The 57027-nt window shown below is 66.2% G+C and carries 51 protein-coding genes (1 of these 51 only partly in view); 24 read left to right on the top strand and 27 right to left on the bottom strand.

Translation table 11 applies throughout. The features are described 5' to 3' along the window. From ZRA01_RS09310 to ZRA01_RS09245, 13 genes are all read right to left on the bottom strand, one after another. Positions 1–2064, bottom strand: partial view of a primosomal protein N' gene (locus ZRA01_RS09310; protein WP_141351528.1) — the 5' portion only. 111 nt of this gene lie to the left of the window's left edge; 2064 of the gene's 2175 nt are visible here — the first part of the coding sequence; it begins with the start codon at positions 2062–2064; its stop codon lies beyond the left edge, outside the window. Positions 2065–2514: 450 nt separating this feature from the next. Next, on the bottom strand, positions 2515–3588 hold the full coding sequence (gene hemE, locus ZRA01_RS09305; RefSeq protein ID WP_141351526.1) for a uroporphyrinogen decarboxylase: 1074 nt from the start codon (positions 3586–3588) through the stop codon (positions 2515–2517). Positions 3589–3771: 183 nt separating this feature from the next. Beyond that, the gene (locus tag ZRA01_RS09295; RefSeq protein ID WP_174851605.1) at positions 3772–5229 is read right to left on the bottom strand and encodes a TrkH family potassium uptake protein; all 1458 of its coding nucleotides are present in this window, start codon (positions 5227–5229) and stop codon (positions 3772–3774) included. Next, positions 5229–6656 (bottom strand): Trk system potassium transporter TrkA, encoded by a 1428-nt coding sequence (trkA, locus tag ZRA01_RS09290; RefSeq protein ID WP_141351522.1) that lies wholly within the window; start codon positions 6654–6656, stop codon positions 5229–5231. Before trkA ends, ZRA01_RS09295 begins: the two co-directional genes overlap by 1 nt. 54 nt (positions 6657–6710) lie before the next feature. Then, the gene (locus tag ZRA01_RS09285) at positions 6711–7961 is read right to left on the bottom strand and encodes a sigma-54-dependent transcriptional regulator (RefSeq protein WP_141351521.1); all 1251 of its coding nucleotides are present in this window, start codon (positions 7959–7961) and stop codon (positions 6711–6713) included. Beyond that, on the bottom strand, positions 7939–10080 hold the full coding sequence (locus tag ZRA01_RS09280; protein WP_141351518.1) for a sensor histidine kinase: 2142 nt from the start codon (positions 10078–10080) through the stop codon (positions 7939–7941). The genes ZRA01_RS09285 and ZRA01_RS09280 overlap by 23 nt, the downstream gene beginning before the upstream one ends. Further along, entirely contained in the window at positions 10077–10694 is a 618-nt protein-coding gene (locus ZRA01_RS09275) for a DUF4390 domain-containing protein (protein WP_141351516.1), read from the bottom strand. The genes ZRA01_RS09280 and ZRA01_RS09275 overlap by 4 nt, the downstream gene beginning before the upstream one ends. Beyond that, the gene (rsmB, locus tag ZRA01_RS09270; protein WP_141351514.1) at positions 10654–11970 is read right to left on the bottom strand and encodes a 16S rRNA (cytosine(967)-C(5))-methyltransferase RsmB; all 1317 of its coding nucleotides are present in this window, start codon (positions 11968–11970) and stop codon (positions 10654–10656) included. Before rsmB ends, ZRA01_RS09275 begins: the two co-directional genes overlap by 41 nt. Before the next feature lie 4 nt (positions 11971–11974). Then, positions 11975–12835, bottom strand: a complete 861-nt coding sequence (locus tag ZRA01_RS09265; protein WP_170182931.1) for a spermine/spermidine synthase domain-containing protein — start codon at positions 12833–12835, stop codon at positions 11975–11977. A 14-nt stretch (positions 12836–12849) separates the two neighbouring features. Next, positions 12850–13620, bottom strand: a complete 771-nt coding sequence (locus tag ZRA01_RS09260) for a sulfite exporter TauE/SafE family protein (protein WP_141351510.1) — start codon at positions 13618–13620, stop codon at positions 12850–12852. Between the two features lie 20 nt (positions 13621–13640). Next, positions 13641–14471 carry an SIR2 family NAD-dependent protein deacylase gene (locus ZRA01_RS09255; protein ID WP_141351532.1) on the bottom strand — a complete coding sequence of 277 codons (831 nt, stop codon included), beginning with the start codon at positions 14469–14471 and terminating at the stop codon, positions 13641–13643. 2 nt (positions 14472–14473) lie between these two features. Beyond that, on the bottom strand, positions 14474–15235 hold the full coding sequence (gene tam / locus ZRA01_RS09250) for a trans-aconitate 2-methyltransferase (protein WP_141351508.1): 762 nt from the start codon (positions 15233–15235) through the stop codon (positions 14474–14476). A gap of 111 nt (positions 15236–15346) precedes the next feature. Further along, positions 15347–15553, bottom strand: a complete 207-nt coding sequence (locus tag ZRA01_RS09245; RefSeq protein ID WP_141351506.1) for a YMGG-like glycine zipper-containing protein — start codon at positions 15551–15553, stop codon at positions 15347–15349. 297 nt (positions 15554–15850) lie between these two features. Between ZRA01_RS09245 and ZRA01_RS21005 the strand changes: the two genes are divergently transcribed. The 18 genes from ZRA01_RS21005 to ZRA01_RS09160 all read left to right on the top strand — a co-directional run bounded on the left by ZRA01_RS21005 (position 15851) and on the right by ZRA01_RS09160 (position 33027). Continuing rightward, positions 15851–17566: a purine-cytosine permease family protein gene (locus ZRA01_RS21005; protein ID WP_246093512.1), complete on the top strand. Its 1716-nt coding sequence runs from the start codon at positions 15851–15853 to the stop codon at positions 17564–17566. Beyond that, entirely contained in the window at positions 17566–19215 is a 1650-nt protein-coding gene (locus ZRA01_RS21000) for an ATP-binding response regulator (RefSeq protein ID WP_307724347.1), read from the top strand. Before ZRA01_RS21005 ends, ZRA01_RS21000 begins: the two co-directional genes overlap by 1 nt. Then, positions 19202–20128: a response regulator gene (locus ZRA01_RS09235; RefSeq protein ID WP_141351504.1), complete on the top strand. Its 927-nt coding sequence runs from the start codon at positions 19202–19204 to the stop codon at positions 20126–20128. Before ZRA01_RS21000 ends, ZRA01_RS09235 begins: the two co-directional genes overlap by 14 nt. Before the next feature lie 128 nt (positions 20129–20256). After that, a complete protein-coding gene (gene urtA / locus ZRA01_RS09230) occupies positions 20257–21519 on the top strand; it encodes an urea ABC transporter substrate-binding protein (RefSeq protein WP_141351502.1) in 1263 nt (420 codons plus the stop codon). A gap of 151 nt (positions 21520–21670) precedes the next feature. Further along, a complete protein-coding gene (urtB, locus tag ZRA01_RS09225; RefSeq protein WP_141351500.1) occupies positions 21671–23248 on the top strand; it encodes an urea ABC transporter permease subunit UrtB in 1578 nt (525 codons plus the stop codon). Between the two features lie 12 nt (positions 23249–23260). Further along, entirely contained in the window at positions 23261–24364 is a 1104-nt protein-coding gene (gene urtC / locus ZRA01_RS09220; RefSeq protein WP_141351498.1) for an urea ABC transporter permease subunit UrtC, read from the top strand. 59 nt (positions 24365–24423) lie between these two features. After that, positions 24424–25197, top strand: a complete 774-nt coding sequence (urtD, locus tag ZRA01_RS09215; RefSeq protein WP_218028692.1) for an urea ABC transporter ATP-binding protein UrtD — start codon at positions 24424–24426, stop codon at positions 25195–25197. Positions 25198–25200: 3 nt separating this feature from the next. Continuing rightward, positions 25201–25893: an urea ABC transporter ATP-binding subunit UrtE gene (gene urtE / locus ZRA01_RS09210; protein WP_141351494.1), complete on the top strand. Its 693-nt coding sequence runs from the start codon at positions 25201–25203 to the stop codon at positions 25891–25893. Positions 25894–25937: 44 nt separating this feature from the next. After that, a complete protein-coding gene (locus ZRA01_RS09205) occupies positions 25938–26798 on the top strand; it encodes an urease accessory protein UreD (protein ID WP_141351492.1) in 861 nt (286 codons plus the stop codon). 13 nt (positions 26799–26811) lie between these two features. Then, positions 26812–27114, top strand: a complete 303-nt coding sequence (locus ZRA01_RS09200) for an urease subunit gamma (protein ID WP_141351490.1) — start codon at positions 26812–26814, stop codon at positions 27112–27114. Positions 27115–27131: 17 nt separating this feature from the next. Further along, a complete protein-coding gene (locus tag ZRA01_RS09195; RefSeq protein ID WP_141351488.1) occupies positions 27132–27320 on the top strand; it encodes a hypothetical protein in 189 nt (62 codons plus the stop codon). Continuing rightward, on the top strand, positions 27317–27625 hold the full coding sequence (locus tag ZRA01_RS09190) for an urease subunit beta (RefSeq protein ID WP_141351486.1): 309 nt from the start codon (positions 27317–27319) through the stop codon (positions 27623–27625). Before ZRA01_RS09195 ends, ZRA01_RS09190 begins: the two co-directional genes overlap by 4 nt. After that, positions 27622–29328 carry an urease subunit alpha gene (gene ureC / locus ZRA01_RS09185; protein ID WP_141351484.1) on the top strand — a complete coding sequence of 569 codons (1707 nt, stop codon included), beginning with the start codon at positions 27622–27624 and terminating at the stop codon, positions 29326–29328. Before ZRA01_RS09190 ends, ureC begins: the two co-directional genes overlap by 4 nt. 1 nt (position 29329) lies before the next feature. Then, entirely contained in the window at positions 29330–29854 is a 525-nt protein-coding gene (gene ureE, locus ZRA01_RS09180; protein WP_141351482.1) for an urease accessory protein UreE, read from the top strand. After that, entirely contained in the window at positions 29851–30531 is a 681-nt protein-coding gene (locus ZRA01_RS09175) for an urease accessory protein UreF (protein WP_141351480.1), read from the top strand. The genes ureE and ZRA01_RS09175 overlap by 4 nt, the downstream gene beginning before the upstream one ends. A gap of 3 nt (positions 30532–30534) precedes the next feature. Then, a complete protein-coding gene (gene ureG, locus ZRA01_RS09170) occupies positions 30535–31140 on the top strand; it encodes an urease accessory protein UreG (protein WP_141351478.1) in 606 nt (201 codons plus the stop codon). Between the two features lie 550 nt (positions 31141–31690). Further along, positions 31691–32383 (top strand): PDZ domain-containing protein, encoded by a 693-nt coding sequence (locus tag ZRA01_RS09165; protein WP_141351476.1) that lies wholly within the window; start codon positions 31691–31693, stop codon positions 32381–32383. Next, a complete protein-coding gene (locus tag ZRA01_RS09160) occupies positions 32380–33027 on the top strand; it encodes a hypothetical protein (protein WP_141351474.1) in 648 nt (215 codons plus the stop codon). Before ZRA01_RS09165 ends, ZRA01_RS09160 begins: the two co-directional genes overlap by 4 nt. A gap of 106 nt (positions 33028–33133) precedes the next feature. Here ZRA01_RS09160 and mnmE read toward each other — a convergent pair whose 3' ends face one another. Genes mnmE through rpmH form a run of 5 tightly spaced genes read right to left on the bottom strand, consistent with a single transcriptional unit; the run spans position 33134 to position 36917 of the window. Beyond that, positions 33134–34480 carry a tRNA uridine-5-carboxymethylaminomethyl(34) synthesis GTPase MnmE gene (gene mnmE / locus ZRA01_RS09155; protein WP_141351472.1) on the bottom strand — a complete coding sequence of 449 codons (1347 nt, stop codon included), beginning with the start codon at positions 34478–34480 and terminating at the stop codon, positions 33134–33136. Beyond that, positions 34461–36101, bottom strand: coding sequence for a membrane protein insertase YidC (yidC, locus tag ZRA01_RS09150; protein ID WP_141351470.1), 1641 nt, complete (start codon positions 36099–36101; stop codon positions 34461–34463). The genes mnmE and yidC overlap by 20 nt, the downstream gene beginning before the upstream one ends. Before the next feature lie 42 nt (positions 36102–36143). Further along, on the bottom strand, positions 36144–36353 hold the full coding sequence (gene yidD / locus ZRA01_RS09145) for a membrane protein insertion efficiency factor YidD (protein ID WP_141351468.1): 210 nt from the start codon (positions 36351–36353) through the stop codon (positions 36144–36146). Continuing rightward, on the bottom strand, positions 36350–36844 hold the full coding sequence (rnpA, locus tag ZRA01_RS21245; RefSeq protein WP_281279865.1) for a ribonuclease P protein component: 495 nt from the start codon (positions 36842–36844) through the stop codon (positions 36350–36352). The genes yidD and rnpA overlap by 4 nt, the downstream gene beginning before the upstream one ends. Next, entirely contained in the window at positions 36783–36917 is a 135-nt protein-coding gene (rpmH, locus tag ZRA01_RS09135; RefSeq protein WP_079434516.1) for a 50S ribosomal protein L34, read from the bottom strand. Before rpmH ends, rnpA begins: the two co-directional genes overlap by 62 nt. A 317-nt stretch (positions 36918–37234) precedes the next feature. Here rpmH and dnaA point away from each other — a divergent pair, with 317 nt between their 5' ends. The 4 genes from dnaA to ZRA01_RS09115 all read left to right on the top strand — a co-directional run bounded on the left by dnaA (position 37235) and on the right by ZRA01_RS09115 (position 43817). Continuing rightward, positions 37235–38662 (top strand): chromosomal replication initiator protein DnaA, encoded by a 1428-nt coding sequence (dnaA, locus tag ZRA01_RS09130; protein WP_141351466.1) that lies wholly within the window; start codon positions 37235–37237, stop codon positions 38660–38662. 57 nt (positions 38663–38719) lie between these two features. Further along, complete coding sequence (gene dnaN, locus ZRA01_RS09125; RefSeq protein ID WP_141351464.1) at positions 38720–39826, top strand: DNA polymerase III subunit beta; 1107 nt, start codon at positions 38720–38722, stop codon at positions 39824–39826. A gap of 203 nt (positions 39827–40029) precedes the next feature. Then, complete coding sequence (gene gyrB / locus ZRA01_RS09120; protein ID WP_141351462.1) at positions 40030–42501, top strand: DNA topoisomerase (ATP-hydrolyzing) subunit B; 2472 nt, start codon at positions 40030–40032, stop codon at positions 42499–42501. Positions 42502–42818: 317 nt separating this feature from the next. Continuing rightward, the gene (locus tag ZRA01_RS09115; RefSeq protein WP_141351460.1) at positions 42819–43817 is read left to right on the top strand and encodes a virulence RhuM family protein; all 999 of its coding nucleotides are present in this window, start codon (positions 42819–42821) and stop codon (positions 43815–43817) included. Between the two features lie 170 nt (positions 43818–43987). Here the strand turns inward: ZRA01_RS09115 and ZRA01_RS09110 are convergent, their stop codons facing one another. From ZRA01_RS09110 to ZRA01_RS09090, 5 genes are all read right to left on the bottom strand, one after another. Next, positions 43988–44761, bottom strand: coding sequence for an E2 domain-associated cysteine-rich protein (locus ZRA01_RS09110; protein WP_141351458.1), 774 nt, complete (start codon positions 44759–44761; stop codon positions 43988–43990). A 12-nt stretch (positions 44762–44773) separates the two neighbouring features. Next, the gene (locus tag ZRA01_RS09105; protein ID WP_141351456.1) at positions 44774–46309 is read right to left on the bottom strand and encodes a nucleotidyl cyclase domain-containing protein; all 1536 of its coding nucleotides are present in this window, start codon (positions 46307–46309) and stop codon (positions 44774–44776) included. Between the two features lie 77 nt (positions 46310–46386). Then, a complete protein-coding gene (locus ZRA01_RS09100) occupies positions 46387–47310 on the bottom strand; it encodes a TIR domain-containing protein (RefSeq protein WP_141351454.1) in 924 nt (307 codons plus the stop codon). Between the two features lie 280 nt (positions 47311–47590). Then, positions 47591–47869, bottom strand: a complete 279-nt coding sequence (locus ZRA01_RS09095; protein WP_141351452.1) for a hypothetical protein — start codon at positions 47867–47869, stop codon at positions 47591–47593. A gap of 71 nt (positions 47870–47940) precedes the next feature. After that, complete coding sequence (locus tag ZRA01_RS09090; RefSeq protein WP_218028690.1) at positions 47941–48933, bottom strand: helix-turn-helix transcriptional regulator; 993 nt, start codon at positions 48931–48933, stop codon at positions 47941–47943. 393 nt (positions 48934–49326) lie between these two features. On the opposite strand from ZRA01_RS09090, the gene ZRA01_RS09085 reads away from it, so the two are divergent. Both ZRA01_RS09085 and ZRA01_RS09080 read left to right on the top strand, forming a co-directional pair. Beyond that, a complete protein-coding gene (locus tag ZRA01_RS09085) occupies positions 49327–49803 on the top strand; it encodes a hypothetical protein (protein ID WP_141351448.1) in 477 nt (158 codons plus the stop codon). Between the two features lie 47 nt (positions 49804–49850). Further along, entirely contained in the window at positions 49851–50084 is a 234-nt protein-coding gene (locus ZRA01_RS09080; RefSeq protein WP_141351446.1) for a hypothetical protein, read from the top strand. Between the two features lie 133 nt (positions 50085–50217). On the opposite strand, the gene ZRA01_RS09075 is transcribed toward ZRA01_RS09080, so the two are convergent. Genes ZRA01_RS09075 through hsdR form a run of 4 tightly spaced genes read right to left on the bottom strand, consistent with a single transcriptional unit; the run spans position 50218 to position 56773 of the window. Then, positions 50218–51369: a restriction endonuclease subunit S gene (locus ZRA01_RS09075; RefSeq protein WP_141351444.1), complete on the bottom strand. Its 1152-nt coding sequence runs from the start codon at positions 51367–51369 to the stop codon at positions 50218–50220. Next, positions 51366–52535, bottom strand: coding sequence for a PDDEXK nuclease domain-containing protein (locus tag ZRA01_RS09070; protein ID WP_141351442.1), 1170 nt, complete (start codon positions 52533–52535; stop codon positions 51366–51368). The genes ZRA01_RS09075 and ZRA01_RS09070 overlap by 4 nt, the downstream gene beginning before the upstream one ends. Then, positions 52532–54355 (bottom strand): class I SAM-dependent DNA methyltransferase, encoded by a 1824-nt coding sequence (locus ZRA01_RS09065; RefSeq protein WP_141351440.1) that lies wholly within the window; start codon positions 54353–54355, stop codon positions 52532–52534. Before ZRA01_RS09065 ends, ZRA01_RS09070 begins: the two co-directional genes overlap by 4 nt. 15 nt (positions 54356–54370) lie before the next feature. Next, positions 54371–56773 (bottom strand): EcoAI/FtnUII family type I restriction enzme subunit R, encoded by a 2403-nt coding sequence (hsdR, locus tag ZRA01_RS09060; protein ID WP_174851604.1) that lies wholly within the window; start codon positions 56771–56773, stop codon positions 54371–54373. Between the last annotated feature and the right edge of the window lie 254 nt (positions 56774–57027).

Genomic DNA, 57027 nt, shown 5'->3' with positions numbered 1-57027 from the left:
GGGGGCTTCGACCAGCAGCTGGGCGCGTTCGCGGCGGGCCAGGCGGACCATGCGCATCGGCACCGGGTCGAACACCATCACCCCGAAGGCCTGGGCGTAGGGCAGGGCTTCAGCGCGGGCGGCCTTGAGCCAGTCGAGGGCGGTGCCCACCTCGTCGGCGGTGGCGCACAGCAGGGCGTTGGCGGCGAAGGGCGGGAAGCGGGCCTGCTTGCGCTCGTCGAGCTGCAGCGCGGCGTAGCGCTGGAAGTCGTGGCGGGCCAGGCACTGGTAGAGGGGGTGGTCGGGGTACTGGGTCTGGACCATCACCTCGCCCGGGAGCTGGCCGCGGCCGGCGCGGCCGCCCACCTGCATGAGCTGCTGGAACAGCCGCTCGGGGGCACGAAAATCAGCGGCGAAGAGGGACGAGTCGGCATTGAGCACGCCGACGAAGGTGAGCTTGGGGAAGTCGTGCCCCTTGGCCATCATCTGCGTGCCGACCAGGATGTCGGCCTCGCCGTTGCCGATCTGCTCGAGCAGGGCGTCCCACTGGCTGCGCGTGCGTGCCGCGTCCCGGTCGACGCGCAGCACCCGGGCGGTGGGGAAGCGTTCGGCGAGGGTCTCTTCGAGGCGCTGGGTGCCGCGGCCGAAGGGCTGGATGTCCTGGTCGCCGCAGTCGGGGCAGGCCAGCGGGATGCCGGCCTCGAAGCTGCAGTGGTGGCAGCGCAGGCGCCGGTCGGCCAGGTGCAGCACCATGTTGGCGGTGCAGTGCGGGCAGCGGCTGACCCAGCCGCAGGACGGGCACGAGAGCACCGGGGCGTAGCCGCGCCGGTTGAGGAAGATGAGGCTCTGCTCGCCCTTCTGCAGGCGCACCTCGACGGCCCGCAGCAGGTGCTCGGAGAGGCCGTGCTGGAGCTTCTCGCGGCGCACGTCCACCGGGCGCACCTTGGGCAGGGTGGCGGCAACGGCGCGGCTGGCCAGTTCGACGCGTTTGTAGCGGCCGGTCTCGGCGGCGTGCCAGCTTTCGAGGGACGGCGTGGCGGAGCCCAGCACGATGGGCACGCTGCGTTGGCGGGCGCGCCAGATGGCGAGGTCGCGGGCGGAGTAGCGCACGCCCTCGTGCTGCTTGTAGCTGGCGTCGTGTTCCTCGTCGACGACGATCAGGCCGAGCCGCGGCAGCGGCGTGAACACCGACAGGCGGGTGCCCAACACGATGTCGGCGCGGCCCTCCATGGCCTGCACGAAGCCCTGGGAGCGGGCGCCTTCGGCCAGCGCCGAGTGCAGGCTGACCACCCGCGCCGCCGGAAAGCGCCCGGCCACGCGGCCTTCGAGCTGGGGCGTGAGGGCGATCTCGGGGACCAGGATCAGGGCCTGGCCGCCGCCGGCGATGACCTGCTGCACGAGGCGCAGGTAGACCTCCGTCTTGCCGCTGCCGGTGACGCCGAAGAGCAGGAAGGGCTGGAAGCACCCGAAGCCTTCCGAGAGGCTGGCGACGGCGGCCTGCTGTTCGTCGGTGAGGGTGGGGGCGCCGGCCATCTGTGCCGGGTCGGCGGCGCTGCCGGGGGTTATCCAGCCGCGCTTGAGGGCGTCGGAGACGGCTGGGCCGTGGTGATCGCGCAGCAGCTGGCGGCGGCTGGGGCCGTCGGCGTCGAGGCTGCGCAGCAGCGCCAGGGCGCGGCTCTCGCGTTTGCTGTCGGCGAGGGCCTGGCGCCCGGCGGCACTGAGCTCGAGGAGTGGGTCGGCTTCGGCGCCGGCCACGGCATCGGCCCGGCGCAGGCGCGGCGGCAGGGCCATCGCGACGACTTCGCCGAGGGGGTGCTGGTAGTAGCGGGCGGTGAATTCCACCAGGGCCAGCCAGTCGGCTGGCAGGGCCGGGGCTTCGCGCTGGATGGCGATGACGGGCTTGAGGCGCTCGACCGGCAGCTCGGCGGCATCGGGCAGGGCGACGATCAGGCCGGTCTTCTCACCACGCCCGAAGGGCACCCGCACGCACCGCCCGAGGTCGCCGGGAGCGATGCTTTCTGCCGTGTAATCAAAGCATTGGGGCAGCGGAACGGGCAGCGCTACGCGGACGATGGCGGGGCTCATGGGCGGTTTTGTGGAGCGTTTTGCAAACCAGGGTTAAATGGCTTTTGTTTCAAGGGGTTGGCTGCGTTTCGTGAAGTTCTGGGTGGGAAACGACCCTGAAACCTTTGGCGTGAAGCGGGTATTTGGCCTTGTCCACAAAATCTGTGGATAACTTTGTGGGGAACGTGGGTAAAGTACCTCAAAACCCGCTCCCAGCAAGCCTTCCGCCTGCTCTGCCTCATTCCTGCACAAAAATTATATCGTTTAAAAACAAAGACTTGAAAAATGCGTAGTGCGTGAGAAAGGTTTCTGTAACGTGATCGAAACACGGGCTGTCGCTGTGTACAAGTCAAGCCCTGTTCGACAAATTTTCTGCTTGACGGGGGCTTCTTTGCCCATCTCGTTTTCGGTGCCGCGGAAACAAAAAGGCCGGCGCGGGCCGGCCCTTGGGTATTACTGAATCGCAGGCTCTCAGCCGGCCTGGGCCCGCAGCTGGCGGCTGTAGCTGTGAACGGTGTCGACCAGCACCGTGACGTTCTCGGGCGGGGTGAACTGGGAGATGCCGTGGCCGAGGTTGAAGACGTGGCCGGGGTTGGGGCCGTAGGCGTCGAGCACCTTGCGGGCTTCGGCGGCGACGGCCTCGGGGCTGCCGAACAGCACGGCCGGGTCGAGGTTGCCCTGCAGCGCGACCTTGTCGCCGACCAGGCGCCGGGCGGCGCCGATGTCCACCGTCCAGTCGAGGCCGACTGCGTCGGTGCCGCAGTCGGCGATGTCGGCCAGCCACAGGCCGCCGCCCTTGGTGAACACGATGCACGGGACGCGCTCGCCGTCCTTTTCGCGGGTGAGGCCGGCGACGATCTGGCGGATGTAGGCGAGGGAGAACTCGCGGTAGGCGTCATGGGCCAGCACGCCACCCCAGGAGTCGAAGATCATCACGGCTTGGGCGCCGGCTTCGATCTGGGCGTTGAGGTAGGCGGTGACGGCCTGGGCGGTGACGCCGAGGATGTGGTGCATGAGGTCGGGGCGGCTGTAGAGCAGGCCCTTGACCTTGCGGTAGTCGTCGGAGCCGCCGCCTTCGACCATGTAGCAGGCGAGCGTCCACGGGCTGCCGGAGAAGCCGATCAGCGGCACCGAGTTGTCGAGGGCGCGGCGGATCTCGGCGACGGCGTCCATCACGTAGCCGAGCTCGATGTTGGGGTCGGGCACGGCGAGGTTGCGGATCTCCCATTCTTCCTTCAGCGGGCGCTCGAACTTGGGGCCCTCGCCTTCGGCGAAGTACAGGCCCAGGCCCATGGCGTCGGGCACCGTGAGGATGTCGGAGAAGAGGATCGCGGCGTCGAGCTTGTAGCGGGTGAGGGGCTGCAGCGTGACTTCGCAGGCCATGCCGGGGCTCTTGCAGAGGTCGAGGAAGCTGCCGGCGCGCTTGCGCGTTTCGCGGTATTCGGGGAGGTAGCGGCCAGCCTGGCGCATCAGCCAGAGCGGGGTGTAGTCGGTGGGCTGGCGCATCAGCGCGCGCAGGAAGGTGTCGTTCTTCGGACGGCTCACGTGGAATCCTCGGCAGCAGCACCGCGCAGGGCGGCAAAGGCGGGATTATCCGCTTTTTGGGGAATGGGGAGTAGGAAGTGGGAAGTGGGGATTGGGTATTGGGAAGTGGGGTGCGGCTGATCGTCAGTGCAGCCGCGTTCAGCAGCGCCCACTTCCCATTACCTGCTACCCATTCCCCACGTCCTACTTTCGCCAGAACTGCGGCGTGAACACCACGGCCAGCGACAGCACTTCGAGACGGCCGAGGAGCATCGTGAAGCTGCATACCCAGGTCTGGAAATCGGTGAGGCCGGCGTAGTTGGACGACGGACCGACCACGCCGAGGCCCGGCCCCGCATTGGTGATGCTGCCCACCACGGCCCCCAGGGCGCTGATGAAGTCGAGCCCGCTGAGGATCAGCAAAAAGGTGAGCATCACGACACTCATGAAGTACAGGAAGATGAAGCCGAGCACCGCGATGACCACGTTGTTGGGGATCGGGCTGCCGCCAACCTTGACCGGGTTGACGATGGCGGGGTGCACCAGCCGGGTGAGCTCGCGGTTGGCCTGCTTGGCGAGAATCAGGGTGCGGATCATCTTGATGCCCCCACCGGTGGAGCCGGAGCTGCAGGTGATGTTGGCGAGGAACATCATCCACAAGGGGGCAAATACCGGCCATTTTTCGTAGTCCTGGCTGACGAAGCCAGAGGACAGGCCGATGGAGACGAGATTGAAGCTGACGTGGCGCAGCGCGGTGGGGTAGTCCTCGTAGGTGCCTTCCAGCCATACATAGAGCGCCACGCCGAAGCATGAGGCGACGATCAGGCCGATCACCCCGCGCACTTCCATGTCGCGCCAGTAGGTGCGCAGGTCACGCCCGCGGATGGCCAGGAAGTGGGTGGCGAAGTTCATCGCGGCGATCATCATGAAGACGATCAGGATGAACTCGACCTGGGGGTTGTCGAAGGCGCCGACGCTGGCGTCACGGGTGGAGAAGCCACCGAGGGACATGGCGGCGAAGGTGTGGCAGATGGCGTCCAGCCACGACAGGCCAGCCTGCTGGAGCAGCAGCGTGCAGGCGATCGTGAAGCCGACATAGACGAGCCACAGGGCCTTGGCGGTGTCGGCGATGCGGGCGGTGAGCTTGGCGTCCTTCATCGGGCCGGGGGTTTCGGCCTTGTAGAGCTGCATGCCGCCAACCCCCAGCATCGGCAGGACGGCGACCGCCAGCACGATGATGCCCATCCCGCCGAGCCAGTTGAGCTCGTGCCGCCAAAGGTTGATGGCCGGCGGCGCGTGGTCGAGGTTGGTCATCACCGTCGCGCCGGTGGTGGTGAGGCCGGAGATGGTCTCGAAGAAGGCGTCGGTGAAGCTCATGGTGTCGTACACCAGGAGCAGGGGGATGGTGGCGATTGAAGCCATCAGCACCCACACCGAAGACACCAGCAGGAAGCCGTCGCGGGGCTTGAGCTCGCGGTAGTTGGCGCGGGTGGTGAAGTAGAGGGTCAGCCCGCCGAGCAGGGAGATCACCATTGCCGCGACGAAGTCGGCGGTGGTGCCATCGTTGTAGTAGATGGCGGCGGCGATCGGCATCAGGTACGCAAAGCTGAAGATCGACAGCAGCCGGCCCAGCACATTGGCGACGGGGAGCAGCGCATCCATCAGAAGAATCCCCAGCCGACCTGGAACAGCTTTTCGACCTTGGCGACGAGTTTCTTGCTGGTGCAGAAGACGATGACGTGGTCGTCGGCGCGGATCACCGTGTCGTGGTGGGCCATGATGACCTCGACGATGGGTACCTCGTAGGCCACCAGCTCGCGGTATTCGGTGCGGCTCTTGCCGGTCTGGCGGACGATGGCGGCGATGGTGGCACCGTCGGGGAGGTCGAGCTCCTCGAGCTTGCGGCCGATCACCTTGCAGTGCTTGGCGTCGCCGTGGGCGATCAGCTCGAGGGCCTCGGCGGCGCCCCGGCGCAGGCTGTGCACGGCGGCCACGTCGCCGCGGCGGACGCGGGCGAGGAGCTGGCCGATGGAGGTCTGGGCCGGCGAGATGGCGATGTCGATGCGCCCGCCCTGCACGAGGTCGACGTAGGACTTGCGGTTGATCAGCGCGAGGGTGCGGCGGGCGCCCATCTGCTTGGCCAGCGAGGCCGACATGATGTTGTCTTCCTCGTCGTTGGTTAGGGCGAGGAACATGTCGGTCTCCTCGATGCTCTCGGCGTCGAGGAGGGCTTCGTCGGTGGAGTCGCCGCGCAGCACGACGGTGCGTTCGAGTTCGGCGGCCAGTTGTTCGGCGCGGCGGCGATCGCGTTCGATCAGCTTGACCGCGACGTTCTTCTCGATGGCCTTGGCGAGGCGCAGGCCGATGTTGCCGCCGCCGGCGATGATGATGCGGCGGATCGGCTTGTCCATGCGGCGTAGTTCGGTCATCACCCGGCGGATGTGGGTGCTGGCGGCGATCAGGAAGACTTCGTCGCCGCTCTCGATGACGGTGTCGCCCGTCGGCGAGATGGCTTGATCCTGGCGAAAGATGGCGGCAACCCGGGTGTCGATGTTGGGCAGGCGCTCGGGAATGGTCTTCAGGGGCTTGCCGACCAGCAGGCCGCCTTCGAAGGCGCGGATGGCGATCATCGTCACCATGCCGTCGGCGAACTCGAGCACCTGCAGGGCTTCGGGGAACTCGATGAGCTTGCGGATGTAGTCGGTGACGATCTGCTCGGGGCAGATCGAGTGGTCGACGGCGAAGTTGGTGTCGTCGAGGAGCTGGGGGTGGTCCTCGTAGTCGGCGGCGCGCAGGCGGGCGATGCGGGTCGGGACGTTGAACAGGGTCTTGGCGACCCGGCAGGCGCACAGGTTGGTCTGGTCGGATTGGGTGACGGCGATCAGCAGGTCGGCGTCGGCGGCGCCGGCGCGGTCGAGGATGGACGGCGAGGCGGCGTTGCCGGTGACGACCCGCAGGTCGAGACGCTCCTGCAGGTTGGCGAGGCGTTCGCCGTCGTAGTCGACGACGGTGATGTCGTTGGCCTCCGAGACGAGGCTCTCTGCCACCGAGGTGCCGACCTGGCCGGCGCCGAGGATGATGATCTTCATTGTTCTTCTCTTCCTTTGGGGGTCGGTTCGCAGGCCGGGCCGATGTGTGCCGGGTCAGCCGTCGCCGTTGTCGTGACGCTTGCCCACGCTGATGCCGAGCTGCTTGAGCTTGCGGTAGAGGTGGGTGCGCTCGAGGCCGGTTTTTTCGGCGAGGCGGGTCATGTTGCTGCCGTCGATCTGCAGGTGGTGTTCGAAGTACAGCCGCTCGAAGATCTCCCGCGCCTCGCGGAGCGGCAGGTCGAGGGGTAGGCCGAGGGCCGCGGTCGGCGTCTTGACCAGCAGATGGGCGACTTCGTCCATGTCGATTTCTTCTTCCAGGGTGCCCAGGGCGAGGGACTTGATGGCGGCCTTCAGCTCGGCGTAGCCGCCGCTCCAGTTGCGGTTGCGCAGCGCGTTGAGGGCGGCCGAGCTGAGGCGGCGGGGCGGCACCTCGCCGGCCTCGACGAAGTGGAGCAGGATCTGGCTGGCGATCTCGGGGATCTCGTCGCGGATCTCGCCGAGGGCCGGCGGCGCCAGGGAGACTTCGAACAGCCGGGTGAGGGCGCGCTCGTCCCAGCCATGCTCGATGAGCTCGTCGATACCGTGCTCGGTGGCGACGACCAGGGTGTGGCCGTGGCGCTCCAGGCGGTCCATCGCGAAGACCAGGTTCTTCTGTTGGGGCCGCGACAGGTAGTACAGCTCGGGCACGTAGAGCAGGCCGTTGCGTGCGCCCTCGAGGGTGTTGAGCTCGAGGGGGGCGGCGGACAGGGACAGGTCGAGCCACGGGGTACCGATGCGTTGCAGGGTGCGGGCGCACAGCTCGGCGAGGCTGCCCGGGCCGACGCGCAGCAGGATGATGCGCGACTTGTCGGCCATCTGCTCGAGGCGCTTCTTGAGGTCGCGCAGCGGCGCGGAGCGGGCGAAGGCGCCGAGGCCCAGGGGGCTGGGGGTGTGGGCGGGCTTGATGCGGGCCAGGCCGCGCTTGACTGCGGCGAGCAGCTTCTGGAGCGCGATGGGCTTTTCGAGAAACTCCATCGCGCCGATGCGGGTGGCCTCGACGGCGGTGTCGATGGTGCCGTGGCCGGACATCATCACGACGGGCATGGTGAGCTGGCCGTTGGCGGACCATTCCTTGAGCAGGCTGACGCCGTCGGTGTCGGGCATCCAGATGTCGAGCAGCACGAGGTCGGGGCGGGCGGCGTTGCGGGCGGCCCGGGCGGCCGCGGCGTTTTCGGCGAGGATGATGTCGTGCCCCTCGTCGCGGAGGATTTCCGAGAGGAGCTCGCGAATGCCGACTTCGTCGTCAACGATGAGAATTTTGGCCATGGACGCTGGGTTCTGATTGGGGGGCGCTGCGCAGGCGGATGCGGATCTCCGCGCCGCCGGTTTCTCGGTTGGCAAGACGGATCTCGCCTTCGTGTTCGTCGATGATCTTTTTTACGATGGCCAGGCCCAGCCCGGTGCCACGGGCCTTGGTCGTCACGTAGGGTTCGAAGGCGCGGGACAGGATCTCGGGGGCGAAGCCCGGGCCGTTGTCGCGCAGGAACAAGTCTACCCGCCGGGAATCGCTGCGGGTCAACAGCTCGATCTCGGCGTCATCCTGGTCGGCCAGGGCGTCTTCGGCGTTCTGCAGCAGGTTGTGGATGACCTGGCGCAGCTGGGTAGCGTCGCCCAGCACGCGGGGCAGGTCGGTGCCGAGCTCGGCGTGGATCATCACCGGCGAACCCTCGTAGAGCCCCAGCACCTCGCGGACCAGGGCGTTGAGGTCGATGGGCGTCATCTGCGGGCTGGGCAGGCGGGCGTAGTCGCGGAAGGCGTTGACCAGGTTCTTCATGGCCTCGACCTGGTTGACGATGGTCTGGGTGGAGCGCTCCAGCATCTGGCGGCCCTCGTCGTCGAGGCGGTCGGCGAGCTTGAAGTGCAGCCGCTCGGCGGAGAGCTGGATGGGGGTGAGGGGGTTCTTGATCTCGTGGGCCAGGCGCCGGGCGACCTCGGCCCAGGCGGCGGTGCGCTGGGCGGCGATGAGGCGGGTGATGTCGTCGAACACCACCACCCAGCCGCCGCCGGTGCTGTCGGGCAGGCGGGTGCCGTGGAGGAGCAGGGTCTGGGTGCTGCCGTCGGGGTTGGAGAATTCGAGCTGGCGGTTCCAGTCGGGCTCGGTGGCGGCGAAGCCGTCGAGGAGGGCGTCGCGGAACGCGGCGTGGGCCTGCCAGTCGGCGAGGCGGGTGTGCTCGTAGCCGTCGAGGCCGTCGTTGAGGATGGTCATCGCGCCGTGGTTGGCGGCCCGCAGGTGGCCGTCCGGCGAGAAGGCGAGCACGCCCGCCGAGAGGCTGGCCAGCACGCTCTCGAGGTAGGCCCGGTTGCGTTCGACGGCGGCGCGGCTGTTGTCGGCCTGGGCGCGGGCGTCTTCGAGCTGGCGCGTCATCTGGTTGAAGGACTGGGTCAGCACGCCGAGCTCGTCGTGGGCGGGCAGGGCCTGGCGCGGGCTGAAGTCGCCGGCGGCGACTGCCTGGGTGCCCTCGGCGAGGATGAACAGCGGCGCGGCCAGGCGCCGGGTGAGCACGAAGGCGACCGCCACGGCGGCGAACAGGGCCAGCAGCAGCGTGAGTGTCAGGGTGAGGGTGTAGATGCTCTTCAGGCCGTTGCGGGCGAGGGACAGCTCCTGGTAGTCGCGGTGCACGGCCTCGACGCTCTCGGCGTGCATCGCGAAGGTCTGGGGGACGTCCTGGGTGATCTGCAAGAGCTGGGGTTCGCTGAGGCGGCGGGAGGGGATAGGCACGATCACCCGCAGCAGCAGCCCGTCGGCGGCGTGGCCTTCGGTGGCGCGGTAGCCGCGGCTCTGGCGGGCTTCGCGGAGCTGGGCGGCGGTGGGCTGCTCGGGCATCAGCGCCGACAGCTGGGCGTCGGCGGTGGCGATGATCTTGCCGCCGGGCGAGAAGACGGTGGCCGACTCGACGCCGTGGCGCTCGCGCAGCTCGTTGAGCAGCGGCGAGCGGAGCTGCGGTGCGGTCTCGAGCTCCTGGGCCATGCGGTCGGCCTTGACCGCGAGCTGGTCGAGGAGCATCTCGAGGGAGGCGCGGCCGAGCTGCAGGCCGCTCTCGAGGGCGGTGTCGACCCGTACGTTGAACCACGATTCGATGCTCTTCACCGCAAACTGCAGGGACACCGCATACACCAGCACGCCCGGCACCACCGCCATCGCGGCGAAGATGGCCATCAGGCGCAGCTTGAGCCGCGAGCCGAAACGCCGCGAGCGGTATTCCTGCCACAGCCCGCGCAGCTGCACGAACACCAGGCTGGCGAGGCCCAGCGCGATGATGCCGTTGAGCCCCAGCAGCAAGGTGTAGTTGCGGGCGAAGAAGGGGGTGTTGGCGCTGGCGGTGGCGAGCAGGAACAGCAGGATGCCGGCGATCGCTGCGGCGACGACGAGGACGGTGGGCCTCATCGGGCGTCCCGTCCGGCGGCGAAGGTCCAGCGGTACCAGTCGGAGCTGAGGTTCCAGTCCTTGCGGCCAAGGGCGCTCACCTGCAGCGGCTTGGGCAGCTCGGCCACGTCGAGGCGGAAGCGCAGTGCGGCGTTGTAGCTGCGGCCGACGCGCAGCGCAGCGCGCTCGGCGACGCTCCAGTTGCGGATGCGCAGCATGGTGCGCAGGGCTTCTTCGAGGCTGCCGAAGTTCTGGTGCAGGGCGCCGCTGGTGAGGCGGTACTGGCGGGTGAGGGACTGGTAGGAGAGCCGATAGGTGAGGCTCTTGGTGACGATCTCCTCGTCCAGCCAGTACCAGCGCGGCGCTGCGAGTTCGAACTCGGTGACGAAGTAGAGGGATACGCCGCGGGCCACCACGTCGGCCAGCAGCGGGGTGAGCTCGGCGACGATGTCGGCGTTGAGCACGTAGGTGTCGTCGGCGAGCACCAGCGCGACGTTGCGGATCTCCGCCTCGGCGGCCGTTGCCGGCGTGGGGGCGAGGCCGAGGCTGGATGCCGCGGCGAGGGCCACCACGCCGCCGATGAAGCGACGGCGCTCAGGCGGTTTTCTCGAGCAGGGCGTAGAAGAATCCGTCATGTTCGGCGCAAGGCAGGTACTGGCAGTCGAGTTGCCCCGCGATGGGGAGGCGGCGGCAATCGGGGTGGCGGGCCGCAAAGGCGGTGATCTGATCCCCGTTCTCTTCGGCAAACACCGAGCAGGTCGCATAGAGCATTTTGCCACCCGGCGCGAGGGTCTGCCACAGGGCCTCGAGGATCTCCGCCTGCTGGGCGGCGAAGCGCGGGATGTCGTCGGAGCGGCGCAGCCACTTGATGTCGGGGTTGCGGCGCACCACGCCGGAGGCGGAGCAGGGCACGTCGGCGAGGATGCGCTCGAAGGGGCGGCCGTCCCACCAGGCGTCGAGCTTGCGGCAGTCACTGGCCTTCACCTCGGCGGCGAGGCCGAGGCGGGCCAGGTTTTCGCTGATCCGCTGGGCCCGGACGGGGCTGCTGTCGAGGGCGGTGAGGGCCACGTCGGCCGTCTCGAGGATGTGGGCGCTCTTGCCGCCGGGCGCGGCGCAGGCGTCGAGCACGCGCTGGCCGTCGTCAAGATCGAGATAGCGCGCAGCGTGCTGGGCGCCGGCGTCCTGCACGCTGAGGCAGCCTTCGGCAAACCCCGGGAGGCGGCTGACGGACAGCGGCTGGTCGAGGAGCAGGGTGCCCGCGGCGAGGCGTTTTACGGTGATGCCGGCCGCGGCAAAGTCGGCCAGCACTTCGTCGTCGCTGGCCCGCAGCGGATTGACCCGCAGGGCCATCGGCGGGTGGGTGTTGCCGGCGGCGAGGATGGCGCGCCATTTTTGCGGGTATTGATTCTTGAGGCGACGGATCCACCAGGGCGGGTGGCGGTGCTCGGCGACCATGTCGGTGTCGGCGGCCTGGGCGAGCTCGCCGGACTGGCGCAGGGCGTTGCGCAGCACGCCGTTGGCGACGCCCTTGAACTTGCCGCCGATCAGGTTGGATGCGGCGCTGACAGCCTGGTCGACCACCGTGTGGGCGGTGTCGGGGCGCACGGCGAGGCGATGCAGGGCGACCCGCAGCAGCGATTGAACCGGCTCGGGCAGCGGCTTCTGGAGCAGCTTGCCGAGGATGAAGTCCTGCCGGCCGTAGTCGCGCAGGGTGCTGTAGGTGAGGTCGAGAATGGCGCCGCGGACGCCGGCCGGGGTGGCCGGGTGGGCGGCCCACAGGCGGGCCAGGGCATCGGTGAGGGCGGTGCCGCCGACGACTTCGGCAATCAGCTCGGCGCTGGTGAGCAGGGCGTAGCCGAGGCTGTCCTCGGGCAGGCGAGTCGGGGGCGCGGGGTGGGCAGGAGTGGGCATGGCGTCAGGCGAGCAGGTCGCGCAGGTGGTTGGGCAGGGCCTCGCTGGCGAGGTGCAGGGCTGGATTGTAGTAGCGCAGGCCGCGGATGCCGCGTTCTTCTAGCCGTTGTTGCAGGAGATTGGCGTCGGGGCCGGGCGTGGGCTGGGTGCGGCAGCGTGCAAGCAGCCAGGGGCCGCCGTAAAGCGGCGCATGGATCAGGCTGAGGCGGACGTTTGCGAAGCTGCGCCGCAGGCGTTGGCACAGGTTGCGGACCTTGTCCGGTTGGTAGAAGGGCGAGCCGAGCTGGACGTGGGCGATGCCGGCGGGGCCGAGGCTGGCGGCGCACAGGGCCAGGAAGACGTCGTCGTGGAGGTGGGCGCAGGCGGGGTCGTCGGTCTCGGTGAGGTCGAAGAGGATCAGGTCGAACGCCTCGCCCTGGTCGTGGAGGGCCTTCAGGCTGCGGGCGGCGTCGCCGACGCAGAGTTCCACGCGCGGGTCGTCGAAGGCGCCGGTGGAGAGGGAGCGGATGTGCTCACGCAGGGTGCTGACGACGAGCGGGTCGAGTTCGGCAACGACGATGCGCGTGAGGCTCGGGTGTTTTAGGAGCTCGCGGGCGCTGGCGCCATCACCGCCGCCGAGGATGATGGCTCGGCGTGGCGCGGGGTGTTCGAGGGCGGCGAGGTGGGCAAGGCTTTCGTGGATCATGAACTCGTCGGCCTCGGCGGCCATGGCGTCGCCGTCGAGGCGGTAGAGTTGGCCAAAGGATGCCGTGTGTTCCACCGAGATGTGCTGGAAGCTGCTGCGCACCTCGATTGGTGGGGCGCTGGCATGGAGCGTGAGCGTCGCGTCGGGCGCCAGGGCTAGGGTGATCGGCTGTTGTTTCACGTGAAACAAATCTCTCAGGCAAGGAAGATGTCGGCGCTGAAGCGCAGGATCAGCACGGTGACCACGACCAGGAAGGCCTTGCGGATGAAGGCCGCGCCGTAGCGCAGGGCGATGGCTGCACCTACCTGGGAGCCGGCCAGGTTGCACAGGGCCATTACCGCCGCGACCTTCCAGAACACCTCCCCGTGGGAGACAAAAAAGCCGATCGCGGCGAGGTTGGTGCTGACGTTGACGATCTTGGCCATCACCGAGGCGTGCAGAAAGTCCATCTGCAGCAGCCGGATGAACAGGAAGATCAGGAAGCTGCCGGTGCCCGGGCCGAAGAAGCCGTCGTAGAAACCGATGCCGGCACCAATGGCGACGGCCAAGCGCAGCTCCCGGCGAGGGTTCGACAGGCGCTGGTGATGGATGCCGAAATCCTTGCGGATGAAGGTGTAGATGGCCACGGCGATGAGCAGCGCCAATATCAGCGGCCGCAGGGCGACCGGCGGAAACAGCGACACCGCGCGGGCGCCGAGCCAGGCGCCGATGGCGGCCGCAGCGGCGGCGGGGCCGACGATGGGCCAGGGGATTGTGATGCGCCGCCCGTAATGAATCGCGGCGCTGGTGGTGCCCACGACGCTGGCCAGCTTGTTGGTGCCGAACAGGGTTGCCGGCGTCGCGTTGGGGAAGGCAGAGAACAGCAGCGGGATCTGGATCAGGCCGCCGCCGCCCACCACGGCGTCGACCAGGCCGGCAAAGAAGGCGCCCGCAGGCAGGAGGAGAAAGAGTGGGTCCATGCTCAATGTTTCACGTGAAACAATATTCAGCGCTCGAAGAAGCCGCGCTGCAACAAGGCCTGCTGGATGCCCTCGAGGGCGGCCAGGCCACCCATGGGCAGGCTGACGCCGCGGCCCGGAATGTCGGGCTCGGTGGGGTTGATGCGGATCAGTGGCTCGCCCAGCGTCTCGCTGAACCAACGCACTGTGGGGACGTGCAGGCCGGCACCGATCTCGATCACGACCGCTCGCTGCGTGCCGCCCAGCCAGGCCTCCAGCCGCCGGCGCTGGGCGGCGGTGCGCTGGCTCAGCCAGCCCCAGTCGCCGAACATCAGCACATTGGGCCGCAGGAGCGCGTGGCAGCCGGTGCAGCGGGGCAGGGGAGAGCGCAGTAGGCAGGCGTCTTCGTCCACCTCCGGCTCGAAGCCGTCGGCTGGGGTGATGCGCCCGTCGCAGCCGTCCAGGCATTGCAGGTGGTGGATGGAGCCGTGCACTTCGCAGACCCGGTTTTCGTCAAAACCGGCCCGCTGGAACTGGCCGTCCACGTTCGAGGTGAATATGAAGTTCCCGCGGGGAAGGCGTGCCCCGATGGCCTGCAGGATCGCGAAACCTGGGTGCGGCACGGTGCGGTGGTACAGGTTGAGCCGGTGCCCGTAGAAGCCCCAGGCGAGGGCTGGGCTACGCACGAAGGCGTCGGGGCTGGCGATCTCCTCGAAGGCGATGCGTGCCCCGGCCAGGGCTGGATAGGCGCGCCACAGGCCGGCGTTGCCACGAAAGTCGGGCAGCCCGGAATCGACGCCCATGCCGGCCCCCGCGGTGATCATCAACCCGTCGGCGCCCTGGATCAGGCGGGCGGCCTCGTCGCACAGGCGCTGCATGCTCATCGGCAGGCCACCAGAAAGATGCGGCGGAAGGGAAACAGCGTGGTGCCCGAGGCGTCGGGGGGATAGGCCTCGGCGAGCTGCAGTGCGAGTTCGGCCAGCAGGCGTGCCTGATCGGCGGTGGTGAGCGGTGCGAGATAGGGGAGCAGGGTGGTGCCGCGCAGCCAGTCGAGCACGGGGGCGGGGCCGCTCAGGCGCTGCCAGTAGATGCTCTCCCACAGGGCCAGCTGGGTGCAGTGGGGGGCGAGGAGATGGTGATAGTCGGACATGCCCAGCACCGCCCCCATCCGGGCCTCGGTGAGCATCTCGGCCCAGGCCGGTGCTGCGGCCAGCTCGCGGATCAGGCGGTGGGACGGCGCGTCGAAGTTGCCGGGCATCTGCACGGCGAGCACGCCACCCGGCGCGAGCAGCGAGAGCAGGCGTGGGAAGAGGGAAGGGTGGTCGTCCAGCCAGTGCAGCGCGGCATTCGAGAAGATCAGGTCGGGGGCTTCGGCAGGCGTCCAGTGGCGGATGTCGGCGAGCTCGAAGCGGGCCTCGGGCAGGGTGGGGCGAGCCCGCTCGAGCATGGCGGCCGAGGCGTCGACGCCGGTGATCTGCGCCCGCGGCCAGCGGCCTGCGAGGAGGCGGGTGACGTTGCCCGGGCCGCAGCCCAGGTCCACCACCCGAGCCGGCGCCGGGAGGGGAATCCGGGCGAGAAGATCCTGCGCCGGGCGCAGGCGTTCGTCGGCAAACTGCAGGTATCGCTCTGGCTCCCAGCCCATGATCCGCCTTCCTCCGAAAGCCTTGATTGTCGCCGAAGGCAGGTCGGGAGGCACAAAAAGAAGAACCCGGCCGCAGCCGGGTTCTCGTCCATCGGGGCGGGCTGAGGAGGCTCAGCGCTTGATCTGGTTGCCGATCACTCCACCCACCGCAGCGCCGCCGACGGTGCCGACGGAGCTACCGTTGGTGAGCACCGAGCCGGCCACGCCGCCGATGGCAGCGCCGATTGCAGTGTTCTTCTGCTGGGCGTTCATGTTGGCGCAGCCGGTGAAGGCGGTCAGGGCGAGGACGGCCAGCAGGTGTTTGAGCAAGAGTTTCATGATTGTTCTCCGGGGTTGTTGGAGGCGGTCTGCTGCGGATGGCAGACATGGTGCATGGCCCGACTGTAGAGCAAGGCAGGCCGGAAGCTTGTAAGGAGTGGTGTGGAAATGTAAGGGGTATCGAAGCCTGGGCTCCGGGTGTATCGCCCCGGGTAGTCTGGCGATGGGTGCCCCCTTCCGCCCGGTCCCGGGCTTTGTGATGCGTTTCATGCGCAGGCCGCGACGCCAGCAGGCACGGCGAGGGCCGGAGTGTTGGGCCGCCGCCGCCCCCGGCGGGCTTCATGTTTTAATCCACGGATGACATCGAATGCCCATCCGCCCGCCCAACGCGTCGTCAAGGTTAGGCGCGACTACAACACCTGGGTCGCCAACGAAACGCTCGAGGATTACGCGCTGCGTTTCACGCCGCCCAGCTTCCGGAAGTGGTCGGAATGGCGGGTTGCCAACACCGCCTTTGGCGCGGCCGCCTTCCTGGTGCTGGAGGCGGTCGGGGCCACCATGCTCATCGAGGCGGGCTTCATCAACGCGTTCTGGGGCATCCTGGCCACCGGGCTGATCATCTTCCTGCTCGGCCTGCCGGTCTGCGTGATGTCTGCCCGCCATGGGCTGGACATGGATCTCCTCACCCGGGGCGCGGGCTTCGGCTATATCGGCTCGACCATCACCTCGCTGATCTATGCCAGCTTCACCTTCATCTTCTTCGCCCTCGAGGCGGCCATCATGGCCTACGCGCTGGAGCTGGCCTTCGGGCTGCCGCCGGCCTGGGGCTACCTGGTCTGCGCACTGGCGGTGATCCCGCTGGTGACCCACGGCGTCACCTGGATCAGCAAGCTGCAGGCCTGGACCCAGCCCCTGTGGCTTTTTCTGCTGGTGCTGCCCTACGCCTTCGTGCTGGCCGAGGAGCCCGACGCGCTGCGTGGCCTGGTGCATTACGGCGGTGAGCGCGGCCACGGCACGGTCTTCGACTTTCAGTTGTTCGGTGCCGCGCTGAGCATCGGCATCGCCCTCGTCACCCAGATCGCCGAGCAGGTGGATTACCTTCGCTTCATGCCGGTGAAGACGGCCGCCAATCGGCGACGCTGGTGGGCGGCCGTCATGCTGGGTGGCCCGGGCTGGGTCGTGCCGGGTGTCCTCAAGATGCTGGGCGGTGCGCTGCTGGCCTGGCTGGCCCTGCGCAATGCGGTGCCGGCGGAGCGGGCGGTCGACCCCAACCAGATGTACCTGATCGGCTTCTCCCACGTCTTCGACAACACCAGCCTGGCGATCGCCGCGACGGTGGTGTTCGTGATCGTCTCGCAGCTCAAGATCAACGTCACCAACGCCTACGCGGGCTCGCTGGCCTGGTCGAACGTGTTTGCCCGCCTGACCCACAGCCACCCGGGGCGCGTCGTGTGGGTGGTCTTCAACTGCCTGATCGCGCTGATGCTGATGGAGCTGAACGTCTTCCAGGCCATCGGGCAGGTGCTCGGCCTGTATTCCAACATCGCCATTTCGTGGATGGCGGCGGTGGTTGCCGACCTGGTCATCAACAAGCCTCTCGGGCTGTCGCCTGCCGGGCTGGAGTTCAGGCGCAGCAACCTGTACGACATCAACCCGGTGGGGCTCGGTGCGATGGCGATCGCGTCGGCGCTCTCCATCTGCGCGTTTGCCGGTTTGTTCGGAAGCGAGGTGGCGCCCTACGCCTCCTTCATCGCGCTGGCCGGCGCCTTCGTCTTCTCGCCACTGATCGCCTGGGCGACGGGGGGCGTTACTACTTGGTGCGCCCTGTGGCGGCATCTGCCGCCGGTGTCTGCGTGGTTTGCGAACGGCCCTACGAAGGTGAGGAGATGGCCCATTGCCCGGCCTATCAGGGGCCGATCTGCTCCCTGTGCTGCTCCCTCGATGCCCGCTGCCACGACCTGTGCAAGCCGAGCGCCAGCCTGTCGGCCCAGTGGCTGGCCCTGCTGCGCCGGGTTCTGCCCCGCGCGGCCCAGCCCTACATCGATACCGGGCTCGCCCATTACCTGCTGCTGATGGCCGGCATCGTGCCGCTGCTCGCGCTGATCCTCGGCGTGCTGTACACCCACGAAGTGCTGATCGTCGGCGCCGACGACCTGGCCGCCGTGGCACGCCTGAAGGACACCTTCGTCAAGACCTTCGCCGCCCTCCTGATGCTCTCCGGCGTGCTCGCCTGGTGGATGGTGCTGACCCAGAAGAGCCGGCGGGTCGCCCAGGAGGAGTCCAACCGCCAGACCCAGCTGCTGATGCAGGAGATCGAATCCCATCGGCGCACCGACACCGCGCTGCAGCAGGCCAACCAGGCCAAGAGCCGCTACATCACGGCGATCAGCCACGAGCTGCGCTCGCCCCTCAACAGCATCCTCGGCTACGCGCAGATCCTGGCCGCCGACGACGACATCCCGCCCAACCGCAGGCAGGCGGTGAGCGTGATCCGCAAGTCCGGCGACCACCTGCTGTCGGTGATCGAGCGGACCCTCGACATCGCCCGCATCGAGGGCGGCAAGCTGACCCTCGACATCAAGGCCATGGATTTCCCGGAGCTGCTGCAGCAGCTGGTCTGGATGTTCGAGCTCCAGGCCCGCGACAAGGGGCTCTCCTTCGACTACCAGCCGGTGGGCGCGCTGCCGGCCATCGTGCGGGCCGACGAGAAGCGGCTGCGCCAGATCCTCATCAACGTCCTCGGCAACGCGGTGAAGTTCACCGTGCGGGGCGGCGTCGTCTTCCGCGTGGAATGCCGACGCGAGATGGCGACCTTCGAGATCCGCGACAGCGGCCCGGGCATCCTGGCCGACGACATGCAGCGCATCTTCGAGCCCTTTGCTCGCGGCAGCAACGTGACGGCGGCGGGCAGCGGGGTCGGCCTGACCATCGCCCGCATGCTCACCGACCTGATGGGCGGCGAGATGCAGGTCTCCAGCCAGCCGGGGGAGGGGACGTTGTTCCGCATCCGCCTGTTCCTGCCCCAGGTGCATTCGGCCCAGGCTGCCCGGGAGCTGCCCCGCGTCGACCGCGTCGCGTACGCCGGTGTGCGGCGGCGGATTCTGGTGGTCGATAACGAAAAGGTGGACCGGGAGCTGCTCTGCACCATGCTCGAGCCCCTCGGCTTCATCGTCGAGCAGGCGGCGAGCGGTTTCGAATGCCTGGCCATCGTGCCGCGCCTTGCTCCGGACGTGATCTTCATGGATCTCGGCATGCCCGGCATCGACGGCTGGGAGACGATCCGGCGGCTGCGCCAGCAGGGCCTCGGCAGCGCCCGCCTGGCGATCCTGTCTGCCAACGCCTTCGACAAGAACCTCGACAACGATGTGGGCATCGGCCCGGACGACTTCATCGTCAAGCCCTTCAAGCTCAACGAGCTCCTCGACTGGATCGGGCGCGTGCTGGAGCTGGAGTGGGTCAGCAGCGGCACGCTGCCGCCGGCCGCCGCGCCGGCCCCGGTGACTCCGCCGCCGCTGGTGCCGCCGGGGGCGGCCGAGCTGGAGGCGCTGGTCGACCTGATCAACCTCGGCTACCTGCGTGGCATCCTCAACAAGTTGGGCGAGATCGAGCGCCAGGATACGGCCCATGCCGAATTTGTCCGGGTGCTGCGCGATCTGGCGCGACAATTCCAGTTCGACGCGATGAAGGAAATCATCCGGAAGGCCAGCAATGCCCCCCAATGAAAACGCCCTCTCCCACATCGTCCTGGTCGTGGACGACGTGCCCGAGAACCTCTCCCTGCTTCACGACGCCCTCGACGAGGCGGGGCACACGGTGCTCGTCGCCACCAACGGCGAGGCGGCGCTGCAGCGGGCCCGCCAGAGCCTGCCCGAGGTCATCCTGCTCGATGCGCTGATGCCCGGCATGGACGGCTTCGAGGTGGCCCGCCGCCTGAAGGCCGACTTCACGACCCAGCACATCCCGATCGTCTTCATGACCGGGCTGACCGAGACCGAGCACATCGTCGCTGCCTTTGCCGCCGGCGGTGCCGACTACGTGACCAAGCCGATCCGCCCGGCCGAGGTGATCGCGCGGATCGCCGCCCACATCACCAACGCCCGCCAGATGCGCCAGGCCCGCAGCGCCCTCGACGCCTTCGGCCAGGCCACCGTCGCGGTGCGCGCCGCCGACAGCCGCATCGTCTGGCAGACGCCGCTGGCCCGGACCCTGCTCAACACCTACTTCGCCAACCCCGAAACCGTGGCGCCGGAAGAGCTGCTGGCCTGGATCGCCGCGGCCCGGCGCGCCCGGGGCGAGGGCCGCGAGCCGGCCTCCCTGCTGATCTCCGAGGGCAACAAGCGCCTGCTGGCCTCCTTCCACGACCGCACCGGCGATGACGAATGGCTGGTCGTGCTGCGCGAGGAGAACGACGCCTCCGCCGTCGAGTCGCTGATCTCCGCCTTCCGCCTCACCCAGCGCGAGGCCGAGGTGCTGTATTGGGTCGTGCGCGGCAAGACCAGCAAGGACATCGGCGACATCCTGGGCAGCAGCCCGCGCACCGTGGACAAGCACCTGGAGCACGTCTTCGAGAAGCTCGGCGTCGAGACCCGCACCGCAGCCGCCAACCTGGCGATGGGCCGGATGCGCGGCAGCTGACACCCGTCGCCGGGCCACCCCGGCGGCACCTACGCAATCCAACGTATTTCTCACCCGGCACCCCGGCCGTAATCTGGCGCTGCACCGCAACAACGCGGCCAGATCATCCAACGTCCGAGGAGCCTTCCATGAGCAACCGTCGTCACTTCATCAAGGCCACCATAGTGGCCGCCGCCCTGGCTTCGATGGGCATGAGCGCCCACGCCGCCGACACCATCAAGGTTGGCATCCTGCACTCGCTGTCGGGCACGATGGCGATCTCCGAAACGGCGCTGAAGGAAACCGCGCTGATGACCATCGAGGAGATCAACAAGGCCGGCGGCGTGATGGGCAAGCAGCTCGAGCCGGTGGTGGTGGACCCGGCCTCCAACTGGCCGCTGTTCGCCGAGAAGGCCCGTCAGCTGCTGACCAAGGACAAGGTGGCGGTGACCTTCGGCTGCTGGACGTCGGTGTCCCGCAAGTCGGTGCTGCCGGTGTACAAAGAGCTCAACGGCCTGTTGTTCTACCCGGTGCAGTACGAGGGCGAGGAGCTCGAGAAGAACGTCTTCTACACCGGCGCGGCGCCCAACCAGCAGGCTATCCCGGCGGTCGAATACCTGATGAGCAAGGACGGCGGCGAGGCCAAGCGCTTCGTGCTGCTCGGCACCGACTACGTGTACCCGCGCACCACCAACAAGATCCTGCGCGCCTTCCTGAAGACCAAGGGCGTCGCCGACGCCGACATCATGGAGGAGTACACCCCCTTCGGCCACAGCGACTACCAGACCATCATCGCCAAGATCAAGAAGTTCGCCTCCGAGGGCAAGAAGACGGCGGTGGTGTCCACCATCAATGGCGACTCCAACGTGCCCTTCTACAAGGAACTCGGCAACGCTGGCCTGAAGGCCACCGATGTGCCGGTGGTGGCCTTCTCGGTGGGCGAGGAGGAGCTGCGCGGCGTCGATGCCAAGCCGCTGGTCGGCCACCTGGCGGCGTGGAACTACTTCCAGTCCCTGAAGAACCCCGAGAACGCCAGGTTCATCAAAATGTACAAGGACTGGGCCGTCCGCAAGAAGCTGCCGAACGCCGGCACCGTGGTCACCAACGACCCGATGGAGGCCACCTACATCGGCATCCACATGTGGGCCCAGGCCGTCGAGAAGGCCAAGTCCACCGACACCGACAAGGTGATCGCCGCGATGGCCGGCCAGAGCTTCAAGGCGCCCTCCGGCTTCACCGTGAAGATGGACGAGAAGAACCACCACCTGCACAAGCCGGTGTTCCTAGGCGAGGTGAAGGCCGACGGCCAGTTCAGCGTGGTCTGGAAGACCCCCGGCCCGGTCAAGGCTGCGCCGTGGAGCCCCTACATCCCGGGCAACGACAAGAAAAAGGGCGAGCCCGAGGCCAAGTAAGCCGGCTCGGCCAGTGTCTGCAGCGGGGGCTTCGGCCCCCGTTTTCGTTTTGGGGGCGGCCTGCGTAGCCCTACGCAATTCAGCGTATTTCTGGGCAGCGGCCCGGTCCGTAAGCTGGCATTGCACTGCACAAACTGCGGACGGACATCCCATGATCAAAAAACTACTCCTCGTACTGCTCTGCGCTGCCGGCGTGAGCGCCCACGCGGCCCTCGACCCGGCGCAGGTCCGCCAGCTGGCGGCCGAAGATTCGGCCGACAAGGTCGCCGCCATCCGCCAGCTCACGCAGACGGCCGACCCGGACGCCGTGCGCGTGCTCCAGGCGATGGCCGACGATGCCCTCTATGTCGCCCGGGACAAGGCGCTGATCATCAGCGGCGAGCAGGCCTTCGACGCCGCCACCGGGGCCGCCGTCGACATGCCGGCCGAGCCGGAGGCGGTGACGGTGAACAACCGCCTCCGCGGCGAGCTCGCCAACGCCCTTGCAGCCCTCAAGCTGTTCGACGCGGATGCCGCCGTGCGGCGGGCCTCGGCCCAGGCGCTGCAGGCCAGCGCCGATGCCGGCATGGCGCCGCTGCTGGCCCGGGCCCTGGAGCGGGAGACCGACGCCGGCATCAAGGCGCTGCTGGTGGTGGCCCACGCCCAGGCCACCCTCGGCGACGCCGACCCGGCCGTCCGGCTGGCAGCGGTCAAGGCCCTGGCCGACACCGCCTCGCCTGCCGTCAAGAGCATGCTGTTGCCCCTCACCGACAAGGCTGGTGAGGCAGACGACAAGGTGCGCTACGCGGCCATCGAGGCGGTCAAGGCGATCGACGGCCGCCTCGCCGTCGCCGAGAACCTCGGGCGGGTCTTCTCGGGCCTGTCGCTGGGCTCCATCCTGCTCCTCGCGGCGCTGGGGCTCGCCATCACCTACGGGGTGATGGGCGTCATCAACATGGCCCACGGCGAGCTGCTGATGGTCGGCGCCTACGCCACCTACGGCGTGCAGAGCCTGTTCCGCGCCTACGCGCCGGGCCTCATCGACTGGTACCTGCCGGCGGCGATCCCGGTGGCTTTCTTCACCGCGGCGGCCGTCGGGGTGGTGATGGAGCGCACGGTGATCCGCTGGCTGTACGGCCGCACGCTGGAAACCCTGCTCGCCACCTGGGGCATCTCGCTGGTGCTGATCCAGGCCGCGCGGGTGGCCTTCGGGGCGCAGAACGTGGAGGTCGCCAACCCCGGCTGGATGTCCGGCGGCATCGAGGTGATGCCCAACCTGCTGCTGCCCTGGAACCGCATCATCATCGTCGGCTTCGCGATGTTCGTGCTGTTCCTGGTGTGGGTGCTGATGAACCGCACGCGGCTGGGCATGTTCGTCCGCGCCGTCACCCAGAACCGCCCGATGGCCGGCTGCGTCGGGGTGCACACCGCCCGCATCGACACGATGGCCTTCGCGCTCGGCGCCGGCATCGCCGGGCTGGGCGGGGTGGCGCTGTCGCAGATCTCCAACGTCGGGCCGGACATGGGGCAGGGCTACATCGTCGATTCGTTCATGGTGGTGGTGGTCGGCGGGGTCGGCCAGCTGGCCGGCGCCGTGTGGGCCGCGCTGGGCCTGGGCATCTTCAGCAAGCTGCTCGAAGGCTGGGCGGGCGCGGTGATCGCCAAGATCACCGTCCTCGTCGCCATCATCGTCTTCATCCAGAAGCGTCCGCAGGGCATCTTTGCCCTCAAGGGCCGCTTCGTCGAATAAGGAATGGACACCATGCGCAAGCCGCTCGTCGTTCGCATCCTGTCCTCGCTGGACACCAGGGCCTGGATCGCCATGGCCGTCTTCCTGGGCCTGGCCCTGGCCGTCGTGCCGGTGCTGCACCTGGCGCTACCTGAGGAGAGCCCCTTCCACGTCTCCACCTACGCCATCACGCTCCTCGGCAAGATCATGTGCTACGCCCTGGTGGCGGTGGCGATGGACCTGATCTGGGGCTACGGCGGCATCTTGTCCCTCGGCCACGGGCTGTTCTTCGCGCTCGGCGGCTACGCCTTCGGGATGTACCTGATGCGCCAGATCGGCCACGATGCCGCCGAGCTGCCCGCCTTCATGGTCTTCCTCGACTGGAAGGAGCTGCCGTGGTTCTGGCTCGGCAGCGACAGCTTCGGCTGGGCGGCCTTCCTGGTGATGGCGCTGCCGGCCCTGGTGGCCTTCGTGTTCGGCTACTTCGCCTTCCGCTCGCGGATCAAGGGGGTGTATTTCTCGATCATCACCCAGGCGCTCACCTACGCGGCGATGCTGCTGTTCTTCCGCAACGAGACCGGCTTTGGCGGCAACAACGGCTTCACCGACTTCAAGCGCGTCCTCGGCTACGGCATCACCGCCCCCGAGACGCGGCTGGTGCTGTTCGGCCTCACCGCCCTCGCGCTGGCGGCCACGCTGGTGTTTGCCGCCTGGCTGGTGAAGTCGAAGTTCGGGCGGGTGCTCACCGCGATCCGCGACGCCGAGTCCCGGGTCATGTTCATCGGCTACAACCCGCTCTGGTACAAGCTCGGCATCTGGGTCGTGTCGGCGGTGCTGTGCGGCATTGCCGGCGCCCTCTACGTGCCCCAGGTGGGCATCATCAACCCGTCCGAGATGTCGCCCGGCAACTCCATCGAAATCGCCATCTGGGTTGCCGTCGGCGGGCGTGGCACGCTGATCGGGCCGATCATCGGCGCCTTCGTGGTCAACCTGGCCAAGAGCTGGTTCACCGTCAGCTTCCCCGAATACTGGCTGTTCTTCCTCGGCCTGCTGTTCATCGTCGTCACGCTGATGCTGCCGCAGGGCCTGGTCGGCCTGTGGAAGAAACTCATGAACAAGGAAGGAGCCGCCGCATGAACGCCGCCATTTCCCACTCCCTCGAAGGCCGCCCGGAGGGCAGCCACGGTGCCGAGCAGATGGGCCACCTCGTCACCGGCGGGCTCGACCTGTCCCACGGCGTGGCGCTCTACCTGGAGGACATCACCGTCAGCTTCGACGGCTTCCGGGCGCTCAACCAGCTCAACCTGACCATCGACGCCGGCGAGCTGCGCTGCATCATCGGCCCCAACGGCGCCGGCAAGACGACCATGATGGACGTCATCACCGGCAAGACGCGGCCCGACGCGGGCAAGGCCTTTTTCGGCCAGACCATTGACCTGACGCGCCTCACCGAGCCCGAGATCGCCCACGCCGGCATCGGCCGCAAGTTCCAGAAGCCCACCATCTTCGAGCGCCACACGGTGTTCGAGAACCTCGAGCTGGCAATGAAGACCGACAAGCGGGTGTGGACCAGCCTGTTCGCGTGGCTCTCCGGCGAGGCCCGCGACCGCATTGCCGACACGCTGCGCCTGATCCGCCTCGACAAGGAGGCCGACCGCCCGGCCGGGCTGCTGTCCCACGGCCAGAAGCAGTGGCTCGAGATCGGCATGCTGCTGATGCAGGAGCCCAGGCTGCTGCTCCTCGACGAGCCGGTGGCCGGCATGACCGACGACGAGACGATGCGCACCGCCGAGCTCTTCGTGTCGCTGGCCGGCAAGCACTCGCTGGTCGTCGTCGAGCACGACATGGCCTTCGTCGAGAAGCTGGGCGGCAAGGTCACGGTGCTGCACGAGGGCTCGGTGCTCGCCGAGGGCGACCTGGCCACGGTGCAGAACGATCAACGCGTAATCGAAGTCTATCTGGGGCGCTGAAACATGCTCAAAGTCGAATCCCTCCACCAGGCCTATGGTGGCAGCCACATCCTCCGCGGCCTCAGTTTCGAGGTGAAGACCGGCGAAGTGACCACCCTGCTGGGCCGCAACGGCGTCGGCAAGACCACGCTGCTCAAGTCGCTGATGGGCCTGGTCAAGACCCGGGAAGGCAGCATGAGCTTCGACGGCCGGGACATCACCCACCTGCCGCCCCACGAGCGCGTCAAGGCCGGCATCGGCTACGTGCCGCAGGGCCGCGAGATCTTCCCGCGCCTCACGGTGGAAGAGAACCTGCTGATGGGCCTCGCCACCCGGCCCGGCAGTAGCAAGATCCCCGAGCGCATCTTCGAGATGTTCCCGGTGCTCGCCAAGATGATGCACCGCCGCGGCGGCGACCTCTCCGGCGGCCAGCAGCAACAGCTCGCCATCGGCCGCGCGCTGGCGATGGGGCCCAAGCTGCTGATCCTCGACGAGCCCACCGAAGGCATCCAGCCGTCCATCATCAAGGATATCGAGCGCGCCATCCGCATGTTGGCGCAGACCGGCGAGATGGCGATCCTGCTCGTCGAGCAGTACTACGACTTTGCCGAATCGCTGGCCGACCAGTACCTGCTGATGGAGCGCGGCGAGTTCATCATGCGGGGCAGGGGAGAGACGATGCCCCAGGACGGCGTGCGCGAGGCGCTGGCGGTCTGAGTAACGAACTCCCACGCCCGCCGCCTTATCCGGATAATCCGGCCATGAACTCGCGCCTTCCCTCCGTCTCGCCCGCGCCCGCCTGGCACGCCGCGCTGCACCTCGCCTTCGCCCGCACGGGCGAGCGCACGGTGCTGCGCGACAACCGCCACCACGGCCCCCTGCGCGTGCAGAAGGCCCTCTACCCGGAGGGCGAGGGCGTCTGCCAGGCCATCGTGCTGCATCCGCCGTCCGGCATCGCCGGGGGCGACCACCTGCTGATCTCCGCCACCGTGGGCGCCGGCGCCCACGCCCAGCTCACCACGCCGGGGGCCGGCAAGTGGTACCGCAGCGGCGGGCCGGAGGCGTCGCAGCGCCTCGAGCTGACGGTGGAGGAGGGCGCCGCGCTGGAATGGCTGCCCCAGGAAACCATCGTCTTCGACGGTGCCCGGGCGCGCATGGAGACCCGCGTCCGGCTGGCGGCCGACAGCCGCTTTATCGGCTGGGACATCCTGTGCCTCGGCCGGGCTGCCGCCGGCGAACGCTTCGAGCACGGCCGCTTCGACCTGCTGTGCCGCGTCGAGCGTGGCGGTGCGCCGATCTGGCTGGAGCGCGGCGGCTTCGATGGTGCCGACCCGATGCTCGCCAGCCCCGCCGGCTGGGCCGGCCACGGCGTGGGCGGCACGCTGCTGTGCGCCTTCCCCGACCTGCCGCGGCAGGCCGCAGGCCTGCTCGAAGCGCTGCGCGCCATCGCTCCGGGCGACGGCGCCAGCCACGGCATCACCGCGCTGCCCGGCGTGCTCGTCGCCCGCTACCTGGGCGACAACAGTGAGGCCGCCCGGCTGTGGTTCGCCCGCCTGTGGCAGACCCTGCGCCCGGCCTGCTGCGGCCGCCCGGCCGTCCCGCCCCGAATCTGGAACACCTGAAGGAGTACGCTGAATGGAACTCACGCCACGCGAGAAGGACAAGCTCCTGATCTTCACCGCCGGCCTGCTCGCCGAGCGGCGCAAGGCCCGCGGCCTGAAGCTCAACTACCCGGAAGCCGTCGCGCTGATCACCTGCGCGATCATGGAAGGCGCCCGTGACGGCCGCACCGTGGCCGAGCTGATGCACCTGGGCACCCAGGTGCTCGGCCGCGCCGACGTGATGGACGGCATCGCCGAGCTGATCCCCGAGATCCAGGTCGAAGCGACCTTTCCGGACGGCACCAAGCTGGTCACCGTCCACAACCCCATCGTCTGACCCCCGAGGAGCTTGCCATGACACCCCTGTTCAAGCGCATCGCCGCGGCCGTGCCGGCGGCTTCGCCCGCCCTGGCCCTGGCGCATCCCGGCCACGGCGTGGTCGACGGCTGGGCCCACTGGTTCACGCCCGAACACGTGCTGCCCGGCCTCGTCGCCGTCGGCCTGCTGGTCTACCTCCTTGCTCGTGGGAAGGGCCGCGAATGATCCCCGGCGAACTCCTCGCCGAGCCCGGCGAGCTCGAACTCAACGTCGGCCGCCCGACGATCACGCTGGTCGTCGCCAACACCGGCGACCGGCCTATCCAGGTCGGCTCCCACTACCATTTCCACGAGACCAACGCCGGCCTCGCCTTCGACCGCGAGGCGGCGCGAGGCTACCGGCTCGACATCGCCGCCGGTACCGCGGTGCGCTTCGAGCCGGGCCAGACGCGCACCGTGCAGCTGGTGGCGCTGGCCGGCGAGCGCAAGGTTTATGGTTTCCGCGGCCTCGTCCAGGGAGCGCTCGAATGAGCACCAAAATTTCACGCCAGGCCTACGCCGAGATGTTCGGCCCCACCACCGGCGACCGCCTGCGCCTCGCCGACACCGCGCTGATCATCGAGGTCGAGCATGACCACACGATTTACGGCGAGGAGGTTAAGTTCGGCGGCGGCAAGGTCATCCGCGACGGCATGGGCCAGAGCCAGCGGGTGTCGGCCGAGACCGCCGACACGGTGATCACCAACGCCCTCATCGTCGACGCCGTCACCGGCATCGTGAAGGCCGACATCGGCCTCAAGGGCGGCCGCATCGCCGCCATCGGCAAGGCCGGCAACCCGGACATCCAGCCGGGTGTGACGATCATTGTCGGCCCCGGCACCGAGGTCATCGCCGGCGAGGGCATGATCGTGACCGCCGGCGGCATCGACAGCCACATCCACTTCATTTGCCCGCAGCAGATCGAGGAGGCGCTCAATTCCGGCGTCACCACCATGATCGGCGGCGGCACCGGCCCGGCCACCGGCACCTACGCCACCACCTGCACGCCGGGGCCGTGGCACATCCACCGCATGCTCGAGGCGGCCGACGCTTTCCCGATGAACCTCGGCTTCCTCGGCAAGGGCAACGCCAGCCTGCCCGAGGCCCTGCGCGAGCAGGTCGAGGCCGGCGTCATCGGCCTCAAGCTGCACGAAGACTGGGGCAGCACGCCGGCGGCCATCGACTGCTGCCTGGGCGTGGCCGACGAGATGGACGTGCAGGTGGCCATCCACACCGACACCCTCAACGAATCGGGCTTCGTCGAGGCCACCATCGACGCCTTCAAGGGCCGCACCATCCACACCTTCCACACCGAAGGGGCGGGCGGCGGCCACGCGCCGGACATCATCAAGGCGGCCGGGCTGCCCAACGTGCTGCCCAGCTCCACCAACCCGACGATGCCCTACACGGTGAACACTATCGACGAGCATCTCGACATGCTGATGGTGTGCCACCACCTCGACCCGGCGATCGCCGAGGACGTGGCGTTTGCCGAGAGCCGCATCCGCCGCGAGACCATCGCCGCCGAGGACATCCTGCACGACCTGGGCGTGTTCTCGATGATGAGCTCCGACTCCCAGGCCATGGGCCGCGTCGGCGAGGTGATCATCCGCACATGGCAGGCCGCCCACAAGATGAAGCTGCAGCGTGGCGCCCTGCCTGAGGACACGCCCCGCCACGACAACTTCCGGGTCAAGCGCTACATCGCCAAATACACCATCAACCCGGCGCTCACCCACGGCATCGCCCACACCGTGGGCTCCATCGAGGTCGGCAAGCTCGCCGACCTGGTGCTGTGGAAGCCGGCCTTCTTCGGCGTCAAGCCGAGCCTGATCCTCAAGGGCGGCATGATCGCCGCGGCGGCCATGGGCGACCCCAACGCCTCCATCCCCACGCCCCAGCCGGTGCATTACCGGCCGATGTTCGGCAGTTACGGCAAGGCCCTCAAGACCTCCGTCACCTTCGTCTCCCAGGCCGCGCTGCACAATCCGGCGATCGCCGCCCTCGGGCTGCAGAAGCCGCTGGTCGCCGTCTCGGGCACGCGCACCCTCACCAAGGCCGACATGGTGCACAACGGCGCCACCCCCGAGATCACCGTCGACCCGGAGACCTACGTGGTCAAGGCCGACGGTGTGCATCTGGTCTGCGAACCGGCCACCGAGCTCCCGCTGGCACAACGCTACTTCCTGTTCTGACATGATCCTCCTCACCCGACGCACCCAGCTGCCCGCCACCGACTCGGTGGCCCTCAGCTACGACGCCCGCAAGCGCAGCCGCCTGCGCCTCACGCTGGCCTCCGGCCGCGAGGCGGGCATCTTCCTCGAGCGGGGCGAGCACCTGCAGGGTGGCGACCGGCTGATTACCGACGACGGCGGCACCGTCGTCGAGATCGTCGCCGCCCCCGAGAAGCTCATCGAGGCCATCGCCGACAGCCCGCTGCTCTTCGCCCGCGCCGCCTACCACCTGGGCAACCGCCACGTGCCGGTGCAGATCCTGCCCACCGAGGCCGGCGGCCGGCTGCGCTTCCAGGCCGACCACGTGCTGGCCGACATGATCAAGGGCCTCGGTTGTAGCGTCGCCGAGATCGAGGCACCCTTCCAGCCCGAGGCCGGCGCCTACGGCGGCGGGCATCACCACCACGACGATGCCGCCGACCTGCACGATCCCGGCCACGGCCCCCACCGGTCGGTACCGCGCATCCACGAGTTCAAGCCACGGTGAGCCTGCAACTCGTCCGCCTGCTGCAACTGGCCAGCCCGGCCCTGCCGGTGGGCGCCTACACCTATTCGCAAGGCCTCGAATGGGCGGTGGAGAGTGGCGTGATCCGCGACGAGGCCAGCGCCGGGCGCTGGGTCGCCGACCTGCTCGAGCATGGCATTGGCGGTTACGAGGCACCGCTGGTCGCGGCCCTGATCGCCGCCTGGCAGGCGGACGACCATGCCGAGGTCGCCCGCCTCGACGCCGACTTCCTGGCCAGCCGCGAGTCCGCCGAGCTGCGCGCCGAGACCGCCCAGATGGGCTTCTCGATGCGCCGCCTGCTGCGCGACCTGCGCGACGACAGTCTGGCGCCGGTGCTCGCCGTCACCGACGCGCAGCCCGAGGTGGCCTTTCCCACCGTGTGGGCCGGCATCGCCGCCCGCTGGCAGATCGACCCCGACGCCGCGCTGTGCGCCTACCTGTGGTCATGGGCCGAAAACCAGGTGATGGCCGCCCTCAAGGCCGTGCCCCTCGGCCAGGCCGCCGGCCAGCGCCTGCTGGCCCGGCTGGGCAGGCGCATCGTCGAGGTCGCCGCCGCGGCCCGGCAGCGGCCCGAGGCCCGCTGGTCCAACTTCACGCCGGCCTTCGCGATCGCCTGCGCCCGCCACGAAACCCAGTATTCACGTCTCTTCAGGTCCTGAACCATGAACAAACAAGCCCTTAGAGTCGGCATCGGCGGCCCCGTCGGCTCCGGCAAGACCGCCCTGACCCTCGCCCTGTGCCAGGCCCTGCGCGAGCAGATCGACATGGCCGTCGTCACCAACGACATCTACACCGCCGAGGATGCCAAATTTCTGGTCAACCACTCGGCGCTCGCGCCGGAGCGCATCATCGGCGTCGAGACCGGCGGCTGCCCCCACACGGCGATCCGCGAGGACGCCTCGATCAACCTCGAAGCGGTCGACCGCCTCGAGCGCGCCTTCCCCGCCGTCGAGCTGATCCTCATCGAATCCGGCGGCGACAACCTCGCCGCCACCTTCTCCCCCGAGCTCTCCGACCTCACGCTCTACGTGATCGACGTGGCCGCCGGTGAGAAGATCCCCCGCAAGGGCGGCCCCGGCATCACCAAGTCGGATCTGCTCGTCATCAACAAGATCGACCTCGCGCCGCTGGTCGGCGCCTCGCTCGAGGTGATGGCCCACGACGCGAAGGCCCAGCGCGGCGAGCGGCCCTTCGTGTTCACCAACCTCAAGACCGGCGAGGGGCTGGACGCGGTGATTCGCTTCATCCGCGAGCGGGGGATGCTCTGACCGGCGCGACGTGGGTCATCACGCAGGCCAACGGATGCCCGGTTGGCGTGGATGCGCCTGGGGGAGGTGACCCGGGCAAGCCCGGCGACGCGGTTTTCCCCGGCAGCTCCGGAAAATTCCGAATCCGGGATCTTTTAATCCCTCGGCGCTCCTAAAAAATCCGGAATCCGCTCATCCCTGCAGCGAAGCCGAATCTTTTAATCCGGCTTCGGGATTAAAAAATGCGGGATCGGCCCGAGAAAATACCGTAGAGGCCCTAAAAATATGCTCCGCCGGATTTTTAAATCCCGTTCATGCGCAAGTTGGAGCCTGAATCGGATTTATTGATTCCAACGGGGGATTTTTAAATCCCGGCGAGGCCAATGATCGGGACGGTTCGGGATCTTTGTGGTGCCTGGCGGGGAAAGGTGGGGGCGCAGCTGCCTTGCCTGGAGGCGGTCGACGGATTCGCCGGTTGTGCTGGATCAAATCACGGCGGCGTCCGGATGTTTATGCTCTTCCTTGGGCTCCTGACGCCAACCTGGACCGGGAGAGTGAGAAGGAGGGGCGTATGTTGCGTCGTGTCTTGCCCGCGCTTGCCGCGGCGATGCTGGCCGGAGGCTGTGCGTCCCTCGTCGACGGCCGGAACCAGTCCATCTTGGTCCTGACGCCCGATTGCCCGGGGGCCGCCTGCCAGCTGCACAACGACAAGGGCCGCTGGCATGTCGCAACGACGCCTGCTTCGGTGGTGATCAATCGCTCCTTTGCCGATCTGGTCGTCAGTTGCAGCAAAGCCGCATCGCTGCCGGTCACGAAGGCCTTCCCTTCATCCACCAAGGGTATGGCCTACGGCAACATCCTTCTCGGTGGAGTCATTGGTGCCGGTGTCGATGTGGTCAATGGCGCGGCCTACGATTATCCGAGCGAAGTCAGTGTCCCGCTCGACTGCAAGCCTCTGGTGGGAGGGCCGTTACGTCTGGGGTGCCGGGTGCAGGACGTCACCGACATTGGTGGGAGTGTGCCGGGCCTGCCCGGCCGCCAGGGCGTGCGGGTGACCTGGGTCGACGCGGGAGGCGCCGCCGAGCTGGCGGGCCTGCGGGTGGGGGACGTCCTGCTGGATTTCAACGGGCAGGCGATCACCGATTCGGATTCGCTCAAGCAGTTTCTGGCAAGCCAGGACCCGCAGCAGGTTTTCCGGATGCGCTATTTTCGCAATGGCGTCCAGGCTGACGCCGTTTTCACGGTCAGGGGAGGGGTATTGTGAGAAATCTGTGTGTGGCGGTGTTGGCGGTCGGTGCCCTGGGGCTGGGGGGCTGTGCCTTCCAGGGCGGGGTCAATCCGAACCATTTCAAGTACGAGTCCCGCGTCTATGATGGGCCGATCAGGGGGCGGGCCCTGATAGAAATGCCGAAGGCCGTGCAGGACGAAAAATTCATCGGCAAGCCGACCAGCCTAACGGGCGCTGCGACAAACCTGACCCTGCAGATCGGCGAGATCACGCGGGAGGCGGCGACCCTCGCGTTCGGGAATGTCTTTTCCGACGGGGTGAAGGTTGTCGAGTCGGCCAGCGGGCAGATGGGGCATGTGGCCGTTGTCCGCCCCCGGGTCACCCAGTTCAGCTATGAATACAACGCCCTCCGGAATGCCGGCTTTGCAATCACCCCGACGGCCGTGGTCGACCTGGAGCTCGTGTTGGCGGCCAACAGCGGGAAACCCATCTTCACGCGCAGCTTTCCGTCGGGCAACGTCGAAGGGCCCACCTACTTCCTGAGCGGTAGTCCGGGCGACGAGATCTCGAAGGCCGCCCACCAGGCCGTGATGAAGGTGATGCAGGATGCCGCCGATGCAACCCACCGGGAGCTGAAGAAGGAGCCGCCTGCCGGGGTGAAGGGCGACAGCGCTTTGTGACGTCGGTCCTGGTGGAGTTCCGCTTTCACGGACAAAGCCGATGGCATCCAAGCAAAAAAGCCCGCCTAGCGGGCTTTTTGCTTAGATGGAGTGCCGGAGGGCTTCGTTACTTTCCGATGCAGAACCGCGAAAAGATCACCCCCAGCAGATCGTCGGGGGTGAACTCGCCGGTGATCTCGTTGACGGCTTCCTGGGCGAGGCGGAGCTCTTCCGCCATCAGCTCGAGGGCGTGGCGGGCGTCGAGGGCGGCGTGGACGCGGGCGTGGGCTTCGCGCAGGGCGATGAGGTGACGTTCGCGGGCGAGGATCACGTCCTCGCCGTGGCGGTGCCAGCCGGCCACGCGCAAAAGCTCGGCGCGTAGCAGCTCGATGCCCTGGCCGGCCTTGGCCGACAGGTAGATTCCCACCGCGCCATCTGCCTCGATGCGTTCGGGCTGGCGGGCCTGCAGGTCGACCTTGTTGAAGACGGTGATGCGCTCGACACCGGCGGGCAGGCGCGCGTCGATGGCCGCGTCGGCGGCGGTGAGACCGTCGCGCACATCCACCAGGCGCACGATCACGTCGGCGCGTTCGATCTCCTGCCAGGTGCGGGCGATGCCGATCTTCTCGACCTCGTCGGTGGTCTCGCGCAGGCCGGCGGTGTCGGTGATGTGGAGCGGGATGCCTTCGATCTGGATGGTTTCGCGCAGTGCGTCGCGGGTGGTGCCGGCGATGTCGGTGACGATGGCGCGATCGATGCCGGCGAGGCGGTTGAGCAGGCTGGACTTGCCGACGTTGGGCTGGCCGACCAGCACCACGTGGAGGCCATTGCGCAGCAGGCTGCCCTGGCGGGCGCGGTCGAGGATCGCGGTGAGCTCGGCGGCGATGGCCTCGATGCGCTCGAAGGCCCTGGCTTCGACGAGGAAGTCGACGTCCTCGTCGGGGAAATCGAGGGTGGCCTCGACCAGCATGCGCAGGTCAATGAGGCGGTCGCACAGGCCGCGGACTTCGGTGGAGAAGTTGCCGGTGAGGGATCGCACCGCCGAGCGGGCCGCGGCGGCGGTGGAGGCTTCGATGAGGTCGGCGACACTCTCGGCCTGGGCCAGGTCGAGCTTGCCGTTGAGGAAGGCGCGGCGGGTGAATTCGCCCGGCTCGGCCAGGCGGGCGCCGAGCTCGAGGCAGCGGGCCAGCAGCATCTGCATGACCACCGGGCCGCCGTGGCCCTGGAGCTCGATGACGTCTTCGCCGGTGAAGGAGTGGGGCGCCGGGAAGTAGAGGAGCAGGCCTTCGTCGATCAGGCCGCCGGACGCATCGTGGAAGCGTGCGAAATGGGCCAGCCGGGCCTGGGGCTCACGGCCACAGATGCGGGCCGCCAGCGGGGCGAGGTTCGGCCCGGAGAGCCGGACCACGCCAATGCCACCACGCCCGGGCGCGGTGGCAATGGCGGCGATCAGGTCACTCGGCGGGTTTGCCACCGGCTTCGATCATGCGGTTGATCTGCCATTGCTGGGCGATGGACAGGGTGTTGTTGACGACCCAGTACAGCACCAGACCGGCCGGGAACCACAGGAACATGAAGGTGAACAGGATAGGCATCATCATCATGACCTTGGCCTGGATCGGATCGGGCGGAGCCGGGTTGAGCTTGGTCTGGATGAAGCTGGTGGCGCCCATGATCAGCGGCAGGATGTAGTACGGGTCCTTCACCGACAGATCCTGGATCCAGCCCAGCCACGGTGCGCCGCGCATCTCGACGACGCCCAGCAGCACCCAGTAGAGGGCGATGAACACCGGGATCTGGATCAGGATGGGCAGGCAGCCGCCGAGCGGATTGACCTTCTCGCGCTTGTAGAGGTCCATCATGGCCTGCTGCATCTTCATCTTGTCGTCGCCGTACTGCTCCTTCATGCGCTGCAGGCGGGGGCCAAGCGTTTTCATCTTGGCCATCGACTTGTAGCTGGCGGCGGACAGCGGGAAGAACAGCGCCTTCAGGGCGATGGTGACGAGGATGATCGCCCAGCCCCAGTTGCCGGTGAGCTTGTGGAACCACTCGAGCACCCAGAACAGCGGCGCGGCGATGATGGTCAGCCAGCCGTAGTCGACCACCAGGTCGAAGCCCTTGGCGAAGGTCTCGAGGCGGGACTGCTCCTGCGGGCCGGCGTAAAGCGGCACGGCGAGCTTGCCGACCTGGCCCGGGGCGATGGAGGCCACCGGCAGGATCACGCCGGCCGAGTAGAGATCGGAGCTGACCTGGTTGGCGAAGAACTCACGCTCGCCGCCCGTGGGAGCCCAGCCGGCCACGAAGTAGTGCTGCACCATCGCGGCCCAGCCATCGGCGGCCTTGGTGACGAACTTGGCCTTCTTGGCGGCGATGTCCTCGAAGGCGACCTTCTGGTACTTCTCGGTTTCGGTGTAGAAAGCCGGGCCGGTGAAGGTCTGCACGCCGAAGCCGCCCGGCTGCTCGGCCGGCTGGCCGTCACGGGTGAACTGGAAGTAGGCGTGGGGGGCGATCGGGGCGCCGCTGCCGTTGGTGATCTCGTAACTCACCTCGGCCTGGTAGCTGCCGCGGTTGAAGGTGATCAGCTTGGCCACCTTGATGCCGTCGGCGGTGGGCGGCGCGTCGAGGCGCAGGGTGACGGCGTTTTCGCCATCCTTCAGCGCGGCTTCGGTGGCGCCCAGCGTGAACAGTGTCTTGTGGTTGGGCAGGCCGTTGCCGATCAGGCCGGTCTGGGCCGCGTAGTTGTGCTTCTCGCCGTTGTCGAAGAGCACGTAGTTGCGCGTGCTGTCCTCGCTGGAGTGGTGCTTGGTGAGCTCGAGACGGACGATGTCGCCGCCCTGGGCCGAGACTTCGGCCACCAGCACGTCGGTGCGGATGATTGCCTTGGGGGCGGCGACCGGCGCCGGCGCGGCGGGCTGGCCCGGCACGGCGACGGCACCGGGGGCGCCGGCCGCCGTCGGGGTCGGCACGCCGGCTGTGCCACCGGCGGCTGCCGCGGTGGCGGGGGCCTTGGGCTGGTTGTGCTTCTGCCATCCGTCCCACAGCATGACCAGCGAGAACGAGAAGACGAGGAGGAGGATCAGGCGACGGTTATCCATCGGAGTCAGTGTCTGGAAGTAGGTGGGGCGAGGTGGGAAGGCTCAGGGGACCGGGTCGTAACCGCCACCGCTGAACGGATGGCAGCGGCACACGCGCCGGGCCGCCAGCCAGCCGCCCTTCAGGGCGCCATGGCGTTCGACGGCCTCGACGGCGTATTCGGAGCAGCTCGGCACGAAACGGCAGTTGCGCCCCAGCATCGGGCTGATGGCGTAGCGATAGACGCGCAACAGGGCCAGCACGAGGCTTTTCATTTCTTCGGCAGGCGTCCGAGGAGACTGTTCATGTCTTCACGCATCATGCGCCGGGTCACGTTGTCGAGCTTGGCCGACAATCGTAACACCAGATCGTGGGCGGGCAGATCGGCCTGCGCATGGCGGAACAGGTCGCGGCCGATCCGCTTCACCAGGTTGCGCTGTACCGCGCGCTTGGCGAGCTTCTTGGCCACGACGAGGCCGATACGGGCATGACCGAGGCTGTTCGGGCAGTAGTGCAGGTTGAACCAGCGCCCGCGCAGCACGCGCCGGAAAGCAAAAACGGATGAATACTCATCCGTTTTGTGCAGTCGCAGGGACGAGCCGAAGCCGAATCCTGCCGTATCTACAACATCCGCTGCCGGGCACTCGGGGGCGTCGGCAGTGGAGGCTGGGGCCTCGCAGGCGCCCTTGGCGCCCTCGGAGCCCTTAGACGGCGAGACGATGACGGCCCTTGGCGCGGCGAGCGGCGATGACCTTGCGGCCGCCACGGGTGGCCATGCGAACCAGGAAGCCGTGGGTGCGCTTGCGACGGACGACGGACGGTTGGTAAGTACGCTTCATTTTCTAAGCCCGAAAAAAGTTAAGTCAAACACGCAATTTGATCTTTTAACCCTCTGTTTGTCAAGATTCTTTTGATCGGCCGCAAGGCCCGGGCTGCCGATCCGGGCCGTTTGTGCCACCCGGGCACCGGTTTTCGGCGCTCCGAAGCTGTGGATAAGTCTGGTCCGGAAAGGTACAATGCCCGTTTGGCCAGACTGGCTCGTGTGCGCTTCCAGCCAGCTCCGCCGCCCGGCGCAAGCCCGGCCGCAAAGCCCCAGGCAGCGCACATTCCGCCATAGAAACACGCCCACCCGACCATCGTGCCCGAAGCCTCCTCCATGCCCCAATGCGCTGCGTTCTGGACGCATTGCCTGAGCTGCCTTGAACAGGAGCTGCCCTCCCAGCAATATAAAACCTGGATCGTCCCGCTGCGCGCCGAAGAGCCGAGCGGTGGCGATGGGGCCGGGCTGCGCCTGGTCGCGCCCTCCAACTTTCACCGCCAGTGGCTGCGCGACCGTTACCTGCGGCGCATCGAAGAGCTGGGCGAGGAATACTTCGGCGCACCCTTGGCGATAGAAGTCGGCCTGGCGCCGGCTGGTGGCGTCCGCCGTCCGAGCGCGCCGCCGTCGGCGGCTCCGGTGTCGACCGCCACCCAATCCACGGCCGCCGCTCCTCAGCCCGCGCCGCCGATGCCGCGCCCGGCCATGCCCGAAGCGCCCGTGTCGGCCGAGACGGCCAACTACGACAAGTCGCGCCTCAACCCCGACTTCACCTTCGACACCCTGGTCACCGGCCGCGCCAACGACCTGGCCCGCGCCGCCGCCCTGCAGGTGGCCCAGAACCCGGGCGTCTCCTACAACCCGCTGTTCATCTATGGCGGCGTCGGCTTGGGCAAGACCCACCTCATCCACGCCCTCGGCAACTACGTCTTCAAGCACGACCCGCGCAAGGTGATCCGCTACGTGCACGCCGAGGACTACTACGCCGACGTCGTGCGCGCCTACCAGCAAAAGTCCTTCGACGTCTTCAAGCGCTACTACCGCTCGCTCGACGTGCTGATCATCGATGACATTCAGTTCTTCAACAACAAGAACCGGACCCAGGAAGAGTTCTTCCACGCCTTCAACGCCCTCACCGAGGCCAAGAAGCAGATCATCATCACCAGCGACACCTACCCGAAGGACGTCCAGGGCCTCGAAGACCGTCTGATCTCCCGCTTCGACTGGGGTCTCACCGTGCAGATCGAGCCGCCCGAGCTCGAGATGCGCGTCGCCATCCTTAAAAAGAAGGCCGAAGTCGAGCGCATTGCGCTGGATGACGACGTGGCCTTCCTGATTGCCAAGAACCTGCGCTCCAACGTGCGCGAGCTCGAAGGCGCCCTCAAAAAGGTGCTCGCCTTCGCCCGCTTCCACGGCAAGGAAGTCACGCTGGAAGTGGCCAAGGAGGCCCTCAAGGATCTCCTCAACGCCCACAACCGGCAGCTCACCGTCGAGTTCATCCAAAAAACCGTGGCCGACTACTACAAGATCAAGGTTGCCGACATGCACTCCAAGAAGCGCACCCGGGTCATCGCCCGGCCGCGCCAGGTGGCCATGTTTCTCGCCAAGGATCTCACCCCCATGAGCCTGCCGGCCATCGGCGAGGCTTTTGGCGGCCGCGACCACACCACCGTGCTCCACGCCTGCCGCACCATCGCCGAGCTCCGCCTCGGCGACACCCAGCTCAACCACGACCTGCACGTGCTCACCCAGGTGCTGCGCGGATGACGCCCACCGATTTCAAGCCTGCCGCACCCACCAGAAACGATACGGAGACCTGATCTCATGCTGCTCTTCACCGCGCCCCGCGATGCCCTCCTCGCCCCGCTGCAATCGGTATCCGGCATCGTCGAGAAACGCCATACCCTGCCGATCCTCTCCAACGTCCTGATCGAGAAGAAGGGCGACGCCCTCACCCTGCTCGCCACCGACATCGAGATCCAGATCCGCAACCGCACCACCGCCGCCCTCGGGGCCGACGACGTGGCGATCACCGTTGGCGCCCGCAAGCTGCAGGACATCCTGCGCGCCCTGCCCGACACCGCCGACGTCAGCCTCACCCTCGACGACAAGCGCATCACCCTCAAGGCCGGCAAGAGCCGCTTCCAGCTGCAGACCCTGCCCGCCGCCGACTACCCGCGCCTCGCGCCGCCCGAAGGCGAAGGTGTGCACTTCACCACCACCCAGAAGGCCTTCAAGAAGCAGCTCGCCCAGGTGCAGTACGCGATGGCCCAGCAAGACATCCGCTACTACCTCAACGGCCTGTTGCTGGTCGTGGCCGGCGACATGCTGCGCATGGTTGCCACCGACGGCCACCGCCTCGCCTACGCCGCCTCCCCGCTGGTGGGCGACTATGCCCGCACCGACGTGATCCTGCCGCGCAAGACGGTGGTCGAGCTGGCCCGCCAGCTCGCCGACTCCGACGACGCCCTCGAGGTCACCATCGTCGGCAACCAGATCGTCTTCCGCTTCGGCCACATCGAGCTCATCTCCAAGCTCATCGACGGCAAGTTCCCCGACTACGAGCGGGTCATCCCCCAGGGCCACCCCAAGCTCGTCAAGGCCAGCCGCCTGGCGCTGCTGCAGTCGCTCCAGCGCGCCGCCATCCTCACCAACGAAAAATTCCGCGGCGTGCGCCTGATGCTCTCCGAGGGCAGCCTCAAGCTGGTGTCCACCAACGCCGAGCAGGAAGAAGCCCAGGAAGAGCTCGAAGTCGACTACAGCGGCGACGCCCTCGACATCGGCTTCAACGTCACCTATCTCCTCGACGTGCTCAACAACCTGTCCGCCAACGAGATCGAGATCCGCTTCAACGACGGCAACGCCAGCGCCCTCTTCGGCCTGGCCGACGACCCCGACTTCAAGTACGTAGTCATGCCGATGAGAATCTAAGGGCGCATGAATAAACCTACTGCGCCCGCCGATCTCGCAGCTCCGGTGCTCGCTGTACTCCAGTACAGCTCCGCTCCTCGCTGCGACCTCGGCGCGCTCGCTACGGTTTCTTCACGCGCCTGACGCTTTGTCGTCATAGAGCAGAAGACAAAGCCGTGAGGCCAAGCACCTGGCCGGTAAACATTCGCTAAACCGAGAACACCATGTCCGATACCCCGCAAACCCCCGCCGCCGACAACTACGACGAATCCAGCATCCAGCAGCTCGAAGGGCTGGAGGCCGTGCGCAAGCGTCCCGGCATGTACATCGGCGACACCTCCGATGGCACCGGTCTGCACCACATGGTGTTCGAAGTTGTCGATAACGCCATCGACGAGGCCCTCGCCGGCCACTGCGACGACATCGTCATCACCATCCACGCCGACAACTCCATCTCCGTCACCGACAACGGCCGCGGCATCCCGGTCGGCGTCAAGATGGACGACAAGCACGAGCCCAAGCGCTCCGCCGCCGAGATCGTCATGTGCGTGCTCCACGCCGGCGGCAAGTTCAACCAGAACTCCTACAAAGTCTCCGGCGGCCTGCACGGCGTCGGCGTGTCGTGCGTCAACGCCCTCTCCAAGTGGCTGCGCCTCACCGTCGCCCGCGACGGCCACAAGCACTTCATGGAGTTCAACCGCGGCCACGCCGTCGACCGCAACATCGAGCTCGTCGACGGCGTCGAAACCAGCCCGCTCAAGGTCATCGGCGACACCACCAAGCGCGGCACCCGGGTGCACTACCTCGCCGACGAAGAAATCTTCGGCACCGTCGAATACCACTACGAAATCCTCGCCAAGCGCCTGCGCGAGCTGTCCTTCCTCAACAACGGCGTCAAGATCCGCCTCGTGGACCAGCGCACCGGCAAGGAAGAAGACTTCGCCTTCGCCGGCGGCGTGAAGGGCTTCGTCGAATACATCAACCGCGCCAAATCGGTGCTGCACCCCACCGTCTTCCACTCCAGCGGCGAATCCATCCAGGCCGGCGTACCCATCACCGTCGAAGTCGCCATGCAGTGGAACGACAGCTACGCCGAACAGGTGCTGTGCTACACCAACAACATCCCCCAGGCCGACGGCGGCACCCACCTCACCGGCCTGCGCACCGCGATGACCCGCGTCATCAACAAGTACATCGAAGAAAACGAGATCGCCAAGAAGGCCAAGGTGGACATCTCCGGTGACGACATGCGCGAAGGCCTCGCCTGCGTGCTGTCGGTCAAGATGCCCGACCCCAAGTTCGCCTCCCAGACCAAGATGAAGCTGGTCTCCGGCGAAGCCCGCCCGGCCGTCGAAGAAGTCGTCGCCCAAAAGCTCGCCGACTTCCTGCTCGAGCGCCCCATCGACGCCAAAACGATTTGCGGCAAGATCGTCGAAGCCTCCCGCGCCCGCGAGGCCGCCCGCCGCGCCCGCGAAATGACCCGCCGCAAGGGCGTGCTCGACGGCGTCGGCCTGCCCGGCAAGCTCGCCGACTGCCAGGAGAAAGACCCCGCCCTGTGCGAGATCTACATCGTCGAGGGCGACTCCGCCGGCGGCTCCGCCAAGCAGGGCCGCGACCGTAAGTTCCAGGCCATCCTGCCGCTGCGCGGCAAGGTGCTCAACGTCGAGCGCGCCCGCTTCGACAAGCTCATCAGCTCCGAGCAGATCACCACCCTCATCACCGCGTTGGGCACCAGCATCGGCGCCGACGACTTCAAGCCCGAAAAGCTGCGCTATCACCGCATCATCCTGATGACCGACGCGGACGTCGACGGCGCCCACATCCGCACCCTGCTGCTCACCTTCTTCTATCGCCAGATGCGCGAACTCGTCGAGCGCGGCCACATCTACATCGCCCAGCCGCCGCTCTACAAGATCAAGCACGGCAAGAACGAGATCTACATCAAGGACGACACCGAGCTCTCCGCCCACCTGCTCAAGCTCGGCCTCGAAGGCGCCTCCCTCACCCCCCGTGAAGGCGCCGACCCCATCCACACCGACGCCCTCGGCGGCCTCGCCCGCACCTACCTGCTCGCCGAAGGCGTGATCCGCCGCCTCGCCGACTGGATCGACGCCGACGTGCTGCACGCCCTGCTCGCCAACGACCTGCCCCTGTCGCTCGCCGACGAAGCCGCCGCCCGCGACTCCGCCGCCCGCCTGCAGGCCGCCATCGGCGACAGCCTCACCATCACCGCCGGCCACGACGAAGCCAGCGAAAGCTGGACGCTCGACATCGCCCGCATGCACCACGGCAACCGCAAGCGCACCCGCATCGACGCCGACTTCCTCGCCTCCGGCGACTACCGCACCATCCGCCAGGCCACCGAATCCATCTCCGGCCTCATCGGCCCCGGCGCCGTCATGCGCCGCGGTGAAAAGCAGCAAGCCGTCACCCGCTTCGCCGACGCCATCACCTGGATGCTCAATGAAGTCGAACGCGGCCTCAGCAAGCAGCGCTACAAAGGCCTCGGCGAAATGAACCCCGAGCAGCTGTGGGAAACCACCATGGACCCGGCCGTCCGCCGCCTGCTGCGCGTGCAGATCGACGACGCCATCGCCGCCGACGAAATCTTCACCACCCTGATGGGCGACAACGTCGAACCCCGCCGGGCGTTTATTGAAGAAAACGCGCTGTATGCGAGGAATCTGGATGTGTGAGGCCGCAGGCCCGCTTCTGAGCGCACACCCCCCGCGCTGAACCATCGCAACACCCCAGAAAGAGGCTCCCGCAGCCTCTTTCTATTTGGGCGCCGTCATCGTTGTCGGTGGAAACACCTCCCCCCATCGACACCCCCTGTAGGGGCGACTTCAGTCGCCCGCAGAGGCGAATAGGGGATCTACCTTGGTCCTACCGGCCGCATGCGCCTGAAGCCACACCCACAACGCACCGACCAACAAGCACCGCTTCCACAGGTAGTGGTGACGTCAGCTTCTACCTTCCGGGCGCCAGTACCACCTCTCAAGGAGAACACCGCATGAGCGAGCTGATCCTCTACCAGACCGACGATGGCAAGGCCCAGGTCAAGCTACGTGCCGAAGACGGCAGCGCCTGGCTCAGCCAGGCGGAGATCGCGGAGCTGTTCGCAACCACGGTACCTAACGCCAACATCCACATCCGCAACATCCTCAAAGAGGGCGAACTGCAGGCAGATTCAGTTATTAAGGAATCTTTAATAACTGCCGCCGATGGCAAGCGCTACCGCACCAAGCTCTACCGCCTCGAAATGATCCTGGCCGTCGGCTACCGCGTCAAAGGCGTGCGTGGCACCCAGTTCCGCCAGTGGGCCACCACCTACCTCTCCGAATACCTCGTCAAAGGCTTCGTCATGGACGACGAACGCCTCAAGAACCCGGGCGGCTGGGACTACTTCGACGAGCTGCTGGCCCGCATCCGCGAGATCCGGGCCTCCGAGAAGCGTTTCTACCAGAAGGTCCGCGACCTGTTCTCCCTCAGCGCCGACTATCGGGCCGGCGACCGGGGGGCCGACCAGTTCTTTGCCGAAGTGCAGAACAAGCTGCTCTACGCCGTCACCCAGAAGACCGCCGCCGAAATCATCATCGACCGCGCCCGGGCCGACGCCCCCAACATGGGCCTCGTCACCTGGAGCGGAAACCGGGTGCGCAAGCAGGATGTCATCGTCGCCAAGAACTACCTCTCTGCCGACGAGATCGACACCCTCAACCGCCTCGTCGTGATCTTCCTCGAACAGGCCGAACTTCGCGTCAAGCAGCAGCAGCAGCTCACGCTCGATTACTGGCGCAAGAACGTCGACCGCCTGCTCGAATTCAACGACCACCCTGTGCTGCAAGGCTCCGGCAGCCGCTCGGCCGAACAAGCCAAGGCCATCGCCCACCAGCGCTACGACCTCTTCGACACCCAGCGCCGGCAGGCTGATGCGCAGGAGGCTGACGCAGAGGATTTGCGGATGCTGGAGGATGTGGAAAGGGCTGTGAAGGGTAGTGGAAAGAGGTGAAGGGATTCGTCTGGTGAGGGACTGGTTGTCGGCCTTTTCTGCCGGCCAGTGAGCTTTGATGGGGCCGCAATGTAACCGACAGCTGTCAGCCAGCGTTCGTAAGGTCTGAACGGCGGACATTCCTTGCCTCCTGCAAGCTCAAACGCAACGTCGAGCCGCCGACATCGACCTCAACGCCTTAGAGGGCAGGAGTCGCAGGTTCCGCAACAGCTCTTTCCCTGCATTGCCCTCCAGTAAAGCTCTTCTGCATCCTCCCAATCACGAAGGGCAAGAACCAATTCGCTTGCTCGCTTGGCATGGTCAGCGCAGCGACGGACACGCTTTGCCACCTTCAAACCGGACATTCCGCAGAAGCAGCGCTGCTTTTGATTGATGACCCTCTTGTCGAGCTCCCAGACGCTGTAGATATGGGTGCTGTCAATCCACAGATCCAGAATGGGCCGGCCCTTTGAACGTTTGAATTTGAGCTGCAATCTGCCGTCAGTAAGCGCGCTAAGCATTCTGTCATTGATGGCGGTAGCCGCAGCCTGCGCCTGGCGCTGGTGGTATGCAGCATCCCCATGGGCCCATGTATCGTTGTTCGGCCACCTCCGTTTGAGACGGACGCGTTCTTGCAGCTTTAGGTACCTATATACTGTCTCTAGCCACGCTCGCGCGGACTCTTCGTCTATGACGTTTAGGCATGTTGTCCCCGTAAAGTACAGGCAGAAGGTGCCATCCGGATTGATGTGCCGCTCCGGGCAGAAAGGCGGCAGATGCTGTGGCGTCTCTTCCTGGGCCGTTACGCGGTCACCCTTTTGTTTAAGCAGAAGTTTGTAGGGGATGATCCTGCCATCCACCAACTTGACCGGCAAATCAAGGATGGCCGATGTGTCAGGCGATCTCGTGAGGGCTCCCCCGAAATCGGGAGCAGCCAGGGCAATTAGATCGACAGCAGTGGTCAAGAGGGGCTTGACTCAGTTAACAGCGATGTTCGCATGGGGGCGAACGTCGCGGATGTCGGCGCGGATGATTGCGGGCGCTCCGGCGTAAGCTTCTGCCCGTGCTTGCTTGGCGGACTCGTCGCCCTTGTCAGCCAGCGCTTCGGTTGCCTCCACGTAGTCCATGTTAGCGACCCGACGATTCTTGCCGAACAGCTTTTTAATGGCATCGGATCCGGCGTCATAAGCAGCCTGCCCAATCGCGGTCTCCGTGCCCGAGCAGGCGCATTGGCGATTCTCTGATTCGAGCACTTTGCGTCCGATCGCGCAGCGAATGCGGTCGCCTTTCTTGCCAAGCCGGGTGACAGCGATGATGCCCAAATCAAATCCGATGGCCAAGCCGAGGTCGCCCGTTTTGTAGCCTTTGGAGCGCAAACGCTCCATGCCAAGGTTAAAGCTGCTGCGCAGCGCCCCTGCCAAGCGGGTAGATTCCGAAATGGATTTCTCTTCGTCCGTGGTCTGAGCTGTGCCATCGCAGTACAAGCCGTGCACGCAGTCACCAATGAAGCGGACCCGGCGGCCCTGAAAATCTGAGGTAACCACGCGCTCCAGTTCAGCGCGCAAGACGTGCAACGTACGTACGACATCCTCAGCATTGTCATCGATATGCGCAGCCACGTAGGCGGTGAAGCCGTCGATGTCGGCGTACAGGCTAATCATTTCCTGGCGCTTGGAGTTCGCGGGCGTCAGCGCGGAGATGTCCATGTCACGTAGGGGCGGAGTCTGCCGGGTAAACTGGTAGCCTCCGATGGGATTCTTCTCCAAGTCGTCACGCCAGTCCTTGATAACTTCGTCAGCAGTCACGTCGAGTTTGGCCGCTTCCTGACATGCATGGATCTCGTCGGCGCTCAGGGCGGATTTTTCGGGTGACTCTTTCTCTGCGAGACCAATCGCCTTGCGAGCTGCGTTCGTGAGATAGATGCCTTTCACGTTGTGCTTACTGGCGAGCTTGGCCGCATGGTTTGCGGGGTCGCCGAGGAATAGCGGTTCACGATAGCCATTGCGGCCGTTGTTGACGGCAAGGGCGCGGCCGCTGTCGATACCTATACGCACTTTGGCCGCCGGGATTTGCCCATCATCGTCACCCGTTTCGGCAAGCACGTCGATGATGAGTTGGGCTGTGGCGACTGCGCGCTGGATTCGCTTGGTTTCAGCACTGGTTTCGCTGTTGTAAGGCTTGGTGAACAAGGAGTGCAGCCGCTGGCTGTGGAAGTCAACGCGCCGGGCGTCGACCTTGTCGAGGATGCGCTTGACGGCACGGTAGTGCTGATCTAGGAAACGCAACGTCCGCTTGTGGCAGTCAACGCCCTCAACGTTCGTGATGTTGAGCATGTCGTCGAGATTGAGTATGTCTGCATACAAGTGAACGCCATCAACCCGGTAGGCCACGTTCGTCGGAATTGATTCCAGTGACATGTCTCGGGTGTAGTCCTTGATGGTGACGTCCTTCACATCAGCAATCTTCTTGTCGATGTGCTCGGCGGCGCGGTCATGGTTCCAGTTTTTGCTCACTGAATTCTCCCTCTAGATGCGGCAAGCGACTTTCGATCGTTCAAGCGCGTGCCTTAGACGAATGCGGGCGCACCGTTCTACCTCGGCCCGAGTTCATTGAAGATGTCCCGCAGTTGGTTGCAAGCAGGGCCGAGGCTGGCGGCTATGTCCTTGCCGGCGGCCAAGCGGTAGCCGATGGTCGTAAGGCCCGTCAGATCCGATGGAAGGCGAACTTCGTCCCCCCTGGGCTCAAGGAGGAAAGATCGCATCCTACCCAGTCGGCCAACAAAAAGGCCAAGCTCAAAGATGACATTGTCGCGTGGAGTGCCTTGTGTCTCCCCGCGGGCGGTAATCTGATCGTCCGGCTGTGCGATCGCAATGGCGAAATCGCTCTCATCGAGTTGCTCCTCCAGACTTTCAATGGGGTATCGTGAAGCGCGAAAGACCCCTTCAGTCCAAATCTTCACGAAGAATTTGTCGTGCTCGAAGTGGTTTTCGATAGCGCGAGCGATGGACAGGGCTTCAACCGAGCAGATGATGAAGACCCGCGCCGACTGATGGGCTGGACGGACCAAGTTGTTGCGTTGATGCAGTCGCTCGACGAGTTGGCGGGTGATCTGCTGCCAGACTCGCGGGAAGTCGTTCGCTGCATTTTTGAAGTCCGAAGCGGATACCATCAGAACAACGGACGGCTCGGTGGCGAGGACCGTAGCGGAGCGTGCAGCAGTGGCAACCAGTGCCGACATCTCGCCGACATGCTCCGTGGGGCCGCGACTGGCAACCTCACGGCCATGAACCTGGACTTGAAAACGGCCGGTGATGATGAAGTAGACATCGGTATCTTGTGCCCCCTGTGTGATAAGCACTTGGCCCGCCGCCATGTCCAACAGGGAGCCTGCATCCGCCAACCGGCTGGCCAAGGCGTCGTTTCCCAAGACTAGCCTTTGCTGCGATAACGCGTCCTCAAGAGCTGCGCGGCCTGCATCGCCTTCAAACCGTTCAATCATCTTTCCGACATTCATTAAACGACTACCTTTTCATTGGGCGTAAAGCGCATTGTGTGTTGGCGGGGCAAAAGGGAAGAATCTAATAGCGATATTCGATGAAGAATGAAATAACTATATGCAGTAGCCCATACTTCGTCGAGATACCGCGCGCCGTATTTATTCAGACCCTCGCTTTGGGCGTCGGAAAGTGATGCCCTCCGAATACAGTAATAGGTTCGCGTCCAGATGGAAAACTTTGGATCTGGCACTGACCGGTCGTAAAGGTATTCGTGACGACCGTTCTCTCCTTTCGGACTCAAGCGTCGATCGTGTGGGTCCAGCTCGGGAGGCCGGCATCGGACAAGTAGTCCACGAGCGCAGGGCTACCAAAGAACTGCACTCGGCCGCCGGACATGTAGGCCAGCGCAGACTGGTCGACACGTAGGTTCGCAAGCCGGGCCCGGGCGGTCAGCTGCGCTAAGAGGCGGGAGTTGTCTTCGCGAGTCCCGGATGAAGATCTGGCATCGAACACTGCGAAGTTAATCCAGCCGCCGCTGCGACTGCGTTCTCGAAGATGGGCGAGATTGACCCTCATGGAGTGCTCCTTGCTGAACTAACCGTAGACATGGAGCGCATTCTAGATAGATCACTAGCTCAAAGAGTGACCTACTGAGAACTGACGGGCCGATTTATTGATGCTGCCTCGCATAACGCAGCATGAAGCTTTTGCCTCAACTCGGCGGGAGCCAGAACCTCGACTTCTGGGCTGTGCCGAAGGAGATCCATGACAAGCTCATGGTCATTTGAATACGGTATCTCCAAGATATAGCTGCCGTCCGGCTCAACAGAGCTTGTCTGGTCGTGATGCCAGGTTTCCTTACTCACCCACTGGGCACGCGCAGCGGTGAACTTCAGGCGGGCGCGGTGCTTGGCAGGACCAGCGAAGATGCCGTAGCCGGCCCGAAAGTGCTCGTCTAGCTCTTGCTGGCTGATCTCTACGGAATGCTGGTCGAGGACTCGCGCCCGCTCAATTGCCTCAAGCGCAAAGGAGCGAAGGCCCTGCCGCAAGTGGCACCACGCATCGAGGATCCAGTTCTCGCGGTAGTAAACCAGTTTTTGCGGTGAGATGGTTCGCTGCGTCTGTTCCCGTCGCTCCCTGTTCCAGTACGTCAGCTCCAGGCGCCTTCCCTCAAGCAGCGCGCCAGCTATGACTTGGAAGTGCTTGGGCTCGACTTTCCTCGGCGCGAAGTGAACAAGACGAAGCTTGCGCTCAAGCGGACGAACCGACTTTGTGCCCTCCGCCAGCATGCCTCGCAACCGGGACTTGAGTGGGGCTATGTGGTCTTCGAGCAGACCCGGCTGGACTCCTTCGACTAGGTGAAGCATGGTCAGGAGTGCGAACACTTCGGACGAATCGAACCACACCCCTGGAAGCTCGAATCTCCCGCCTTCGGTCACCTCATCTCGAATGACATAACCGCGCTTGCTGCGATCCCATTCGAGCGGACAACCCATCCGATCGCGTAGGAATTCCAAGTCGCGCTTGACGGATGCCTCGGAGACCTCGAGTTCGTCTATCAGGAACGCCATCGAAACGGAACCCCGTTTGCGGATAAGGCGCACGATCTTTGTTATGCGCTCTACGCTGACCTTAGACATCGTATATCCCTCATTCCACATTCAATGGCAAAGGTAGGGTGTCTTTCAAAAGCCGCTATCTATGCCGAAATAGTGTCCACCTTACCTTATTGGGATAATTAATGCCTGTCACGTTATAACCACCGTCCGTACGTCTCGGCATGCAGACCACCGTTCGGTAATCATCAAAGGGCAGCAGTGGAGCGCGCTGCTGCCGTTCGTTGTGGGGGATTCCAACGGCTCCTTCGGCCGACAACCTGCCGCCCCTTCTTATGTGCCGGTCGGTGCCCCCCAGCCACATGTCCATCCGCCCCCGAAAACCTATTTGACATCCACGCCCGCTTCCGTCCAGAATCCAAACCTCGCACTGCCGTGCGAACATCATACCTAAACACCATTCAGGAGGAGCGACAAATGTCTCAGAACGTGATTTCCCTGGCCCTGTCTGCGGATCAACTTGCCGAGGTGAACAAGGCGCTCGACATGCTCGAGAAGAACCTTACGGAGCTGATTTCGCTGTCGGTGGATGATCGGAGTGAGCTGCGCAAGATGGGGCCGAAGTCGGAGATGTTCGCGCGCAAGGCTTATGACGTGCTGGCGCAGTCGCCGGAGATCCTGCCGGGCACGTTCGAGCTTGCCGACTTTACGGTCGATCTCGAGGCGCTGGACCAGCTGCGGCCGGTGTTCGCCCGGATCGCGGCGCTGGCCGGGCGGGCGGACGACACCGAGATGGCGCTGGGTAGCGACATCTATAGCGCGGCGCTGGAGGGCTACCGTTATGCCAAGCTGGCCGGCAAGGGTGCGGCGCTGGACGAACTGAAGGCCCAGGCGTCGGTGCGGTTTGCCCGGCAGGGCAAGCGCAAGGGCGCCAAGGGCGGCGATCAGGCTTGATCGTTGCGGGGCGGGGGCGGCGGGTTCAAGTCTGACTTGAACCCTCGATGGGTAAACTTGAACCGGTTCAAGCCGCACTTGAACTTTTCGAGGTCGGACTTGAACTGCTGCAACTCCAACTTGAACCCGTTCAAGTTGGAGTTGAACTTTCAAAGCAAAAACTTGAACTTTCAAAGGTCAGACTTGAACTTTTGATGCTCAGACTTGCATGGGTTCAGGCTGGACTTGAACTCACCGAGCTTCGACTTGAACAAGTTCAAGTCGGGGCGTCGTCGATCTGACAGGCTCCCTGCCCGCCGACATGATTCGGTTCAGGTCGGTCAGGCGGTCTGGCCGCCCCTGTCCCGATTCGGAGAGGGCCCGCGTCAGGGCATACATGACACCCGGCGCGGGGCCGCGGCTGGCGAGCTGCCTTCAATCGGCTCTCGCAAACACCCGTTCCAGCACCGCCGGCAGCAGCGCGGCGTTGGCCTCGCGGATCGCGGCGTGTCTGGCTTTGAGGGCTTGGGTAAGTCGATGCGCCTCGCGCAGCTTTAATTGCGTTGCCATCGACGGAACCGGCATTTCGTAGCTCAGGAATGCCGATGGCTGCAGGCGGCGACGGCGGATGTTGGTGCCGCCGCTCCGCTCTGCCAGCTGAGGCCAGATCTCGGGCGTGCGGAAGTAGATATCCAGCAGCTCGGGCAGGACTTCATCCGTGTTGAGCGAGAACACCGGAAATTCCGGAGAGACCACCATGCCGTCACATTCCGGCGGCACGACGCCCAAAGCACCTTCCCAGGCCATCAGCTTGGGATACGTGAAATCACCCGCCCGGACGGTCGACAGCCGCTCGTAGGCAAACTCGCTGCCTGCCTTGACGACACTCGGGAAGACGCCGCGCCCGAACGAATAGACGCCCGCAAAACGGTATTGAACGGTTCCGTCGACCGTCACATCGGGCGGTCGTTGGGATACCAGTTCCGACATCGGCCGCTTCGTCGGCTGCTCATTTGGAGGTTGAAAAATGTACGCCCTGACCAGTCGCTCGGCGTCGCGCTCAACGGCCGCCAGATGCGCTTCGACCTGCCGGGTTTTCTCGGCCAGCGCGTCGAGGCGGGCGACGAGGGCTTGCTGTTCGGGCAGTGGCGGCAGCGCAATCTGCTGGTCGAGAAAACGCTCCTCCTTGATGCGAACCCGGTTCGTCGTACCCTCGCTGGCCGCTTTGCATAGCTCAACAAAGGGTGTCGAGCGGACCAGCCAACCCATGAACGCCGCATCGCACTGGTCCGGATCACGAAACTTGAACGAGGGGAAATCGTTGCTGACAATCGCGCCATCTAGTTCTGGCGGTACCAGACCAATTGCGCCGTTGCGTGCGTCGATCTTGGACAGGATCAAATGGTTGGCACGCACAACACGTCGAACCGATACGACATCGCTGCCAGTAACCTTGCCTCGACTGACAACCCCTTTGCCCCATAGTTTGATGGTGACTTCGTGGTACTCAGCAGCCGGATCGATCACTGCAGATTCGTCGGAGCGTCGTAGCAATTCGCCCAACGCAACTTTAGGCCACGCCTTCATACCCCGCCCTCCGCATCCCCGCCGCGCGCGATCCGTCGCGCCTCCAGTTCCCGCCGCGTCCTGTCCAGCTCCTCGGCCAGCCGCTTTTCATCGGGCAGCGCCGTGCGGTATTCGGCCGTCAAAACCTTGTTGGACAAGCCCTCCAGCGTGTAATGGGCTTCGTTGCTGCCTTGGCTTGAACACAGGATCAGCCCGATGGGCGGGTTCTCGCCCGGCTTCATCCAGTGCTGGCGGGCGTAGTTGAGGTACATGTGCATCTGGCCGGCGTCGGCGTAGCTGAACTTGCCGACCTTGAGGTCGATGACCAGCAGGCACTTCAGGCTGCGGTGGAAGAACAAGAGGTCGATGCGAAACCAGCTGTCGTCCAGCCGTAGCCGGCGCTGGCGGCCGAGAAAGGCAAAGTCGTCGCCCAGCTCCAGCAGGAAGTCGGCGAGGTGCTGGATCAGCGCCTCTTCCAGCTCGGATTCGGAATACTCGTCCTTGAGGTTCAGGAACTCCAGCACGAAAGGGTCCTTGAGGGCCTGCTCGGGCGTGATGGCGTCGCCGGGTTCGGCCGCCTCGGCCTTTTCGAGCATCGTGGCCTTGTTGCGTGACAGGGCGATGCGCTCGTAGAACTGGCTGTTGATCTGCCGGTCCAGCTGGCGCACGCTCCAGCCGCAGCGCAGGGCTTCGGTTTCATAGAAAGCGCGGGCGTGTTCGTTCCTGACCGACAGCAGGCGCACGTAGGCCGACCAGGGCAGCGGGAAGGCCTGGGCGAGGCGGGATAGATCGATGGATGTCTGAACCAGAGGTTCGGCAGACAGCGTCTGCGAAATCTGCGGTGCGGCAGATTTGCCAGACAGTGTCTGGCAAATCTTGACCGTGGGCCACGCCAGGTAAAACTGCCGCATCTGCTGCAAGTTCTGCCGACTGAAGCCGCGCCCGAAGCGGGCATTCAAATCTGTTGCCAGACGCGCAAGCAAGGTTTCACCGTAGTCGGCCCGTTCCTTGCCACTCTGCTCGAACTCGACGATGCGCCGCCCGATCTCCCAATAGCTGGACGTCATCAGCGCATTGACGCTGCGCGCGGCAGTGCGGCGGGCGGCCTCGAGCAGCGCGACGATGTCGCCGTGGACGGCGGCGTAGCCGGCCGGGTCCGGGCTGGCCGGTGTGCTGCGCTCGGTCATGCCTGCACCTCGGCCACCAGGGCTTCGATCTCGCCCAGGAGGCGCATCACCTCGGCTTCGTGGCTGCGCATGGCGGCGATCAGGTCTTGCGGGTCGGCGTGCTCCAGGCCGGCCTTGGCATGGGGGTTCTTGAGGTCGAGGTTGTAGATCGGCCAGTACTGCGCGTCGCCCTCGGCCTGCGCCGATCTGGCGGCCTGCTCGTGGGCCTGCTGGGTGGCCTTCAACGCGCGCAGCTGCTCTTGCAGCGCGGCCTTGTCGCTGGCGGCCTGCAGGGCTTGCTCCCGTTCGCGGATGGGCTGGCCCACGGCGAGCGCGGCCTGGCGTTCGGCCTCGGCCCGCTGCCAGTGCGGCGTGGCGGCGGCGACGGCGGCGGCGCGCTTGGCGGCAAAGTCCACCTTCCAGGCCTGGGGGCCTTCCTCCCGGGCGTTCCACCAGGCCAGGGCCGGCGCGAACTCGTCGAACTGCAGGGGCGCGGTCTTGCTGTATTTCTTGCGGCCCTCGGGCAGCGGCAGCTCGTAGTACCAGATGGTGTCGGTGGGGCCGCCGCGCTCGAAGAACAGCAGGTTGGCGGGGATGTCGGTGTAGGGCGCGAACACGCCCTGCGGCAAGCGCACGATGGTGTGCAGCCTGAACTCCTTGAGCATCTCTTCCTTGATGACGGCGCAGACGCCGTCGCCGAACAGGGTGCCGTTGGGCACGACCACGGCGGCACGGCCCCCCCGGGCGGCAGGCTTGCCACCCGGCACCGGGGCGCCGGCCACGCGCAGCTTGCGCATGATGTACTGCAGGAAGAGCAGGGCGGTTTCCGCCGTCTGCATGTTGGGCGGGAAGTTGGCCTTGATGCCGACCTCCTCCTCGCCGCCGAAGGGCGGGTTGGTGAGGATCACGTCCACGCGCTCGCTGTGGCCGATCTCGCCGACCCGCCGCGCCAGCGTGTTGCCGTAGGCGATCTGCGGGGCTTCCAGGCCGTGCAGCAGCAGGTTCATCTGCGCCAGCATGTAGGGCAGCGGCTTGGCTTCCTGGCCGTAGAGCGTGTCGCGCTGCAGGCTGCGGCGCTGGTCCGGCGTGTTCACCTGCGGGGCGAGGTGGTCATAGGCTTCGACCAGAAAGCCGCCGGTGCCGCAGGCGGGGTCGAGCACGGTTTCGCCGAGGCGCGGGTCGGTGACCTGCACCATGAAGCGCACCACCGGGCGCGGGGTGTAGAACTCGCCGGCGTCGCCCGCCGCGTCGCGCATTTCGCGCAGCATCGACTCGTACAGGTGCGAGAGGGTGTGGATTTCCTCGCTGGCCGAGAAGTGGATGCCGTTGATCTTGTTGAGGATGTCGCGCAGCAGGTAGCCGCTGACCATGCGGTTCTGCACGCCCTTGAACACGTTGGCGATCACTTCGCGCTGGCTGCCTTTTTCGCCTTCGCCCGCGAGGCCGCGCAGATGGGCGAACAGGCCCTTGCCGGTGCTGCCATCGGCACGCACGGTGGCCTCCTGGCCGATGAAGGCCAGCAGCTCGTCGCCGGTGATGCCGTCTTCGCGCGCGGCCCAGTCGCGCCAGCGGTAGGGGGCTTCGATGATGGGCTGGTAGCGCTTGCCGTCGAGTTCGGCTTCTTCCTCGTGCACGATCTCGAGATCGTCGAGGAACTTGAGAAACATCACCCAGGTGAGCAGCGGCAGGCGGTCCACATCGCCGTTGAGGCCCTTGTCCTTGCGCAGGATCTTGCGGGCGGTGCCGATCAGCGCCGAGAGGTTTTCACGGGTGGTGAGCGGCGTCTTGGCTTTGCGCGGCGCGCGGGGTTTTTTGTCGCCGGGGGTGGCAGATCTGGGCATGGGGTGGGGGTCTCGTTATTGGTAGAGCGCCGTCTGCAGCCGGGATACGGCGTCCTTCATGCCGCGCACTCCGCCGAAGTGGCGTGCGGCGATCTCGGAAGGGCTGCCGTAGCGGTCGAAGGGTTGCACCTTCATCAGCTCGGACAAGACATTGAACTGCAGAATGCCGCGCTCGACGTAGCGGTCGAGCAGCAGCGAGAGGATTTCGCGGGCGGTGTCGCTGCGCTGGGCGAAGAGGTCGTGGGCCCGGCGTTTTGCCGCATCGGCGCGTTGGCGGCGGGTGAGCAGGGGGGCATTCCAGGCCAGATGGCACAGCAGGTCGAAGGGGTCGGCGTCGGGTTGTTCGCTGCTGGCGGCCAGCTCCTCGAAGCTGATGCCGCGTTCGGTCAGCGCGCGCAGCACCTCGCTGCGGGTGTCAGGATCGGCCCAGGCCGATTGCAATGCCTCGCGGGTGGGGTACAGGCTGCGCACGGCGCGGCTGGAGTATTCGGTGTACTTGACCACCTGCAGCTTCTTGCCATCGGTGTCGAGGTCGTAGACCAGATGGCCGATCACCTCGACCTCGCCGCCGTCGATGTAGAACTTGCGTGGCTCAGCTGGCGGGTCGGTGATGATTTCGCCACCACCGTCCGGCGTTTCGTCTTGTTCGGGTTCGGCCAGGTACGCAGCTTCCGGCTCCGCTGCAGCGGGGGGCTCGTTGGTGGTGGCCTCGACCAGCTCGCCCGTTTCGTCGATCGTCGCTTCCTCGATGCGCGCGGGCTCACCGTCGAAGTCCGGGTCGGCGAAGTGATGCGTGGCGGTGCCGGTGAAGTCGATGATGTTGAAGTATTCCTTGCCGTAATCCACCTTCAAGCGCGTACCGCGACCGACGATCTGCTTGAACTCCGAGCGCGAGCCGACCACCCGCGCCAGCACCACGTTCTTGACCATCTCGGCATCCACGCCGGTGGTGAGCAGCTGGGAGGTGGTGAGGATGACCGGCGTGGGCTTGTCGACATCCTGAAAGTGCGACAGATGGGTGAGGCCGATCGCGCCCTCGTCGGCGGTGACGCGGCAGACGTAATCGGGGTATTGCCGGACGAGGTCGCCGTTGAGGTTGATCAGTTCTTGCCGCATCTCGGCGGCGTGTTCCTGATCGACGCAGAACACCAGGGTTTTGGCGAAGCGGTCGGTGCCCTTGAGTAGATCGGTCAGGTGCCGGGCCAGGGCCCGGGTGCGGGAACGCAGGGCCACGATGCGCTCGAAATCCTTGGTCTGGTATTCCTCGTCGGGCACCTTGCGACCGTAGCGGTCCAGTTCGTCCTTGCTGGGGCGCCAACCTGCGGCATCCACGGTGGTGATGACGCGATGCACGCGGTAGGGCGCGAGGAAGCCGTCCTCGATGCCCTGGCGCAGGCTGTAGGTGTAGACCGGGTTGCCGAAGTACTCGTAGCTGTCGCGGGACTCCTCGCGCAGTGGCGTGGCCGTCATGCCGAACTGCGCGGCGGGCGCGAAGTAGTCCAGCACCGCGCGCCAGGCACTCTCGTCACGGCTGGAGCCGCGGTGGCATTCATCGATGATGATCAGGTCGAAGAAGTCCGGGCGGTACTGGCGGAAGACGTCGCCGCTGGCGGTGGTGAGCGCCTGATAGATGCCGAAGTACATGTCTCGGCCCTGGCTGGTGTCGCCTCCGGCGATCTTGTGCCTTGCATCGCCGAAGGGCGCGAACATCCTGGCCATCGGGTCGTCGACCAGAATGTTGCGGTCGGCGAGAAACAAGATCTTCGGGCGACGGTATTCGCCCGTTCGATTCCAGCGGCTGCTCCACAGCTTCCAGCAGATCTGGAAAGCCACGCAGGTCTTGCCGGTGCCGGTGGCCAGGGTGGCCAGGATGCGCTTCTGGCCACGCAGGATGGCCTCGATCACGCGGTGGATCGCGATCTGCTGGTAGTAGCGCGGCACCTTGCCGGAAACGAGGTTGAAGGGTTCCAGCAGGTGGCTCGCCGAGGCCTGCGGCAGTTGCGTGGCGGCTGTCAGGCGGGCGAACAACTCGTCGGGTGTGGCGTAGCGATCCACCTCACGTTCGGTGCCGGTGAGGTAGTCGATTTCGATGATGCGGTGGCCGTTGGTTGCGTAGGCGAACTTGAGGCCGAGAATCTCGGCGTATTCCCGCGCCTGTTGGACCCCGGTTTCCACGGACAGCCCGATTTCCTTGGCTTCGACCACCGCCAGGGGATAGTCGCGGCGGTAATACAGAAGGTAGTCGGCGCGTTTCTGCTTGCCACGCCGGACCTTGCCTCCCGCCACGATGATGCGGCCGTTGGTGAAGCTGCGCTGCTCTCCAATGGCATGCGGCGCCACGCCCCAGCCGGCCTCGAGCAGCCGCGGTGTGACGAATTCTCGGCAGGTGTCCGCTTCGGTGATCACGCCGTTTCGCATCGCCTCTCCCTTCATCGTCTGCAAGCGCCAGAGTATTTGCCACCGGCCCCGCGGCAGTCCTGGGCGGCTTGGCATGAGCGCGTGATTTTATCAACGCACCAGCGCCGCCGGAGTTTGATGAGCGAGCTGGGTTTCCGGGGCTCTCAATGCGTGAAGGGGGCAGAGCATTCAACCTAGAAACGGCAGTTGACCGCTTTCCGCAATCTCGAGAGCCGTATGAACACTTGCGATAGTGCCTTCGCCGACGCACACCC

It is taken from the genome of Zoogloea ramigera (assembly GCF_006539865.1).
GTDB classification, from domain to species: Bacteria; Pseudomonadota; Gammaproteobacteria; order Burkholderiales; family Rhodocyclaceae; genus Zoogloea; species Zoogloea ramigera.
This window is presented reverse-complemented; position numbering and strand designations above follow the sequence as displayed.

Bases quoted from the DNA above. Each gene is read 5' to 3' on its own strand.
- trkA (WP_141351522.1), bottom strand. From the start codon at position 6,656: ATGAAGATCATCATCCTCGGCGCCGGCCAGGTCGGCACCTCGGTGGCA.
- ZRA01_RS09075 (WP_141351444.1), bottom strand. From the start codon at position 51,369: ATGAAGGCGTGGCCTAAAGTTGCGTTGGGCGAATTGCTACGACGCTCC.
- ZRA01_RS09205 (WP_141351492.1), top strand. From the start codon at position 25,938: ATGAACTCGCGCCTTCCCTCCGTCTCGCCCGCGCCCGCCTGGCACGCC.
- ZRA01_RS09285 (WP_141351521.1), bottom strand. From the start codon at position 7,961: ATGGCCAAAATTCTCATCGTTGACGACGAAGTCGGCATTCGCGAGCTC.
- ureE (WP_141351482.1), top strand. From the start codon at position 29,330: ATGATCCTCCTCACCCGACGCACCCAGCTGCCCGCCACCGACTCGGTG.
- urtD (WP_218028692.1), top strand. From the start codon at position 24,424: ATGGGCCACCTCGTCACCGGCGGGCTCGACCTGTCCCACGGCGTGGCG.
- ZRA01_RS09115 (WP_141351460.1), top strand. From the start codon at position 42,819: ATGAGCGAGCTGATCCTCTACCAGACCGACGATGGCAAGGCCCAGGTC.
- ZRA01_RS09070 (WP_141351442.1), bottom strand. From the start codon at position 52,535: ATGACCGAGCGCAGCACACCGGCCAGCCCGGACCCGGCCGGCTACGCC.
- ZRA01_RS09280 (WP_141351518.1), bottom strand. From the start codon at position 10,080: ATGAGGCCCACCGTCCTCGTCGTCGCCGCAGCGATCGCCGGCATCCTG.
- rpmH (WP_079434516.1), bottom strand. From the start codon at position 36,917: ATGAAGCGTACTTACCAACCGTCCGTCGTCCGTCGCAAGCGCACCCAC.
- urtB (WP_141351500.1), top strand. From the start codon at position 21,671: ATGATCAAAAAACTACTCCTCGTACTGCTCTGCGCTGCCGGCGTGAGC.
- dnaA (WP_141351466.1), top strand. From the start codon at position 37,235: ATGCCCCAATGCGCTGCGTTCTGGACGCATTGCCTGAGCTGCCTTGAA.
- ZRA01_RS09245 (WP_141351506.1), bottom strand. From the start codon at position 15,553: ATGAAACTCTTGCTCAAACACCTGCTGGCCGTCCTCGCCCTGACCGCC.
- tam (WP_141351508.1), bottom strand. From the start codon at position 15,235: ATGGGCTGGGAGCCAGAGCGATACCTGCAGTTTGCCGACGAACGCCTG.
- yidC (WP_141351470.1), bottom strand. From the start codon at position 36,101: ATGGATAACCGTCGCCTGATCCTCCTCCTCGTCTTCTCGTTCTCGCTG.
- ZRA01_RS09090 (WP_218028690.1), bottom strand. From the start codon at position 48,933: ATGTCTAAGGTCAGCGTAGAGCGCATAACAAAGATCGTGCGCCTTATC.
- ZRA01_RS09200 (WP_141351490.1), top strand. From the start codon at position 26,812: ATGGAACTCACGCCACGCGAGAAGGACAAGCTCCTGATCTTCACCGCC.
- rsmB (WP_141351514.1), bottom strand. From the start codon at position 11,970: ATGCCCACTCCTGCCCACCCCGCGCCCCCGACTCGCCTGCCCGAGGAC.
- ureC (WP_141351484.1), top strand. From the start codon at position 27,622: ATGAGCACCAAAATTTCACGCCAGGCCTACGCCGAGATGTTCGGCCCC.
- dnaN (WP_141351464.1), top strand. From the start codon at position 38,720: ATGCTGCTCTTCACCGCGCCCCGCGATGCCCTCCTCGCCCCGCTGCAA.
- gyrB (WP_141351462.1), top strand. From the start codon at position 40,030: ATGTCCGATACCCCGCAAACCCCCGCCGCCGACAACTACGACGAATCC.
- ZRA01_RS09080 (WP_141351446.1), top strand. From the start codon at position 49,851: ATGGGTAAACTTGAACCGGTTCAAGCCGCACTTGAACTTTTCGAGGTC.
- urtA (WP_141351502.1), top strand. From the start codon at position 20,257: ATGAGCAACCGTCGTCACTTCATCAAGGCCACCATAGTGGCCGCCGCC.
- ZRA01_RS09085 (WP_141351448.1), top strand. From the start codon at position 49,327: ATGTCTCAGAACGTGATTTCCCTGGCCCTGTCTGCGGATCAACTTGCC.
- urtC (WP_141351498.1), top strand. From the start codon at position 23,261: ATGCGCAAGCCGCTCGTCGTTCGCATCCTGTCCTCGCTGGACACCAGG.
- ZRA01_RS21000 (WP_307724347.1), top strand. From the start codon at position 17,566: ATGGCCGGCATCGTGCCGCTGCTCGCGCTGATCCTCGGCGTGCTGTAC.
- ZRA01_RS09275 (WP_141351516.1), bottom strand. From the start codon at position 10,694: ATGACGGATTCTTCTACGCCCTGCTCGAGAAAACCGCCTGAGCGCCGT.
- ZRA01_RS09190 (WP_141351486.1), top strand. From the start codon at position 27,317: ATGATCCCCGGCGAACTCCTCGCCGAGCCCGGCGAGCTCGAACTCAAC.
- ZRA01_RS09165 (WP_141351476.1), top strand. From the start codon at position 31,691: ATGTTGCGTCGTGTCTTGCCCGCGCTTGCCGCGGCGATGCTGGCCGGA.
- ZRA01_RS09065 (WP_141351440.1), bottom strand. From the start codon at position 54,355: ATGCCCAGATCTGCCACCCCCGGCGACAAAAAACCCCGCGCGCCGCGC.
- ZRA01_RS21005 (WP_246093512.1), top strand. From the start codon at position 15,851: ATGACATCGAATGCCCATCCGCCCGCCCAACGCGTCGTCAAGGTTAGG.
- urtE (WP_141351494.1), top strand. From the start codon at position 25,201: ATGCTCAAAGTCGAATCCCTCCACCAGGCCTATGGTGGCAGCCACATC.
- ZRA01_RS09235 (WP_141351504.1), top strand. From the start codon at position 19,202: ATGCCCCCCAATGAAAACGCCCTCTCCCACATCGTCCTGGTCGTGGAC.
- ureG (WP_141351478.1), top strand. From the start codon at position 30,535: ATGAACAAACAAGCCCTTAGAGTCGGCATCGGCGGCCCCGTCGGCTCC.
- ZRA01_RS09100 (WP_141351454.1), bottom strand. From the start codon at position 47,310: ATGAATGTCGGAAAGATGATTGAACGGTTTGAAGGCGATGCAGGCCGC.
- yidD (WP_141351468.1), bottom strand. From the start codon at position 36,353: ATGAAAAGCCTCGTGCTGGCCCTGTTGCGCGTCTATCGCTACGCCATC.
- hsdR (WP_174851604.1), bottom strand. From the start codon at position 56,773: ATGCGAAACGGCGTGATCACCGAAGCGGACACCTGCCGAGAATTCGTC.
- ZRA01_RS09255 (WP_141351532.1), bottom strand. From the start codon at position 14,471: ATGCAGCGCCTGTGCGACGAGGCCGCCCGCCTGATCCAGGGCGCCGAC.
- ZRA01_RS09195 (WP_141351488.1), top strand. From the start codon at position 27,132: ATGACACCCCTGTTCAAGCGCATCGCCGCGGCCGTGCCGGCGGCTTCG.
- ZRA01_RS09295 (WP_174851605.1), bottom strand. From the start codon at position 5,229: ATGGATGCGCTGCTCCCCGTCGCCAATGTGCTGGGCCGGCTGCTGTCG.
- ZRA01_RS09095 (WP_141351452.1), bottom strand. From the start codon at position 47,869: ATGAGGGTCAATCTCGCCCATCTTCGAGAACGCAGTCGCAGCGGCGGC.